47 protein-coding genes, 2 tRNA genes and 1 pseudogene (1 of these 50 cut by a window edge) are annotated in these 57199 nt (G+C 73.6%); 11 read left to right on the forward strand and 39 right to left on the reverse strand.

The window, feature by feature from the left end:
• From IF23_RS0114975 to IF23_RS0114990, 4 genes are all read right to left on the reverse strand, one after another.
• Nucleotides 1-1312, reverse strand: a 1312-nt coding sequence (locus tag IF23_RS0114975) for a hemolysin family protein (protein WP_030283776.1), incomplete at its 3' end; no start/stop codon positions are given.
• 13 nt (nucleotides 1313-1325) lie between these two features.
• On the reverse strand, nucleotides 1326-1823 hold the full coding sequence (gene ybeY, locus IF23_RS0114980; RefSeq protein ID WP_030283778.1) for an rRNA maturation RNase YbeY: 498 nt from the start codon (nucleotides 1821-1823) through the stop codon (nucleotides 1326-1328).
• A gap of 70 nt (nucleotides 1824-1893) precedes the next feature.
• Nucleotides 1894-2895 (reverse strand): PhoH family protein, encoded by a 1002-nt coding sequence (locus tag IF23_RS0114985; RefSeq protein WP_030283780.1) that lies wholly within the window; start codon nucleotides 2893-2895, stop codon nucleotides 1894-1896.
• Nucleotides 2896-3091: 196 nt separating this feature from the next.
• A complete protein-coding gene (locus IF23_RS0114990; protein WP_051739585.1) occupies nucleotides 3092-4240 on the reverse strand; it encodes a carbohydrate kinase family protein in 1149 nt (382 codons plus the stop codon).
• A 105-nt stretch (nucleotides 4241-4345) separates the two neighbouring features.
• Here IF23_RS0114990 and IF23_RS0114995 point away from each other — a divergent pair, with 105 nt between their 5' ends.
• Nucleotides 4346-5692, forward strand: a complete 1347-nt coding sequence (locus tag IF23_RS0114995; protein WP_030283784.1) for a 6-phospho-beta-glucosidase — start codon at nucleotides 4346-4348, stop codon at nucleotides 5690-5692.
• Between the two features lie 43 nt (nucleotides 5693-5735).
• Here the strand turns inward: IF23_RS0114995 and IF23_RS0115000 are convergent, their stop codons facing one another.
• The 3 genes from IF23_RS0115000 to IF23_RS0115010 form a co-directional block, all read right to left on the reverse strand.
• Nucleotides 5736-6365 carry an MBL fold metallo-hydrolase gene (locus tag IF23_RS0115000; RefSeq protein WP_030283786.1) on the reverse strand — a complete coding sequence of 210 codons (630 nt, stop codon included), beginning with the start codon at nucleotides 6363-6365 and terminating at the stop codon, nucleotides 5736-5738.
• Nucleotides 6365-7450, reverse strand: coding sequence for an S-(hydroxymethyl)mycothiol dehydrogenase (locus IF23_RS0115005; protein ID WP_030283788.1), 1086 nt, complete (start codon nucleotides 7448-7450; stop codon nucleotides 6365-6367). The genes IF23_RS0115000 and IF23_RS0115005 overlap by 1 nt, the downstream gene beginning before the upstream one ends.
• A gap of 159 nt (nucleotides 7451-7609) precedes the next feature.
• Nucleotides 7610-8938: an enolase C-terminal domain-like protein gene (locus IF23_RS0115010; protein ID WP_030283790.1), complete on the reverse strand. Its 1329-nt coding sequence runs from the start codon at nucleotides 8936-8938 to the stop codon at nucleotides 7610-7612.
• A 391-nt stretch (nucleotides 8939-9329) separates the two neighbouring features.
• Here IF23_RS0115010 and IF23_RS0115015 point away from each other — a divergent pair, with 391 nt between their 5' ends.
• Entirely contained in the window at nucleotides 9330-10163 is an 834-nt protein-coding gene (locus IF23_RS0115015) for an HAD family acid phosphatase (RefSeq protein ID WP_030283792.1), read from the forward strand.
• Nucleotides 10164-10211: 48 nt separating this feature from the next.
• Here IF23_RS0115015 and IF23_RS0115020 read toward each other — a convergent pair whose 3' ends face one another.
• Together IF23_RS0115020 and IF23_RS0115025 are read right to left on the reverse strand one after the other, a co-directional pair.
• Nucleotides 10212-11117 (reverse strand): ribonuclease Z, encoded by a 906-nt coding sequence (locus tag IF23_RS0115020; protein WP_030283794.1) that lies wholly within the window; start codon nucleotides 11115-11117, stop codon nucleotides 10212-10214.
• Nucleotides 11118-11128: 11 nt separating this feature from the next.
• Entirely contained in the window at nucleotides 11129-11485 is a 357-nt protein-coding gene (locus tag IF23_RS0115025) for a histidine triad nucleotide-binding protein (RefSeq protein ID WP_030283795.1), read from the reverse strand.
• A 268-nt stretch (nucleotides 11486-11753) separates the two neighbouring features.
• Here IF23_RS0115025 and IF23_RS0115030 point away from each other — a divergent pair, with 268 nt between their 5' ends.
• The gene (locus tag IF23_RS0115030; RefSeq protein WP_030283797.1) at nucleotides 11754-12182 is read left to right on the forward strand and encodes an OsmC family protein; all 429 of its coding nucleotides are present in this window, start codon (nucleotides 11754-11756) and stop codon (nucleotides 12180-12182) included.
• A 55-nt stretch (nucleotides 12183-12237) separates the two neighbouring features.
• On the opposite strand, the gene IF23_RS0115035 is transcribed toward IF23_RS0115030, so the two are convergent.
• The 4 genes from IF23_RS0115035 to hrcA form a co-directional block, all read right to left on the reverse strand.
• Nucleotides 12238-12981: a 16S rRNA (uracil(1498)-N(3))-methyltransferase gene (locus IF23_RS0115035; RefSeq protein WP_030283799.1), complete on the reverse strand. Its 744-nt coding sequence runs from the start codon at nucleotides 12979-12981 to the stop codon at nucleotides 12238-12240.
• Nucleotides 12978-14072 carry a nitronate monooxygenase gene (locus IF23_RS0115040; RefSeq protein WP_030283801.1) on the reverse strand — a complete coding sequence of 365 codons (1095 nt, stop codon included), beginning with the start codon at nucleotides 14070-14072 and terminating at the stop codon, nucleotides 12978-12980. The genes IF23_RS0115035 and IF23_RS0115040 overlap by 4 nt, the downstream gene beginning before the upstream one ends.
• Nucleotides 14073-14216: 144 nt before the next feature.
• A complete protein-coding gene (dnaJ, locus tag IF23_RS0115045) occupies nucleotides 14217-15356 on the reverse strand; it encodes a molecular chaperone DnaJ (protein ID WP_030283803.1) in 1140 nt (379 codons plus the stop codon).
• A complete protein-coding gene (gene hrcA / locus IF23_RS0115050) occupies nucleotides 15357-16373 on the reverse strand; it encodes a heat-inducible transcriptional repressor HrcA (RefSeq protein ID WP_030283805.1) in 1017 nt (338 codons plus the stop codon).
• A gap of 182 nt (nucleotides 16374-16555) precedes the next feature.
• Between hrcA and IF23_RS0115055 the strand changes: the two genes are divergently transcribed.
• Nucleotides 16556-17290: an MBL fold metallo-hydrolase gene (locus IF23_RS0115055; protein ID WP_030283808.1), complete on the forward strand. Its 735-nt coding sequence runs from the start codon at nucleotides 16556-16558 to the stop codon at nucleotides 17288-17290.
• Nucleotides 17291-17343: 53 nt separating this feature from the next.
• Nucleotides 17344-18174 (forward strand): DUF3097 domain-containing protein, encoded by an 831-nt coding sequence (locus IF23_RS0115060; protein ID WP_030283810.1) that lies wholly within the window; start codon nucleotides 17344-17346, stop codon nucleotides 18172-18174.
• Between the two features lie 117 nt (nucleotides 18175-18291).
• Here the strand turns inward: IF23_RS0115060 and hemW are convergent, their stop codons facing one another.
• The 4 genes from hemW to lepA all read right to left on the reverse strand — a co-directional run bounded on the left by hemW (nucleotide 18292) and on the right by lepA (nucleotide 26023).
• The gene (gene hemW / locus IF23_RS0115065) at nucleotides 18292-19524 is read right to left on the reverse strand and encodes a radical SAM family heme chaperone HemW (RefSeq protein ID WP_030283811.1); all 1233 of its coding nucleotides are present in this window, start codon (nucleotides 19522-19524) and stop codon (nucleotides 18292-18294) included.
• A gap of 118 nt (nucleotides 19525-19642) precedes the next feature.
• Nucleotides 19643-21742: an ATP-binding SpoIIE family protein phosphatase gene (locus tag IF23_RS31235; RefSeq protein WP_037678262.1), complete on the reverse strand. Its 2100-nt coding sequence runs from the start codon at nucleotides 21740-21742 to the stop codon at nucleotides 19643-19645.
• 212 nt (nucleotides 21743-21954) lie between these two features.
• Entirely contained in the window at nucleotides 21955-23844 is a 1890-nt protein-coding gene (locus IF23_RS0115075) for an AMP-dependent synthetase/ligase (RefSeq protein ID WP_030283816.1), read from the reverse strand.
• 310 nt (nucleotides 23845-24154) lie between these two features.
• The gene (gene lepA / locus IF23_RS0115080) at nucleotides 24155-26023 is read right to left on the reverse strand and encodes a translation elongation factor 4 (RefSeq protein ID WP_030283818.1); all 1869 of its coding nucleotides are present in this window, start codon (nucleotides 26021-26023) and stop codon (nucleotides 24155-24157) included.
• Between the two features lie 294 nt (nucleotides 26024-26317).
• Between lepA and rpsT the strand changes: the two genes are divergently transcribed.
• Both rpsT and IF23_RS0115090 read left to right on the forward strand, forming a co-directional pair.
• The gene (gene rpsT, locus IF23_RS0115085; protein WP_030283819.1) at nucleotides 26318-26584 is read left to right on the forward strand and encodes a 30S ribosomal protein S20; all 267 of its coding nucleotides are present in this window, start codon (nucleotides 26318-26320) and stop codon (nucleotides 26582-26584) included.
• Nucleotides 26585-26984: 400 nt separating this feature from the next.
• The gene (locus IF23_RS0115090) at nucleotides 26985-27803 is read left to right on the forward strand and encodes a hypothetical protein (protein WP_281179969.1); all 819 of its coding nucleotides are present in this window, start codon (nucleotides 26985-26987) and stop codon (nucleotides 27801-27803) included.
• Between the two features lie 254 nt (nucleotides 27804-28057).
• On the opposite strand, the gene holA is transcribed toward IF23_RS0115090, so the two are convergent.
• A complete protein-coding gene (holA, locus tag IF23_RS0115095; RefSeq protein WP_030283824.1) occupies nucleotides 28058-29041 on the reverse strand; it encodes a DNA polymerase III subunit delta in 984 nt (327 codons plus the stop codon).
• Between the two features lie 97 nt (nucleotides 29042-29138).
• Between holA and IF23_RS35395 the strand changes: the two genes are divergently transcribed.
• Nucleotides 29139-29384 (forward strand): hypothetical protein, encoded by a 246-nt coding sequence (locus IF23_RS35395; RefSeq protein ID WP_030283826.1) that lies wholly within the window; start codon nucleotides 29139-29141, stop codon nucleotides 29382-29384.
• Nucleotides 29385-29526: 142 nt separating this feature from the next.
• On the opposite strand, the pseudogene IF23_RS31240 reads toward IF23_RS35395, so the two are convergent.
• The 7 genes and pseudogenes from IF23_RS31240 to IF23_RS0115135 form a co-directional block, all read right to left on the reverse strand.
• A pseudogene (locus tag IF23_RS31240) lies at nucleotides 29527-32124 on the reverse strand (ComEC/Rec2 family competence protein); the annotation flags it as partial.
• Nucleotides 32121-32894 carry a ComEA family DNA-binding protein gene (locus tag IF23_RS0115110; RefSeq protein ID WP_078653993.1) on the reverse strand — a complete coding sequence of 258 codons (774 nt, stop codon included), beginning with the start codon at nucleotides 32892-32894 and terminating at the stop codon, nucleotides 32121-32123. The gene IF23_RS0115110 and the pseudogene IF23_RS31240, both read right to left, overlap by 4 nt.
• A 958-nt stretch (nucleotides 32895-33852) precedes the next feature.
• The gene (locus tag IF23_RS0115115; RefSeq protein ID WP_030283830.1) at nucleotides 33853-34698 is read right to left on the reverse strand and encodes a DegV family protein; all 846 of its coding nucleotides are present in this window, start codon (nucleotides 34696-34698) and stop codon (nucleotides 33853-33855) included.
• A 149-nt stretch (nucleotides 34699-34847) separates the two neighbouring features.
• Nucleotides 34848-35597: a hypothetical protein gene (locus tag IF23_RS0115120; RefSeq protein WP_030283832.1), complete on the reverse strand. Its 750-nt coding sequence runs from the start codon at nucleotides 35595-35597 to the stop codon at nucleotides 34848-34850.
• Between the two features lie 152 nt (nucleotides 35598-35749).
• A complete protein-coding gene (gene leuS / locus IF23_RS0115125) occupies nucleotides 35750-38641 on the reverse strand; it encodes a leucine--tRNA ligase (RefSeq protein ID WP_030283833.1) in 2892 nt (963 codons plus the stop codon).
• 287 nt (nucleotides 38642-38928) lie between these two features.
• Entirely contained in the window at nucleotides 38929-40887 is a 1959-nt protein-coding gene (locus IF23_RS0115130) for a S53 family peptidase (RefSeq protein ID WP_030283835.1), read from the reverse strand.
• Nucleotides 40888-41444: 557 nt separating this feature from the next.
• A tRNA-Ala gene (locus IF23_RS0115135) sits at nucleotides 41445-41517 on the reverse strand.
• Nucleotides 41518-41668: 151 nt separating this feature from the next.
• On the opposite strand from IF23_RS0115135, the gene IF23_RS0115140 reads away from it, so the two are divergent.
• Nucleotides 41669-43006: a glycosyltransferase 87 family protein gene (locus IF23_RS0115140; protein WP_051739586.1), complete on the forward strand. Its 1338-nt coding sequence runs from the start codon at nucleotides 41669-41671 to the stop codon at nucleotides 43004-43006.
• A gap of 91 nt (nucleotides 43007-43097) precedes the next feature.
• Here IF23_RS0115140 and IF23_RS0115145 read toward each other — a convergent pair whose 3' ends face one another.
• The 9 genes from IF23_RS0115145 to IF23_RS0115185 all read right to left on the reverse strand — a co-directional run bounded on the left by IF23_RS0115145 (nucleotide 43098) and on the right by IF23_RS0115185 (nucleotide 48376).
• Nucleotides 43098-43331: a hypothetical protein gene (locus IF23_RS0115145; protein WP_030283838.1), complete on the reverse strand. Its 234-nt coding sequence runs from the start codon at nucleotides 43329-43331 to the stop codon at nucleotides 43098-43100.
• 3 nt (nucleotides 43332-43334) lie between these two features.
• Nucleotides 43335-43541 carry a hypothetical protein gene (locus tag IF23_RS0115150; RefSeq protein ID WP_030283840.1) on the reverse strand — a complete coding sequence of 69 codons (207 nt, stop codon included), beginning with the start codon at nucleotides 43539-43541 and terminating at the stop codon, nucleotides 43335-43337.
• A 234-nt stretch (nucleotides 43542-43775) separates the two neighbouring features.
• A tRNA-Ala gene (locus IF23_RS0115155) sits at nucleotides 43776-43848 on the reverse strand.
• 114 nt (nucleotides 43849-43962) lie between these two features.
• On the reverse strand, nucleotides 43963-44616 hold the full coding sequence (locus IF23_RS0115160) for a histidine phosphatase family protein (protein WP_030283842.1): 654 nt from the start codon (nucleotides 44614-44616) through the stop codon (nucleotides 43963-43965).
• Entirely contained in the window at nucleotides 44613-45047 is a 435-nt protein-coding gene (rsfS, locus tag IF23_RS0115165) for a ribosome silencing factor (protein WP_030283844.1), read from the reverse strand. The genes IF23_RS0115160 and rsfS overlap by 4 nt, the downstream gene beginning before the upstream one ends.
• A gap of 230 nt (nucleotides 45048-45277) precedes the next feature.
• Nucleotides 45278-47200: a LytR C-terminal domain-containing protein gene (locus tag IF23_RS0115170; RefSeq protein ID WP_030283846.1), complete on the reverse strand. Its 1923-nt coding sequence runs from the start codon at nucleotides 47198-47200 to the stop codon at nucleotides 45278-45280.
• A gap of 24 nt (nucleotides 47201-47224) precedes the next feature.
• The gene (gene nadD / locus IF23_RS0115175) at nucleotides 47225-47836 is read right to left on the reverse strand and encodes a nicotinate-nucleotide adenylyltransferase (RefSeq protein ID WP_051739587.1); all 612 of its coding nucleotides are present in this window, start codon (nucleotides 47834-47836) and stop codon (nucleotides 47225-47227) included.
• A 51-nt stretch (nucleotides 47837-47887) separates the two neighbouring features.
• The gene (locus IF23_RS34440) at nucleotides 47888-48037 is read right to left on the reverse strand and encodes a hypothetical protein (protein WP_169750007.1); all 150 of its coding nucleotides are present in this window, start codon (nucleotides 48035-48037) and stop codon (nucleotides 47888-47890) included.
• A gap of 153 nt (nucleotides 48038-48190) precedes the next feature.
• Complete coding sequence (locus IF23_RS0115185) at nucleotides 48191-48376, reverse strand: hypothetical protein (protein WP_030283849.1); 186 nt, start codon at nucleotides 48374-48376, stop codon at nucleotides 48191-48193.
• Nucleotides 48377-48509: 133 nt separating this feature from the next.
• Here IF23_RS0115185 and IF23_RS0115190 point away from each other — a divergent pair, with 133 nt between their 5' ends.
• Nucleotides 48510-49604, forward strand: coding sequence for a M48 family metallopeptidase (locus IF23_RS0115190; RefSeq protein ID WP_030283852.1), 1095 nt, complete (start codon nucleotides 48510-48512; stop codon nucleotides 49602-49604).
• On the opposite strand, the gene IF23_RS0115195 is transcribed toward IF23_RS0115190, so the two are convergent.
• From IF23_RS0115195 to proB, 5 genes are all read right to left on the reverse strand, one after another.
• On the reverse strand, nucleotides 49567-50691 hold the full coding sequence (locus IF23_RS0115195) for an SCO2583 family membrane protein (RefSeq protein ID WP_030283854.1): 1125 nt from the start codon (nucleotides 50689-50691) through the stop codon (nucleotides 49567-49569). The two genes, IF23_RS0115190 and IF23_RS0115195, sit on opposite strands and share 38 nt — an antisense overlap.
• Nucleotides 50692-50775: 84 nt before the next feature.
• Nucleotides 50776-51369: an SCO2584 family spore wall biosynthesis protein gene (locus tag IF23_RS0115200; protein WP_030283856.1), complete on the reverse strand. Its 594-nt coding sequence runs from the start codon at nucleotides 51367-51369 to the stop codon at nucleotides 50776-50778.
• A 61-nt stretch (nucleotides 51370-51430) separates the two neighbouring features.
• Nucleotides 51431-52699, reverse strand: coding sequence for a glutamate-5-semialdehyde dehydrogenase (locus IF23_RS0115205; RefSeq protein ID WP_030283858.1), 1269 nt, complete (start codon nucleotides 52697-52699; stop codon nucleotides 51431-51433).
• Between the two features lie 125 nt (nucleotides 52700-52824).
• Complete coding sequence (locus IF23_RS0115210) at nucleotides 52825-53331, reverse strand: hypothetical protein (protein ID WP_030283860.1); 507 nt, start codon at nucleotides 53329-53331, stop codon at nucleotides 52825-52827.
• Nucleotides 53332-53607: 276 nt separating this feature from the next.
• Nucleotides 53608-54684, reverse strand: a complete 1077-nt coding sequence (gene proB, locus IF23_RS0115215) for a glutamate 5-kinase (RefSeq protein ID WP_030283861.1) — start codon at nucleotides 54682-54684, stop codon at nucleotides 53608-53610.
• A gap of 541 nt (nucleotides 54685-55225) precedes the next feature.
• Here proB and IF23_RS0115220 point away from each other — a divergent pair.
• Nucleotides 55226-57199 carry the 5' portion of a membrane protein gene (locus IF23_RS0115220; RefSeq protein WP_030283863.1) on the forward strand. Its footprint extends 114 nt past the window's final position, so the window shows 1974 of its 2088 coding nt (coding positions 1-1974); the start codon lies at nucleotides 55226-55228; the stop codon falls past the right edge of the window.

A 57199-nucleotide genomic window follows, 5' to 3' on the forward strand; every position in this document is an offset into this window, starting at 1 on the left:
CCTCCGAGCCACCCCCGCCCCCACCCCGCACCGGCTCACACAACACCGTGACGATCTTGTTCCGCCGCCCGGCCGGAGACTCCGCCGTGAGCCGCAACCCCGTGAACCCCGGATCCGCGGCCTCGGAGGAGAGATCGACCACGGCCGTCGCCCCCGCGATCGGCACCCGCCCCAGCAGCTTCGCCAGCAGCCCGCCCACCGTCTCGACATCCTCGTCGTCCAGCTCCGCGAGCCCGTACAGCTCCCCGAGGTCCCCGATGTCGAGACGCGCGGTGACCCGGTAACGGTCGTCGCCCAGCTCCTCGACCGGCGGCAGCTCCCGGTCGTACTCGTCGGTGATCTCGCCGACGATCTCCTCCAGGATGTCCTCGATGGTGACGATCCCGGCCGTACCGCCGTACTCGTCGATGACGACCGCGACATGGTTGCGGTCGCGCTGCATCTCCCGCAGCAGATCCCCGGCGTTCTTGGTGTCGGGCACGAAGACGGCGGGACGCATCGCGGAGGAGACCAGCTCGGTCTCGGCGTCACGGCTGACATGGACCTTGCGGGAGAGGTCCTTGAGGTAGACGACGCCGACGATGTCGTCCTCGTTCTCGCCGGTCACCGGGATACGGGAGAACCCGGACCGGAGCGCGAGCGTCAACGCCTGCCGGATGGTCTTGTACCGCTCCACGGAGACCAGGTCCGTACGCGGCACCATCACCTCCCGCACCAGCGTGTCGCCGAGCTGGAAGACGGAGTGCACCATGCGGCGCTCCTCGTCCTCGATCAGCGACTCCTTCTCCGCGAGGTCGACCATCGCCCGCAGCTCCGCCTCGGAGGCGAACGGTCCCTTGCGGAAGCCCTTGCCCGGCGTGAGCGCATTGCCCAGCCAGATCAGCAGCTGCGGGACCGGACCCATGATCCGGGCCAGCGGCAGCAGGACGTACGCGGCGGCGGTCGCGGTGTTCAGCGGGTGCTGGCGGCCGATGGTGCGCGGCGAGACCCCGACCGCGACGTACGAGACGAGGACCATCACGGCGATGGCGACGGTCAGCGCCTGCCAGGTCTGCTCGAAGGAGCGCAGGCAGGCGTAGGTGACGAGCACCCCGGCGGCCATCTCGCAGCCGACGCGGACCAGCAGCGCGACGTTGAGATAGCGGGTCGGGTCGGCGGCGACGGCGGCGAGCCGGTCGCTGCCGCGGCGGCCCGAGCGGACCGCCTCCTCGGCGCGGAAGCTGGTCGTCCGGGCGAGGCCCGCCTCGGCGCAGGCGGCGAGCCAGGCGATCACGACGAGCAGCACCGCGACCGCGATGAGTTGCGTGGTCATGTGCGGCGCCCGGTCAGGACACGGTGGGGGCCGGGGAGGGACCCGTCAGCCCCCGCTCGGCGCGCCAGCCGTCGATGATGGCCGCCTGGAGGCCGAACATCTCGGCCTTCTCGTCGGGCTCCTCGTGGTCGTAGCCGAGGAGGTGCAGCACGCCGTGGACGGTCAGGAGCTGCAGCTCCTCGTCCATGGAGTGGCCGGTCGGGGCGTCCTCGCCCTGCTTCTTGGCGACCTCGGGGCAGAGCACGATGTCGCCGAGGAGGCCCTGCGGGGGCTCGTCCTCGTCCTTGACCGGCGGGCGCAGCTCGTCCATCGGGAAGGACATCACGTCGGTCGGGCCGGGGAGGTCCATCCACTGGAGGTGGAGCTGTTCCATCGCCTCCGCGTCGACGACGATCACGGACAGCTCGGAGAGCGGGTGGATGCGCATCCGGGCGACGGCGTAGCGGGCGACGTCGAGGATCGCCTGCTCGTCGATGTCCGTGCCGGACTCGTTGTTGACGTCGATCGACATGGGGGGTGTGACTTCTCGCTTCTGGTGGGTGCCGACCGGCCGCGGGGTGCGGCCGGCCGACGGGACGGACCTAGCCGCCGTTGCGGCTGTCGTACTTCTCGTAGGCGTCGACGATACGGCCCACGAGCTTGTGGCGGACGACGTCCTGGCTGGTGAGGCGGGAGAAATGGACGTCGTCGACGCCCTCCAGGATCTCCTGGACCTGGCGCAGCCCGCTCTTGGTGCCGCCCGGCAGGTCGACCTGGGTGATGTCACCCGTGATGACGATCTTCGATTCGAAGCCGAGGCGGGTGAGGAACATCTTCATCTGCTCGGGGCTGGTGTTCTGCGCCTCGTCGAGAATGATGAACGCGTCGTTGAGCGTGCGCCCGCGCATGTACGCGAGCGGTGCGACCTCGATCGTCCCGGCGGCCATCAGGCGCGGGATGGAGTCGGGGTCGAGCATGTCGTGGAGCGCGTCGTAGAGCGGGCGCAGATACGGGTCGATCTTCTCGTAGAGGGTGCCCGGCAGGAAGCCGAGGCGTTCGCCCGCCTCGACGGCGGGGCGGGTCAGGATGATGCGGTTGACCTGCTTGGCCTGGAGCGCCTGGACCGCCTTCGCCATGGCGAGGTAGGTCTTGCCGGTGCCCGCGGGGCCGATGCCGAAGACGACGGTGTGCTTGTCGATGGCGTCGACGTAGCGCTTCTGGTTGAGCGTCTTGGGGCGGATGGTGCGGCCGCGGTTGGAGAGGATGTTCTGCGTCAGGACCTCGGCCGGGGTCTCGCTGCCGTCGCCGTCGGCGCCGTTCACACGGAGCATCGCGATGGAGCGTTCCACCGCGTCCTCGGTCATCGGCTGGCCGGTGCGGAGCACCAGCATCATCTCGTCGAAGAGGCGCTGGACGAGGGCGACTTCCTCGGCGTCGCCGACGGCGGTGACGTCGTTTCCGCGGACGTGGATGTCGGTCGCGGGAAAGGCCTTCTCGATCACGCGGAGGAGCGCGTCCCCGGAGCCCAGGACCGTCACCATGGGGTGCTTGGCCGGGACGGTGAACTGGGCGCTCGCCTGCTGGTGCCTGGGTGTCTGCGTCATGGGTCGGCGCTGTGGCCTGCTCAACCCCTGTCCTTTGCCGATGGCTGATGAGCGGTACGGCCGGATGGCTCAGCTCTACGGTCTCCAGAGTACGACGGGGCACCGACAACGCCGAAAGGCTTTACGAAGATCGAAGCGGCGGGCGGGGCCCGGCCCACCGCCGTCCGCCCCGCCCGCCGTCCGCCCGGACCGGCCGCTACGCCGGGCGCCGGAAGCCGATCGTGGGGACGGCGCGGGCGGGCGGGGTGCAGCGGCCCGGTGCGGGCAGCACCGCGTCGAGGAAGGCGTAGCGGTCGCGGAGCGTGCCGGTCGCCGGGGCGTCGTCGGTACGGAGCCGCTGCCACCAGGCGACGATCTCGGCCCAGCCGGGCGCCGCGAGGGAGCCGCCGAACTCCTGGACGGAGAGGGCGGCGGTCAGCCCGGCGAAGGCGAGCCGGTCGGCGAGCGGCCAGGCGGCGAGGGTGCCGGTGACGAAGCCCGCGACGAAGACGTCCCCGGCGCCGGTCGGGTCCAGCGCCTCCACCGCGATGGCGGGCACCTCGGCGCTCTCGCCGGTACGGCCGTCGACGGCGCAGGCGCCCTCGGAGCCCATGGTGACGACGGCGAGCGGCACCCGCTCGGCGAGCTTGCGGGCCGCGGCGCGCGGGTCGGAGGTGCGGGTGTAGCGCATCGCCTCCTCGGCGTTGGGGAGGAACGCCTCGCAGTGTTCGAGCCCGTCGAGGTCGGCCGGGTCCCAGCGGCCGGTGTCGTCCCAGCCGACGTCGGCGAAGATCCGGCTGCCGCGGGCGGCGGCGCAGCCCAGCCACTCCTCGGGGCGGCCCGGGACCAGCGAGGCGACGCAGGCGCGGGAGGGCGGCGGGCAGCCGGGGGCGTGGCCGCCGTCGAAGGCGGTCTCCGGGGGCGGCGCCTCGTGGCCGTGCGAGACCATCGTGCGCTCGCCTTCGTACGCCATGGAGACGGTGACGGGGGAGTGCCAGCCGGGGACGGTGCGGGAGTGGGTGAGGTCGATGCCCTCGCCGTGGCTGAGCGCGTCCCAGCAGTACTCGCCGTACATGTCGTCGCCGAACGCGGCGGCCAGGGAGGTGCGCAGGCCGAGGCGGGCGAGGGCGGTGGCCATGTTGGCGACGCCGCCGGGGCTGGAGCCCATGCCGCGGGCCCAGGACTCGGTGCCGCGGACCGGTGCGGAGTCGAGGCCGGTGAGGATGATGTCGAGGAAGACGGTGCCGGTCAGATAGACGTCGGTGGCCGGGTCGCCGTCGGCGCGGAGGGGGGCGAGCGGGTCGAGGACCGGCGTCGGGACGCCCTGCCGTACGGGCTGTTGCTGTGCTCGCGGCCGTGCGCTCACCGTGCTCGCCTCTCTCCCGCCGGTCCGGTCGCGGTGGTTCCCTCGCGTGCGTCCCCGTCCCGGTGGTGCCGACAGTGTGCCTGATGCCGGTGTACGTTCCGGCCCATGAGGCTCACGATTCTCGGTGGCGGCGGATTCCGGGTGCCACTGGTGTACCGCGCGCTCCTGGACGATCCCGCGCGCGCGGTCGACGAACTGACCCTGTACGACACCGATCCGCGGCGGCTGGCGGTGATCGGCGACGTCCTGGACCGGCAGGCGCAAGGGCATCCGGCGCCGGTCCGGGTGCGGCGGGCCGCGACCCTGGACGAGGCGCTGACCGGCGCGGACTTCGTGTTCTCCGCGATCCGGGTGGGCGGTACCGCGGGCCGGGTGCGCGATGAGCGGATCCCGCTGGCCGAGGGGGTGCTGGGCCAGGAGACGGTGGGCGCGGGCGGGGTGCTCTACGGGCTGCGGACGATCCCGGTGGCGCTGCGGATCGCGGAGCGGGTGGCGGAACTGGCGCCGCACGCCTGGGTCATCAACTTCACCAACCCGGCGGGGATGGTGACGGAGGCGATGGCGGAGGTGCTGGGCGAGCGGGTCATCGGGATCTGCGACTCGCCGGTGGGGCTGGTGCGGCGGGCCGCGCGGGCGGCGGGCGTGGACGGCGCGGCGTTCGCGGCGGGCCGGGTGGCGTACGACTACACCGGGCTCAACCACCTGGGCTGGCTGCGGTCGTTGACGCTGGACGGGCGGGAGCTGCTGCCGGGGCTGCTGGCGGATCCGGCGGCGCTGGGCTCGTTCGAGGAGGGGCGGCTGTTCGGCGCCGAGTGGCTGGCGGCGCTGGGCGCGCTGCCCAACGAGTATCTGCACTACTACTACTTCCGCCGGGAGACGCTGGCGTCGGTGCGGGACGCGTCTCGGACGCGCGGGGAGTTCCTCAACGGGCAGCAGGGCGGGTTCTTCGCGCGGGCGGCCGGTGCGGACGGTCCGGAGGCGGCGTACGCGCTGTGGGAGGCCACCCGGCGCGAGCGCGAGGAGACGTACATGGCGGAGAGCCGGGAGGCGAGCGGCGGTTGGCAGCGGGACGCCTGTGACCTGGAGGGCGGCGGGTACGACCGGGTGGCGCTGGCGCTGATGCGGGCGCTCTCCCCCGGTACGGACGGCGGGGGCGACCGGCTGATCCTCAATGTGCGCAACGGGACGACGGTGCCGGAGCTGGCGCCGGACGCGATCGTGGAGACGGTCTGCGAGGTGGGTCCGGACGGCCCGGTGCCGCTGCCGTGTGCGCCGCTGCGGGCCGATCAGTTGGGGCTGATGCTCCAGCTCAAGGCGGTGGAGCGGGCGACGGTCGAGGCGGCCGTCCGCAAGGACCGCGAGGCGGCGCTGCGGGCGATGGCGCTCCATCCGCTGGTGGACTCCCCGGCGGTGGCCGCCCGCATTCTGGAACGGGCGGCCACCGAGGGGTGAGAGGCGGGGCGGGCGCCGGGCCGCGGCGCCCGCCCCTTCGGGCTCAGTGCCCGCGCTTCACCCACTCCTCCAGGTGCGGCGCCTCCGCCCCGATGGTCGTGGAGGCGCCGTGGCCGGTGTGGACGGCGGTCTCCCCCGGCAGGGTCAGCAGCCGGTCGCGGATCGAGTCGATGATCGTCGGGAAGTCGGAGAACGACCGCCCGGTGGCGCCCGGACCGCCCTGGAAGAGGGTGTCGCCGGTGAAGACGGCGCCGAGCCCCGGGGCGTACAGGCTGACGGCGCCCGGTGCGTGGCCCGGCGTGTGCAGCACCGTCAGATCGGTCCCGGCGATGGTCAGCACCTGACCGTCCGCCAGCTCCCGGTCGGGCGGGGTGCCCGGGTGGGTCCGCTGCCAGAGCGGCAGGTCGTCGGGGTGGAGGTGGATCAGCGCACCGGTGCGGGCCGCGAGGGCGGGGGCCGCGTCGATGTGGTCGTCGTGCGCGTGGGTGCAGACGATGGCGCGCAGGGTACGGCCGCCGAGCGCGGCGAAGATCGCGTCGGCGTCGTGGGCGGCGTCGATGACGATCGCCTCGTCGTCGTCCCCGACGATCCAGACGTTGTTGTCGACGTCCCAGGTGCCACCGTCCAGGGAGAAGGTGCCGGAGGTGACCAGATGGTCGATGCGGGCGGCCATCAGAGGGTCACCACCGAACGCAGCACATCGCCCGCGTGCATCCGCTCGAAGGCCCCCTCGACACCGTCGATGCCGATGGTCTCGGTGACGAAGGCGCCCAGGTCGATCCGGCCCTGCTGGTGCAGGTCGACCAGCATCGGGAAGTCGCGGGAGGGCAGGCAGTCGCCGTACCAGGAGGACTTGAGGGAGCCGCCGCGCCCGAAGACGTCGAGGAGCGGCAGCTCCAGCTTCATCTCGGGGGTGGGGACGCCGACGAGGACGACCGTCCCGGCCAGGTCGCGGGCGTAGAACGCCTGCTGGTAGGTCTCCGGGCGGCCGACCGCCTCGATGACGACGTCCGCGCCGAAGCCGCCGGTCAGCTCGCGGATCGCCTCGACCGGGTCGGTGGTGCGGGAGTTGACGGCGTGGGTGGCGCCCATGGTGCGGGCGGTCTCCAGCTTCCGGTCGTCGACGTCCACCGCGATGATCTTCGCGGCACCGGCCAGCCGGGCGCCGACCACCGCCGCGTCGCCCACCCCGCCGCAGCCGATGACCGCGACGGTGTCGCCGCGGCCGACGTTGCCGGTGTTGATGGCCGCGCCGATACCGGCCATCACACCGCAGCCGAGCAGTCCGGCGACGGCGGGCGAGACGGCCGGGTCGACCTTGGTGCACTGGCCGGAGGCGACCAGCGTCTTGTCCGCGAAGGCGCCGATGCCCAGCGCGGGCGTCAGCTCCGTCCCGTCGGTCAGGGTCATCTTCTGCCTGGCGTTGTGGGTGTCGAAGCAGTACTGCGGGCGGCCCCGCAGACAGGCCCGGCACTGGCCGCACACCGCGCGCCAGTTGAGGATGACGAAGTCGCCGGGCGCGACATCGGTGACGCCCTCGCCGACGGACTCCACGACGCCCGCGGCCTCGTGGCCGAGCAGGAACGGGAAGTCGTCGTTGATGCCGCCCTGCTTGTAGTGCAGGTCGGTGTGGCACACCCCGCACGCCTGGATCTGCACCACGGCCTCGCCGGGTCCGGGATCCGGCACCACGATGGTCTCCAGCCGCACCGGTTCGTTCTTCCCCGGCGCGATGACGCCGCGCACTTCCTGTGCCATGGGACAGCCCCTCTCAAAGATCACGTACGGGACCACTGTGGCGTACCGCCACCGAGCCGTGCCACACCGTACGCGGGGCGGGCCGCCCTCCGCAGGACCTGGGGTGCCTTCCCCGATCCGGCGTACGCGAACGGGCGCGGGCCACCGCGCCCGCCCCCGTCACCAGCGGGGTACCGCCGGGACCCGCCAGTCGGGGTCGGCGCGGCGCATGGCGGCGGCGTCGTCGCGGGAGCGGAGGGCGCCGTCGTCGTCGAGCCAGCGGCGGTGCAGGGCGGCGAGCCGGTCGCGGTCGAGGGTGACGCCGAGGCCCGGTGCGTCGCCGACCGTCACCGCGCCGCCGTGGAAGGCGAGCCGTTCGGTGAGGACGTCCTCGGTCTGCCAGGGGTAGTGGGTGTCGCAGGCGTGGTCGAGGCGGGGGACGACGGCGGCGGCGTGGGTCATCGCGGCGAGGGAGATGCCCAGGTGGGTGTTGGAGTGCATGGACAGACCGACGCCGAAGGTGGCGCAGAGCGCGGCGAGTTCGCAGGTGGCGCGGAGTCCGCCCCAGTAGTGGTGGTCGGAGAGGACGACCTGGACGGCGCCGCGGGTGAACGCCTCGGGGATCTCCTCGAACGTCGTCACACACATGTTGGTGGCGAGCGGCAGCGGGGTGCCGCCCCGGGCGCGCAGCGCGGCGGCGACCTCGGCCATCGCGCCGGTGCCGGACGCGGGGTCCTCCAGGTACTCCAGGGTGTCGCCGAGCGCGGCGGCGACCCGCAGCGAGGTGGCGACGGACCAGGCGCCGTTGGGGTCGAGCCGCAGCGGTCTGCCGGGGAAGGCGGCGGCGAGGGCGCGGACGGCGGCGATCTCCTCGTCCGGCGGCAGGACACCGCCCTTGAGCTTGAAGGAGCCGAAGCCGTAGAGGTCCACCAGGCGGCGGGCCTGGGCGACGATGCCGTCCGGGTCGAGGGCCGCGCCCCAGTCGTCGCGCTCGCCGCGGCCCTGCGGGTGCGCGGCCCAGCGGTAGAAGAGGTAGGCGCTGTAGTCGACGCGGTCGCGGACCCTGCCGCCGAGCAGGGCGTGGACGGGCAGCCCCGCGGTCTTGCCCCACGCGTCCAGGCAGGCCACCTCGACGGCGGAGACCACGGAGCGGCGGAGCTTGTCGGCGGTGCGGACGCCCCGGAGCCCGGCGGCGTCGACGGCGGCGGGCCCGGTGGCGTCCGGGGAGTCGCCGCAGACGCGGGCGGCGAGCGCGGGCAGCGCGTTCAGATCGGTGACCCGGTGGCCGGGCAGGGCGTCGGCGAGCGGCCGGGCCAGATCGAGGTAGGCGGTGTCGCCGTAGGTCTCGCCGACGCCGGTGACGCCGCCGCCGGTGACCACCTCGACGATCAGACGCGGGGTGTACGGCTGGTGGACGCCCTGGGTGTTCAGCAGCGGCGGATCGGCGACCAGGACCGGGGTGAGCCGGACCTCGGTGACGGTGAGGTCGTGAGCACGGGTGGCGGCCAAGGGACGACTCCTGTCTCCGGAGGGACGCCGCCGGGCGACGGCACCCCGCATGTCCGCGTATGTGGACGACGTCCACGGACCGGAAGGGAGGCTAGGAGGGCGGCGCCGGAGCGTCAACGGGGCCTCGGCGGCGCGGCGTCGGGCGGCGCGGCGTCGGGGCGGCGCGGCCCCGGGGTGGCACGCACCCCGCCCCGGCACGGCGGCGCCCGGCCACCGCATCCCCCGCCGCTCGCCCCCGACCGATCCGCAACTCCCGCCTCTTTACCAATCGTTGAATCTTCGCGCGTAGATCCCACGCCGCGCCTCTGTTAGATCTACCTGGGCCGGGCGTGACCCGTCCGGCGCCGCGCGGCCCCGCGCGGACCCCCACCACTCCCCGAAGGAGCCGCGCATGCCCCGCTCTCCCCTGTCCCGCCGCGTTCCGGCCGCCCTCCGCTCCCGCCGGGCCAGGGCCGGCGCCGCGACGGTCGCCGCGCTCGTCGCCGGTACCGCGGTGTTCGGCGTCGGCCAGGCCACCGCGGAGCACTCGGTGCCGCGCAGCGACAAGGAGATCCCCAACCTCACCCTCGTCCAGGACCGGATCAAGGCGTACTACGGCGACACCGTCACCGCCGACGGCGAGCACTACGCCTCCCCGAAGAGCAACTACGCCCGCCAGGTCCACTCCGTCGAGGAGAAGGCGCGCGCCTACCTCACCCGCGCGCTCGCCCGCCACGGCGCCACCGCGGACAAGGGGCACGCCAAGCCCGCCATCGTCCTCGACATGGACGACACCACGCTGCTGACGTACAACTACGAGCTGCGCGAGGGCTTCCACTTCACCGAGAAGAGCCAGGACGAGTACCTCGCCTCGACCGACATGGACCCGGTCTTCGGCATGGACCGCCTGGTCACCTGGGCGCACTCCAAGGGCGCCGAGGTCTTCTTCCTCACCGGGCGCAAGGAGGCCCAGCGGAAGTGGAGCGTGCGCAACCTCAAGAACGTCGGCTACGACGTCCCGCTCGACCGCGGCCATGTCTACCTGAAGGACAAGGAGAACCCTCCGGCGTACCTGCCGTGCGGCGCCGACTGCACCACGATCGAGTACAAGTCGGGCACCCGCCAGCACATCGAGTCGCTGGGCTACCGCATCGTCGCCAACTTCGGCGACCAGTACAGCGATCTCCGCGGCGGCTTCGGTGAGCGGACGTTCAAGCTGCCGAACCCGATGTACTACCTGCCGTGAGCGGCGCGGGAGTGACCGGCGGCGGTCACTCCCGCACCCCCCGTGCGCTCAGCGGCGCTTCGGCACCGGCACCCGCATCAGATCGCGGGCGACGGTCAGCTCACCGGTGAACCCGGCGTCCCGCGCCTGCCGTTCGAAGACGGACGGGTCGGAGTAGCGCTGCGAGAAGTGCGTCAGCACGAGGTGGCGCACCCCGGCGGCGGTCGCCACCTCCGCCGCCTGCCCGGCCGTCAGATGGCCGTGCTCGGTGGCGAGCCGGACGTCCTCGTCGAGGAAGGTCGACTCGATGACCAGCAGGTCCGCCCCGTCGGCCAGGGCGTGGACCCCGTCGCACAGCCGGGTGTCCATGACGAACGCGAACCGCTGCCCGCGCCGCACCTCGCTCACCTCGTCCAACCGCACCCCGCCCAGCTCCCCGGCGCGCTGGAGACGGCCGACGTCCGGACCGGCGATGCCGTGGGCGGCGAGCCGGTCCGGCAGCATCCGCCGGGTGTCCGGCTCGACCAGCCGGTAGCCGAACGACTCGACCGGATGCGACAGCAGCCGCGCCTCCAGCGTGTACGCCGGGGTCGTCGCCAGCACCCCGTCCGCCGCCACCGGATGCTCCGTCAGCCGTACGGTCTCGCGGTACGCGGTGGAGTAGCGCAGCCGGTCGAAGAAGCGCTGACCGCTCGCCGGGTAGTGGGCGGTGATCGGGTGCGGCACCCGGTCGAGGTTGATCCGCTGGATCACCCCGGCGAGCCCCAGCGAGTGGTCGCCGTGGAAGTGGGTGACACAGAGCCGGTTGAGGTCGTGGGCGGCGACCCCGGCGCGCAGCATCTGCCGCTGGGTGCCCTCCCCGGGGTCGAACAGCAGGCCCTCGCCGTCCCAGCGCAGCAGATAGCCGTTGTGGTTACGGTGCCGGGTCGGCACCTGGCTGGCCGTGCCGAGGACGACCAGTTCGCGTACGGACACCTCGCGTCCCGTCAGACCAGACGCTGCAGGTCGCGGCCGCCGAGCACATGGGCATGGGCGTGGAAGACCGTCTGACCTGCGCCGGGACCGGTGTTGAAGACGATGCGGTAGCCGGTCGCGTCGACCTTCTCGTCCGCGGCCACCTCGCCCGCCTCGCGCAGTACGTCACCGGCGACGGCCGGCTCCGCGGCGGCCAGTTCCCGCGCGTTGGCGTAGTGGACCTTGGGGATCACCAGGACGTGGGTCGGCGCCTGGGGGTTGATGTCGCGGAAGGCGACGGTGGTCGGGGTCTCCCGGACGATGGTCGCCGGCACCTCCCCCGCCACGATCTTGCAGAACAGGCAGTCGGCCTGCGGTTCTCCCGCCACCGGTGGGCTCCTCCCGGGTCATCGGCCGCCCGGCCGCCGGAGAGTGCGGGAGCCGCCGCCGTGGCCGCCCCGTCCCGTCCCGGCGTACGCGGCGGACGCCGTACGCACCCTGCGTACGCCCTCGGATGCTACCGGCCCGGCGCCCCGTACGGCCGGGTGGGCCGACCACGCCGGGCCCGGGCCGCACGGACCGTCCACCCGGCGGCCCGGCCTCTAAGCTGACCCCGCACGGCCCCCTTTTCGCCCACGAACCGGGAGTTAACGCACCATGGCCACCACCCGCACCGCCACCACCCACTGGGAGGGCACCCTCCTCCAGGGCAAGGGCAAGGTCTCCCTGGACTCCTCCAAGGTCGGGACCTACGACATCAACTGGCCGGCCCGCGCCGAGCAGCCCAACGGCGTCACCAGCCCGGAGGAGCTGATCGCCGCCGCCCACTCCGCCTGCTACTCCATGGCCTTCTCGCACGGACTGGCCGGACAGGGCTACACCGTCGAGGACATCGACACCCAGGCGGAGGTGACCTTCCAGCCGGGTGAGGGCATCACCGCCATCGCGCTGACCGTCAAGGCGCGCGTCCCGGGGCTGTCGGAGGAGGACTTCCAGGCGGCGGCGCAGGACGCCAAGGCCAACTGCCCGGTCAGCCAGGCGCTGAAGGGCGTCCGCAACATCACCCTCACCGCCGAACTGGTCTGACCCACACCCGGACCGGCCGGGCGCCCGGCACCCGCCGCGCCGCCCGGCCCGCCCGTCAGCTCCAGCGGCCGGTACGCCCCAGCAGCAGCGCCGTCGCGGCGGTACCCGCCGTGGAGGTGCGCAGCACCGACGGGCCCAGCCGGTACGGTGCGGCGCCCGCCGCCGCGAACGCGGCCAACTCGTCCGGCGCGACCCCGCCCTCGGGACCGACGACCAGCACCACCGAACCGGCCGCGGGCAGCTCCGCGGTGGCCAGCGGGGTGGCGCCCTCCTCGTGCAGCACGGCCGCGAAATCGGCCGCCGCCAGCACCTCGGCCACCTGCTTGGTGGTGTGCGCCTCGCCCACCTCGGGGAAGGTCAGCCGCCGCGACTGCTTCCCCGCCTCCCGGGCCGTCGCCCGCCACTTCGCCAGCGACTTCGCGGCCCGCTCACCGCGCCACTGGGTCACACACCGCGACGCCGCCCAGGGGATCACGGCGTCGACGCCGGTCTCCGTCATCGTCTCCACGGCCAGTTCGCCGCGGTCGCCCTTGGGCAGCGCCTGGACGACGGTGATCCGCACCGGCGGCGCGGGCTCCGTGCGTACCTCGGCCACCGCGACGGTCAGCCGGTCCTTGCCCTCGACCGCCGTGACCGTGCCGTACGCACCGGTCCCGGCGCCGTCGGTCAGCACCACGTCCTCACCGACCCGCAGCCGCCGCACCGACACCGCGTGCCGCCCCTCGGGGCCGTCCAGCACCAGCGTGCCGCCGGGCCGTACGCCCGCCGCCGAATCCACCACGAAAACCGGCGCCGTCATGACTCGCCCCTCATCCTGCGACCGTTCACATCTCCCTGTGCCGCGTCCAGTTCGGACGCCAGCAGTGCCACCAGCTCACCGGCGGGCAGCTCCCGCGCCAACCGGTGCCCCTGCCCGGCCCACAGCGCCATGCCCTGCGCGTCCCCCGTCCGCGCCGCCGCCCTCCGCAGCCCGGCGGTCAGATGGTGCACCGCCGGATAGGCGGCCGGGGCGTACGGGCCGTGCTCCCGCAGGAAGCGGTTGACCAGGCCCCGGGCCGGGCGTCCGGTGAAGGCGCGGGTCAGCTCGGTGCGGGTGAAGAGCGGGTCGGTCAGCGCCCGCTTGTGCAGCGGGTGCGCGCCGGATTCGGGGGTGGCGAGGAAGGCGGTGCCCAGCTGCGCCGCCTCGGCACCGGCGGCGAGCACCGCGGCGATCTGCGCACCGCGCATCAGCCCTCCGGCGGCGATCACCGGCAGCCGCACCGCCTCGCGGACCTGGGTGAGCAGCGTCAGCAGCCCGAGCGGGGCGCCGGTGCCGTCGGCGTGCGGATCGTCCCGGTGGGTGCCCTGGTGGCCGCCCGCCTCGACGCCCTGCGCACAGACCGCGTCGGCGCCCGCCGCCTCCGCCGCCCGCGCCTCGTCCGGCGTGGTGACGGTGACGACGGTGTACGTGCCGACGGCGGCGAGCGAGGCGAGCACCGCGGGCGTGGGGCAGCCGAAGTGGAAGGAGACCACCGGCACCGGGTCCTCGCGCAGCACCGCCAGCTTCGCCTCGTAGCCGTCGTCCGAGCCGCCGTACGGATCGACCTCGCCGAGCCCGGTCTCGTACCAGGCGGCCTCACCGGCGAGCTGATCGCGGTAGACCTCGACGGCGGCGGTGTGGGTGAGTTCGGGGTGCGGGAGGAAGAGGTTGACGCCGAAGGGGCGGCCGGTCAGTCCGCGCAGCCGCTTGATCTCCTGGTACATGCCGTCGGGGGTCTTGAGCCCGGCGGCGAGGAAGCCGAGCCCGCCGGCCTCCCCGACGGCGGCGACCAGCTCCGGACCGGAACCGCCGCCGGCCATCGGCGCCTGCACGATCGGATGACGGCAAAGAGCGGTCAGCGCGGTGGACATGGCCACATCGTGTCATGCCCCGCGCACCGCACCGAAACGGGCAGACCCACCCGGCGCCCGGGCCGGGCGGGATCGGCCACCGCCCACCACACGCGGGTGGGCCCGGGGAAAATCCCCGGGCCCACCCGCGTGGATCGCGATCGGCTACCGCCCGTTGAACGCGTCCTTCAGCCGGGAGAACAGCCCCTGCTGCCCGGGCTGGAACTGGCCCGTCGGGCGCTCCTCGCCGCGGAGCTTGGCGAGACGGCGCAGCAGTTCCTCCTGCTCGGGGTCGAGCTTGGAGGGCGTCTGGACCTCGACGTGGACGATCAGGTCGCCACGGCCGTTGCCCCGCAGATGGGTCACGCCGCGCTGGTGCAGCGGGATCGACTGACCGGACTGGGTGCCGGGCCGGACGTCGATCTCCTCGACGCCGTCCAGCGTCTCCAGCGGACACTTCGTGCCCAGCGCCGCCGCCGTCATCGGGATGGTGACGGTGCAGTGCAGATCGTCGCCGCGCCGCTGGAAGACGGGGTGCGCCTGCTCGTGGATCTCGACGTAGAGGTCACCGGCGGGACCGCCGCCGGGGCCGACCTCGCCCTCGCCCGCGAGCTGGATGCGGGTGCCGTTGTCGACGCCCGCGGGGATCTTGACGGTCAGCGTGCGGCGCGACCGGATCCGGCCGTCACCGGCGCACTCCGGGCACGGCGTCGGCACGACCGTACCGAAGCCCTGACACTGCGGACACGGCCGCGAGGTCATGACCTGACCGAGGAAGGACCGCGTGACCTGCGAGACCTCACCGCGACCGCGGCACATGTCACAGGTCTGCGCGGAGGTGCCGGGGGCCGCGCCCTCACCGGTGCACGTGGTGCACACGATGGCGGTGTCGACCTGGATCTCCTTGGTCGTCCCGAACGCCGCCTCGTCCAGCTCGATGTCGAGGCGGATCATCGCGTCCTGACCGCGCCGGGTCCGCGAGCGCGGTCCGCGCTGCGCGGAGGCGCCGAAGAACGCGTCCATGATGTCGGAGAAGTTGCCGAATCCGGCGCCGAAGCCACCGGCTCCGCCACCGCCGCCGCCCGCCTGCGAGAGCGGGTCGCCACCGAGGTCGTAGACCTGCTTCTTCTGCGGGTCCGACAGCACCTCGTAAGCGGCGTTGATCTCCTTGAACCGCTCCTGGGTCTTCGGATCCGGGTTCACATCCGGGTGCAGCTCACGCGCCAGCCGCCGGAAAGCCTTCTTGATCTGGTCCTGCGAGGCGTCGCGGCCGACGCCGAGGACCGTGTAATAGTCCGTGGCCACTTACGACTCCGCCAGGATCTGTCCGACGTAACGTGCCACTGCGCGTACCGCTCCCATCGTTCCGGGGTAGTCCATGCGGGTCGGTCCGACCACGCCGAGTTTGGCGACTGCCTCGTCGCCCGAACCGTAGCCGACCGCAACCACCGACGTGGACGCAAGTCCTTCATGGGCATTCTCATGCCCGATACGTACGGTCATGCCCGAGTCCTTGGCCTCCCCGAGCAGTTTGAGCAGCACCACGTGCTCCTCAAGAGCCTCCAGCACCGGCCGGATCGTCAGCGGGAAGTCGTGCCCGAAGCGGGTGAGATTGGCGGTACCGCCGATCACCAACCGCTCCTCGGTCTCCTCCACCAACGTCTCCAGCAGCACCGACAGCACCGTCGAGACCGTGCCGCGGTCCTCCTGCTCGAAGGAGTCCGGAAGATCCTGCACCAATTGCGGCACATCCGCGAACCGGCGTCCCACGACCCGGCTGTTGAGCCGGGCCCGCAGATCCGCCAGCGACGCCTCGCCGAACGGCCCCTGACAGTCGATCAGGCGCTGTTCGACGCGTCCGGTGTCGGTGATCAGGACGAGCATCAGCCGCGCCGGGGCCAGCGCCAGCAGTTCGACATGGCGGACGGTGGACCGCGTCAGCGACGGGTACTGCACCACCGCGACCTGCCGGGTCAGCTGCGCCAGCAGCCGGACCGTACGGCCCACCACGTCGTCCAGATCGACCGCGCCGTCCAGGAAGTTCTGGATCGCGCGGCGCTCGGGGCTGGAAAGCGGCTTGACACCGGCGAGCTTGTCGACGAAGAGGCGGTAGCCCTTGTCGGTGGGGATCCGGCCCGCGCTGGTGTGCGGCTGGGCGATGAATCCCTCTTCCTCCAGGACCGCCATGTCGTTACGGACGGTGGCCGGGGAGACACCGAGCCGATGGCGCTCGGTCAGCGCCTTCGAACCGACCGGCTCCTCGGTGCCGACGTAGTCCTGGACGATGGCACGCAGCACCTCCAGCCTGCGTTCACTGAGCACCGCGCACACCTCCAGTCCCGCCGTCCCGCGGCTTCCTCGCCTGGCACTCCACCGGTCCGAGTGCCAGTACCGCTCCAGTGTACGGCCGGGTCGCACCGGCGGGGCAAGGGTCTCGCGTGCGACACCGGCCACGCCCCGTGATCCGCCGGGCGACGCCACCGCGCTACCGATAGCGTCTCGGCATGCGCACGACTTGGGAAGAGGCGGGATGGGAACGGCTCGGTGACGGCGTCGCCCGCCGCCGGATGCCGGGCTGGGACGAGACGGTGGGCGCCGTCGTGGGGTCGGACGGTGTGCTGCTCGTCGACACCGGCGCCACCCTGCGCGACGGCGCCGCGCTGCGGCTCACCGTCCGCCGGGTGGTGGGCCGCGACGTGACACACATCGCGCTGACCCATCCGCACTTCGACCACGTCCTGGGCACCGCCGCCTTCGCCGGGGTGCAGGTTTTCGCCGCCACCGGCGCCGCCGAACTGCTGGCCCGCGAGCGGGAGACGCTGCGCGAGGACGCGGTGCGCCACGGCGTCGACCCGGACTCCGCCACCGACGCCACCGACATCCTGGTGCTGCCGCACCACGGGGTGCACGGCGAGCTGGCCGTCGACCTCGGTGACCGGCAGGTGCTGCTCGCCAACGTCGGTCCCGGCCACACCGCGCACGACCTCGCGGTCCTCGTCCCGGGGCGGGGCGACGACCCCGAGGTGGTCTTCTGCGGCGACCTCGTCGAGGAGTCCGGTGAGCCGTCCGCCGGGCCCGACGCCCTCGGGCGGCAGTGGCCCGCCGCCCTGGACCGGCTGCTGGCGCTGGGCGGCGAGGAGGCGCGGTACGTCCCCGGGCACGGCGCCGTGGTGGACGCCGCCTTCGTCCGCGCCCAACGCGACGCGCTCGCCGCCCGCTTCGCCGCCCCGCCGGTCTGAGCCGCGCCCGCACCCGTCACCCCGACCCGTCACAGAACAGGCATCCGGACACCATGCAGAGCAAGCACTACGGTCCCGACCTCACCCCGCCGTGGAAGAAGCGGCGGCCCGCGCCGGAGGTGGCGGCGGAGCCGGATCTGGTGGTCGAGGAGGTGACCACGGGGTTCTGCGGGGCGGTGATCCGCTGCGAGAAGTCGGCGCAGGGGCCGACGGTCACCCTGGAGGACCGGTTCGGCAAGCACCGCGTCTTCCCGATGGAGCCGCGCGGCTTCCTGCTGGAGGGCGAGGTCGTCACGCTCGTACGGCCCCGGGAGCGGGCGGCGGGCGGTCCGGCGCGGACGGCGTCCGGTTCGCTGGCGGTGCCCGGCGCACGGGCCAGGGTCGCCCGGGCGGGCCGGATCTATGTGGAGGGGCGGCACGACGCGGAGCTGGTCGAGCGGGTGTGGGGCGACGATCTGCGCATCGAGGGCGTGGTCGTGGAGTACCTGGAGGGCATCGACGACCTGCCGGAGATCGTCCGCGCCTTCTCCCCCGGGCCCGACGCCCGCCTCGGCGTCCTCGTCGACCATCTGGTGCCCGGTTCGAAGGAGTCCCGGATCGCGGCGGGCGTGACCGACCCGCAGGTGTGCGTGGTGGGCCATCCGTACATCGACGTGTGGGAGGCGGTGAAGCCGTCGTCGGTGGGGATCGCGGCGTGGCCGGTCGTGCCGCGCGGCCAGGACTGGAAGACGGGGGTGTGCCGGGCGCTGGGCTGGCCGGAGAACACCGGCGCCGCCTGGCAGCGGATCCTGTCGGGCGTACGCAGCTACAAGGACATCGAGCCCGCGCTGCTGGGCCGGGTGGAGGAGCTGATCGACTTCGTCACGGTCGGCGGCGCCGCCTGAGGGGCGGAATGTTCTTGGTCTCCCGCTCGCCCTCCCCAGCACGCCGCGTCTCGGCCACCGACGGAGGGAGGGCGGGACGGGGCGCAGGGCGCCCGCGGGGGTTCACACTTGCGGCGGTCAGTCCACCAGATCCCGCACCACCGCGTCGGCCAGCAGGCGGCCACGGAGTGTCAGGACGGCGCGACCCGCCTCGTACGGGGCGGGCTCCAGGAGGCCGTCGGTGAGCGCGCGGGCGGCGGCGCGGGCTCCGGCGGGGGCCAGGAGGTCCAGGGGGCAGCCGTCGGCGAGGCGCAGTTCCAGGAGGATGCGTTCGACGCGGCGGTCCTCGTCGGCGAGGAGTTCGCGACCGGCGCCCGGGGAGCGGCCCTCGGTCAGCGCCTGGGCGTAGGCGCCGGGGTGCTTGACGTTCCACCAGCGGACGCCGCCGACGTGGCTGTGGGCGCCGGGGCCCGCGCCCCACCAGTCGGCGCCGGTCCAGTACAGCTCGTTGTGGCGGCAGCGGGCGGCGTCGGTGGTGGCCCAGTTGGAGACCTCGTACCAGCGGAAACCGGCGGCGGCGAGGCGTTCGTCGGCGATGAGGTAGCGGTCGGCGTGCACATCGTCGTCGGTCATCGGGACCTCGCCGCGGCGGATGCGCCGGGCCAGCTGGGTGCCCTCCTCGACGATCAGGGCGTACGCGGAGACGTGGTCCGGCCCGGCGGCGAGGGCGGCGTCCAGGCTGGCGCGCCAGTCGTCGTCGCTCTCGCCCGGGGTGCCGTAGATCAGATCGAGATTGACGTGCGCGAACCCGGCGGCGCGCGCCTCGGCGACGCAGGCTTCGGGGCGGCCGGGGGTGTGGGTGCGGTCGAGGATCTTCAGGACGTGCGGGCGGGCGCTCTGCATGCCGAAGGAGACGCGGTTGAAGCCGCCTGCCAGTAGCCCGTCGAGGTAGCGCGGGTCGACGGTCTCCGGGTTGGCCTCGGTGGTGATCTCGGCATCCGGGGCGAGCCCGAACTCGTCGCGGATCGCGGCCAGCATCCGGCCGAGGTCGGCGGCGGGCAGCAGGGTCGGGGTGCCGCCGCCGACGAAGACCGTCTCGACCTGCCGCGGGTCGTCGCCGAGCACCTTGCGGGCCAGCCGGATCTCCTCGACGAGGTGGTCGGCGTAGGTCTCCCGGGAGGCGAGGGCGCCACCGGGGCCGCGCAGCTCGCTCGCGGTGTAGGTGTTGAAGTCGCAGTAGCCGCAGCGGGTCGCGCAGTACGGGACGTGCAGGTAGAAACCGAGCGGGCGGTCGGCGGCGCCGGTCAGCGCGGCGGCGGGCAGCGCCCCGTCCCCGGGCATCGGCTCCCCATCGGGCAGTGCGGAAGGCATGGGGTCCATTGTCCGTCATCCGGCGGCGGCCCCGGGCCGCGGCGGGGACGGGGCCGCGCGGACCGCCCGCAGGCCCGTCTCCGCGCCTCTCCGGGCGGCGCCCCGGCCCGGGCCCGCCCTACCCCTCCGTCCGGCCCTCCGGGAGCGCCTGGAGGACGAGGAGGGCCAGGTCGTCGTCGGGCGGGGTCGGGGAGAAGCCGTGGACGGCGCGGCGGATGTGTTCGGCGATGTCGGTCGCGGGCCGTCCGGCGCAGGCGGCGAGGGTGCGGGCCAGCCCGTCGTCGTCATCGAACTGGTTACGGCCCGAGCGGCGTTCGGTGACGCCGTCGGTGACGCAGAGCAGCGTCTCGCCCGGGGCGAGGTCGAACGCCTCGCTCTCGTACGTGGCGTCGCCGACCACGCCCAGCAGCATCTGCGGGGCGGCGACCACCCGGACCGTGCCGTCGGCGGCGAGGACCAGCGGGAGCGGGTGTCCGGCGCTGGCCAGGGTGCAGCGGACGCCGCCGGAGCCGTCCGGGTGCGGGACGATCTCGCCGTAGAGCAGCGACAGGAAGCGGGCCTGTTCGCCCTCGTCGCGCAGGCCGACGGAGGACTGCACCCCGGCCTCGGCGGCGACGGCGGCGGCCACCGCGGCGACGGAGTCGGCCGCCTCGCGGGCCATGGTCTCGTTGAGCCGGTCCAGCACCGCGCCGACGCCGAAGCCGTCGCGGGCCAGCAGCCGCAGCACCGGCCGGGCGAGCCCGGTGACGGCCGCCGCCTCCGGGCCGCTGCCGCAGACGTCGCCGAGGGCGAAGCACCAGCGACCGTCGCCCGCGTCGAAGAGATCCCAGAAGTCGCCGCCCGCCCAGGCGCCCGCGCGCGGTTCGTAGACCACGGCGGAGGCGACGCCGGGGACCTGCGCGCGGCCGTGCGGCAGCAGCCGCCGCTGGAGGACCCGGCTGATCCGCTCCTGTCGGCTGTACGCCCGGGCGGTGGCAACGGCGCGGGCGACGCGGCGGCACAGGTCCTCGGAGAGGCCGACCGCCGCGTCGGGGAAGCGCGGCAGCCCGGACCGGCCGAGCAGCACCGTGCCCAGCCGCAGACCGCCGCTGATCAGCGGGCAGGCGAGGGCGGCGCCGGGGTCGGCCCCCGGGGTCTCGCCGCCCGTCGCGTCCGGGCCGTCCGCGCCCTCCGGCCACGCCCAGGGGACGGCCGAGCCGTCGGTGGCGCCGGACCGCGCGGGCGCCCCCGGGGGCGGGGCCTTCTCCAGGGCCAGCCGGAGCGGGTCGATGAGGCTCTCGCGGGAGTGCCAGACGTGGGCGAGGCGCGGCGGTTCGTCGCCACCGGCCGCGCCCGGCACCGGCCCGCCGGTCTCGCCGTCGTAGAGCCACACCGCGCACCAGTCGGCGAGCCGGGGCACCGCGAGCTGGGCGGCGAGGGAGGCGATGCGGTCGGCGTCGAGCGGGCCGGAGAGCAGGTCGGACGCCTCGGCGAGGAAGGTCGGGGCGCCGTGCGTGATCCACTCGGCGGCGGCGCCCGAGGGGCCGGGGTCGGGGGCGGCGTACCCGTAGGAGGTGTCGCTGTAGCTGCCCGCCCCGTAGGCGGCGTCGGCGTATCCGGCGGCGGGCCGGTCGGCCGCCGGGGCCTCGGGGTCGCGGCCGGACGCCGGGCGGTACGCGCCGTCCGGCCCTTCGGGGCGGTACGCGGGGGCGTCGTCCGGGGCGGTGCGGGCGGCCGGGACGTGGCCGGGCGCGCGGTCCGTGCCGGGCTCCGGGGTGGCGGTCGTGAGGCGGAACCAGACGGCCTTGGCGGCGCGGTCGTAGGTGATGCCCCAGGAGGCGGCGACCGCGCCGACCAGTTGGAGGCCGTGGCCCGCGCCGCCGGGCAGCTCGCCGTGGTGCGGGCCGCACACCGGGCGGGTGGGGTGGCGGTCGGCCACCTCGACGGTCAGGCCGTCCGTGTCGAGGCGGCAGCGGACGTCGACGTCGGTTCCGGCGTGCACCACGGCGTTGGTCACCAACTCGCTGACCAGCAGTACCGCTTCGTCGGTCAGCCGCCCGTCCAGCCGCTCCGCGCCCGGTGGCCGCCGGGCCGTCCAGTCGGCGAGCGTGGCGCGGACGAAGCGGCGGGCGTCGGCCGCCGCCCGGGCCGTGCCCGGCAGGGCGAGGGAGCGGGCCGCCCCTGCCGCGCCCGCCGGGTCCGCGGCTCCGGTCTCCGCCGCTAACGCAGTCGTCGTCATCCCCGCACCTCCCGCGCGGCACGGCCGTCCGCCGCGTGCCGCACGGACAGGGTGACAGACCGGGCGCGTGCCACGACACCGCGTCACCGCGGAACGGCGCGCGGACGGCGGGGAAGCGGCCGGGAAGCGCAGGCAGCGGGCCTGCGGGCGGATCCGTCACCGGACGGGCGAGGGGGCGCGCGGCGCCCCGGCGCCCGCCCGGGCGGGCGCCCTCACGCCTCCCGGGCGCCGGAGTACATCTCGTCGAGGAGGTCCTTGAAGGTCCGCTCGACGACCGGCCGCTTCACCTTGAGGCTGGGGGTGACCTCGCCGTGCTCGATGTCCAGGTCGCGCGGGAGCAGCCGGAACTTGCGGACCTGCTGCCAGCGCTGGAGGCCCTCGTTGACCCGCTCGACATAGCCGTCGATCAGATCGCGGGTCCGCCGGTCCGCGACGACCTCGGCGTACGGGCGGTCGGCCATGCCGTGCTCGGCGGCCCAGCTCAGCACCGTCGGCTCGTCGAGGGCGATGAGGGCGGTGCAGAAGTTCCGGTTGGCGCCGTGCACCAGGACGTTGGAGATGAACGGGCAGAGCGCCTTGAAGCGGCCCTCGACCTCCGCCGGGGCGATGTACTTGCCGCCCGACGTCTTGATCAGGTCCTTCTTGCGGTCGGTGAGCCGCAGATAGCCGTCGGCCGACAGCTCGCCGATGTCACCGGTGTGGAACCAGCCGTCGGACTCCAGGACCTCCGCGGTCTGCGCCTCCAGCCCGTGGTAGCCCTGCATGATGCCGGGGCCGCGCAGCAGGATCTCGCCGTCCTCGGCGATCCGTACCTCGGTGCCGGGCAGCGGCTTGCCGACCGTGCCGGTGCGGTACGCCTCGCCGGGGTTGACGAAGCTGGCGGCGCTGGACTCCGTCAGGCCGTAGCCCTCCAGGATGTGGATCCCGGCGCCCGCGAAGAAGTAGCCGATCTCCGGGGCGAGGGCGGCGGAGCCGGAGACGGCGGCGCGCAGCCGGCCGCCGAACGCCGCGCGCAGCTTGGCGTAGACGAGCGCGTCGGCGGCCTTGTGCTTGGCGGCGAGCGCGAAGGGGACGGAGGCGTTGCCGGTGCGGCGGAAGGTGTCCTGGGAGACCTTGGCGTACTCCCGGGCCACGCCCGCCGCCCACTGGAAGATCTTGTACTTGGCGGCGCCGCCCTCGCGCGCCTTGGCGGCGACGCCGTTGTAGACCTTCTCGAAGATGCGCGGGACGGCCGCCATGTAGGTCGGCCGGACCACCGGCAGATTCTCGATGATCTTGTCGACCCGGCCGTCGACCGCGATGACGTGGCCGACCGAGATCTGCCCGGCGGTCAGCACCTTGCCGAAGACATGGGCGAGCGGCAGCCAGAGGTACTGCACGTCCTCCGCGGTGACCATGCCGGTGGCCTGGATGGCACGCGCCATGTACGACCAGCAGTCGTGCGCCAGCCGTACGCCCTTGGGGCGGCCGGTGGTGCCGGAGGTGTAGATGAGCGTGGCGAGCTGGTCGGCGCGGAGGGCGGCGACGCGTTCGGTGACGCACTCCGGGTGCTGCTCCAGGTAGGCGGCGCCGCGCTTCTCCAGGTCGGCGAGGGAGAGCACCCAGCCCTCGGGGTCGTCCTCGGCGGGCCGGGCGTCGGCCTCCTCGATGACGACGACATGGGCGAGGTCGGGCAGGTCGGCGCGGCGCTCGCGGACCTTGTCGAGCTGGGCGGCGTCCTCCGCGATCAGCACCCGGCTGCCGGAGTCGGCCAGGATGTACGCGGTCTCCTCGGCGTTGGTGCTGGGGTAGACCGTGGTGGTGGCGGCGCCGGAACAGAGCACGCCGAGGTCGGCGAGGATCCATTCCACGCGGGTCGCGGCGGCCAGCGCCACCCGCTCCTCGGGGCGCACCCCGAGGGCCATCAGACCCGCGGCCGTGGCGTACACCCGCTGCGCGGCGTCGTTCCAGGTCAGCGACTTCCAGTCGTCGGGGCCCGTACCCGAGACGGGCGGCACGGGGTGACGGAACGCCTCCGCGTCGGGCGTCGCGGCGACCCGCTCCAGAAAGAGGCTCGCCACCGAAGGCGGGCGGTTGTCGATCAGCGTGTGGGTGTCCGTCACGGCATCCTCCGGGGCCCGCTACATTGCTGGTGACTCGCGAGTAACCTTTGAGCAGAGATCAGAGTAGGCCGCGTTCCGCCGCCATGTAAGGGTCTGCGGCCGACTGGTTCACGAAGTGATCCGTACGCTGTACGTCCAGCTGCCCCCTCGCCGCATCTCCGGCATATCCCCCGGAAGCCTGCCGTCCGGGACGTCTCCCCCCCTCGCGCGGCCCCGTGGACGACGCAGGGCGCCGACCCCTCGCGCGGGGTCGGCGCCCTGTCCGGAACGCGCCCGCTCCCCCCGTGCCGGGGAGGGCGGGACGCGGCCGCTACTTCTTCTTGTCGCCGTCGGAGTCCGAGGAGAGCACCGCGATGAACGCCTCCTGCGGCACCTCCACGCTGCCGACCATCTTCATCCGCTTCTTGCCCTCCTTCTGCTTCTCCAGCAGCTTCCGCTTACGGGAGATGTCACCGCCGTAGCACTTGGCGAGGACGTCCTTGCGGATGGCGCGGACCGTCTCACGGGCGATGACCCGGCTGCCGATCGCCGCCTGGATCGGCACCTCGAAGCCCTGCCGCGGAATCAGCTCCCGCAGCTTGCCGACGAGCCGGACGCCGTACGCGTACGCCTTGTCCTTGTGGCAGATCGCGGAGAACGCGTCGACCTTGTCGCCGTGGAGCAGGATGTCGACCTTGACGAGGTCGGCGACCTGCTCGCCGGTGGGCTCGTAGTCCAGCGAGGCGTAGCCGCGGGTCTTGGACTTGAGCTGGTCGAAGAAGTCAAAGACGACCTCGGCGAGCGGGAGGGTGTAGCGGATCTCGACGCGGTCCTCGGAGAGGTAGTCCATGCCGAGGAGGGTGCCGCGCCGGGTCTGGCACAGCTCCATGATCGCGCCGATGAACTCGCTGGGCGCCAGGATGGTGGCGCGCACGACCGGCTCATGGACCTTGTCGATCTTGCCGGTGGGGAACTCGCTCGGGTTGGTGACCTCGTGGTGCGCGCCGTCCTCCATGTCGACCTGGTAGACGACGTTGGGGGCGGTGGCGATCAGCGCGAGGTTGAACTCGCGCTCCAGCCGCTCGCGGATGACCTCCAGGTGCAGCAGGCCCAGGAAGCCGACGCGGAAACCGAAGCCGAGCGCCGCGGAGGTCTCGGGCTCGTAGACCAGCGCCGCGTCGTTGAGCTGGAGCTTGTCCAGCGCCTCGCGCAGCTCCGGGTAGTCCGAGCCGTCCAGCGGGTACAGGCCCGAGAACACCATCGGCTTGGGGTCCTTGTAGCCGCCCAGCGCCTCGGTCGCACCGTTGTTGAGCTGGGTGATCGTGTCACCGACCTTGGACTGCCGGACGTCCTTCACACCGGTGATCAGATAGCCCACCTCGCCCACGGAGAGGCCGTCGGCGGCCTTCATCTCGGGCGAGTTGGTGCCGATCTCCAGCAGCTCGTGGGCGGCGCCGGTGGACATCATCCGGATCCGCTCGCGCTTGTTGAGGGTGCCGTCGACGACCTTCACGTACGTCACGACGCCGCGGTAGGCGTCGTAGACCGAGTCGAAGATCATCGCGCGGGCGGGGGCGTCCTTGACGCCGACCGGCGCCGGGACGTCACGGACCACGCGGTCCAGCAGCTCGGGCACGCCGACGCCGGTCTTGGCGGAGACCCGCAGCACGTCCTCCGGCTCGCAGCCGACGAGGTTCGCCAGCTCCGCGGCGAACTTCTCGGGCTGCGCGGCGGGCAGGTCGATCTTGTTGAGGACGGGGATGATCGTGAGGTCGTTCTCCATCGCCAGGTAGAGGTTGGCGAGGGTCTGCGCCTCGATCCCCTGCGCGGCGTCGACGAGGAGGATGCAGCCCTCGCACGCGGCGAGGGAGCGGGAGACCTCGTAGGTGAAGTCGACGTGACCGGGGGTGTCGATCATGTTGAGGATGTGGTGCGTACCGCTCCGCTCCTCACCCTCGGACGGCGACCACGGGAGCCGCACCGCCTGGGACTTGATCGTGATGCCGCGCTCGCGCTCGATGTCCATGCGGTCGAGGTACTGCGCGCGCATCTGCCGCTGGTCGACGACACCGGTGATCTGGAGCATCCGGTCGGCGAGCGTCGACTTGCCGTGGTCGATGTGCGCGATGATGCAGAAGTTACGGAGGAGGTCCGGATCGGTACGGCTCGGCTCCGGCACGTTCGTAGAGGTCGCGGGCACGCAGGGTCCATTCAAGGCGGGTAGGCGGAACAGGGTGCGTCCGGCGGACCCGCCATGATCCGCAAGACCACCCTCGGGTGTGACGTCCTCCCCATGGTCCCATGAGCGGCACCCCCAACCCGTTCCGGGCGCTCCCCCGCAGCTCCGGATGGCTCCCGGCGGCGGGCACCCTCGGGCGGAAAGTGGCCGGATTGGGTGGCTGAGGGGGCGGCTGGTAACCTGGTCCACTGCGCTTCGTGCCCTCTCCGTACGTGGCGCAACTCGAAACTCCAACGAACCTGAAAAGGCTCTTTCGTGGCGAACATCAAGTCCCAGATGAAGCGGATCAAGACCAACGAGAAGGCTCGTCAGCGCAACAAGGCTGTCAAGTCCACTCTGAAGACCGCGATCCGTCGCACCCGCGAGGCCGTGGAGGCCGGTGACCTGCAGAAGGCCACCACCGCCCAGGCCGAGGCCGCCAAGAAGCTCGACAAGGCCGTCAGCAAGGGTGTCATCCACAAGAACGCCGCCGCCAACAAGAAGTCGGCGCTGGCGAAGAAGGTCGCCGGCCTCAAGGGCTGAACGACCTCCGTCGGACGGCCTGCCGTCTGACCTGCACCACCCCGCCGTCGGGGACCCAGCGGCCCCTCTCTCCGCTCCTCGCACGGTGCACCACCGCGCCGCACACGGCCTGCGTTCGCCACGCGGGTGCGGCGCACCCCGGCCCACCCGGCCTCTCGCCGGGCGCGCCGACACATGACACATACGGAAAGCCCCGCCGGTGCCCTTCCCCAGGGTCGGCGGGGCTTTCTGTCGCGCGTTTCCGGGCGGGGCGGTTCGGGCTCCGGGCGGGGCCTTCGGGGCTCCGGGCGGGGGCGGTGGGCCGGACATTGAGCGTCGGGCCCGGGACGGTGACCGTGGGGCCGTGCGGTGGGGTTCGCCGGGCCGGGGCGTTGTCGGTGGGGTCCGTTACTCTGCGGGCATGTCGATCTCGGGGGATTCCGGCCGTTCCTACGGCCCGCCGCAGCCGAACCCTTACGGCGGTCCGGTCCCGGCACCGTCCCATCCGTACGCCCCGCCGCCGCCCGGCGGCTTCGGGCCGCCCGTTCCGCCGCAGCCACCGGCTCCGGACACCGGCGGTAAGGGCGCGTCCGGCTGGATATGGGCGATCGGCGGCGCCGTCGCGACCAGTGCGCTCTGGGGCTCGCTGCTCTTCGCCACCGGCGGGTTCAGCGGTGAGCCCTCCCCGGACCTCGCCGGATACACGTACACCTCCGACCTGTGCGCGGACACCTCCCTCAAGCCCTTCGAGGACGGCCGGTACCGCCCGTCGCAGAACCCCTCCACCTCCGGCGCCAACCCGGAGCACAGCGGCTCCCAGCAGCCCTCCGTCGACTCCATGTGGTGCAACATCACGCTGCAACAGGACGGCGGAAGCAGCTCCGACTACTCCTCGGCGACCGTCTACACCACCGCGGTCCTGCACAAGAAGAGCGACCCCGCCCCGGAGTTCGCCGACACCTACCGCGCCTACGAGAAGCAGAGCTCGCCCTCGAACCACTACAAGGTCACACCGGTCGAGGACCTCGGCGACGAGGCGTATCTGGTGACCCGCGAGGGCCAGGACAGCAACACCGGGCGGTACGCGATCCTCGCCGTCCGCCACGGCTGGACCACCTACCAGACGACCTGGTCCAGCTACGCCTCCGGCCGGAGCACCAACAACCAGCCGACACCGGAGGACGTGGGCGACATGCTCAAGGCCAGCACCCGGGAGACGCTGGCGAAACTACGGGGGTGAGGGGGCTGGGGGCTGGGGCCGCCGGTCGGCGGGGGCCGGGGCCGGGTAGGGCCTTCGCCCGGGGCGGAGGCCGGTGCTTGCCGGGTGCCGGGAGGCTCGCCGGTCGGCCGGGCCCCGGGCCTGGCGGGGCCTTCGCCCGGGGCGGACGGGGCGGTTGCCGGGTGCCCGGGTATCGGGGTGCCGGGCCGTCCCCGGTCAGGGGCTGAAGGCGGGCGTGGCCTTCCGCGGGTCCGGCGCCGACCGTTCCGTGTGGGTCAGCGGGAGCGGGCCGCGCGGGCGACCGCCACCACGGCCTTCTCCAGGGCGTATTCGGGGTCGTCCCCGCCGCCCTTGACGCCTGCGTCGGCGGCGGCCACCGCGCGTAGCGCCGTCGCCACGCCATCCGCCGACCAGCCACGCATCTGCTGCCGTACGCGGTCGATCTTCCACGGCGGCATCCCCAGCTCACGGGCGAGATCGCCGGGGCGGGCGCCGCGCGGGGCGGAGGCCAGCTTGCCGATGGCGCGGACGCCCTGGGCGAGCGCGCTGGTGATCATGACGGGGGCGACGCCGGTCGCGATCGACCAGCGCAGCGCCTCCAGCGCCTCGGCCGCCCGGCCCTCCACCGCACGGTCGGCGACGGTGAAGCTCGACGCCTCGGCCCGACCGGTGTAGTAGCGCGCGACGACCGCCTCGTCGATCGTGCCCTCGATGTCGGCGGCCAGCTGCGCACAGGCCGACGCCAGCTCCCGCAGATCGCTGCCGATCGCATCGACCAGCGACTGGCACGCCTCGGAGGTCGCGGAGCGCCCCGCCGCCCGGAACTCGCCCCGCACGAACGACAGCCGATCGGCGGGCTTCGTCATCTTCGCGCACGCCACCTCGCGGGCGCCCGCCTTCCTGGCGGCGTCCAGCAGCCCCTTGCCCTTGGCGCCGCCCGCGTGCAGCAGCACGAGCGTGATCTCCTCGGCGGGCGAGGTGAGATACGTCTTCACGTCCTTGACGGAATCCGCTGACAGATCCTGGGAGTTGCGCACCACCACGACCTTGCGCTCCGCGAAGAGCGACGGGCTGGTCAGCTCGGCGAGGGTGCCGGGCTGGAGCTGGTCGGAGGTGAGGTCCCGCACATCGGTGTCCGCGTCGGCGGCGCGGGCAGCCGCCACCACCTGCTGGACCGCGCGGTCCAGCAGCAGGTCCTCCTGGCCCACCGCGAGCGTCACGGGGGCGAGCGGATCGTCGTTTGCACTCTTCCTGGCCATCGCGTTCCAGCATCCCACGCCCCACCGACAGTCCCGCCCCGCGCACCCGCCGGACCGGCCCGTCCGGCACGCCGGTCCGCTGACCGACAATGGCCGGGTGAGCGATGCACGACACGTACTGGTACTGCCCGACCGCGACGCCGCCGAGGAGGTGGCCGAGGCCCTGACCGAACGCTTCGGCGTCCCCGAGGAGCCCCAGCTCGTACGGGACGCCCTGGCCGGGGAGGACGACGCCGAGGACGCCCAGTGGCTGGTGGTCGTCGAGGACCCGGACGGCCGCTACGACGCCCACCGGCTGGACGCCCTCGCCGCCGAGCACGAGGGGTGGCGCGAGAGGGAGTAACGGCCGGCGGGGCCGGGCCCGTGCGGCGGCGGATCCGGTGGCGGGAGGCCCAGCCGAAGCGGCACGGGCGGCTGCGGTGTGCCGGAGGGGTGTGGCCGGGAGGGCGGCGGAGGCCGCTGGTCCTGTCGTCGGGGCGGCGGTCCTCGGTGGTCACCGCCAGGTGCCGGTGGGTGCCGAGCACCGCCGACGCGCCCCCGGTGTCGGTGCGCAGGACCATGGCGCCCCCGCGCCGTAACGCGTCGACCGTGCGGGGCGCCGGATGGCCGTACGGGTTGTCCGCGCCCACCGAGATGAGCGCGAGCCGCGGTGCCAGGCGTTGGAGCAGCGCCGGGTCCTGATGGGCGGAGCCGTGGTGGGCGACCTTGAGGACGTCCACGGCGGTCAGCTCCGGGTGCGCGGCCAACAGGGCCTGCTGGGCGGGTGGTTCGAGGTCTCCCAGGAGCATCAGGGTCAGATCGCCGCTGTGGACGAGCAGCGTCACGCTGGCGTTGTTGGGCCCCGACGCGCCGCCCGTGCCGTCCGCCGGGGGCCACAGGACCTCCCAGCTCAGCTGCCCCAGACGGCGCCGCTCCCCGGGCACCGCCGGGACCACCGGGACGCCCGCCTCCGCCGCCGTACGCCGGACGGACTCCGCCTGTCCGGGCGGCTCCCGCAGCGTGGTCGTCTCGATCAGGCCGACCGACCGGCCACGCAGCACCCCCGGCAGCCCGTCGACATGGTCGGCGTGGAAGTGGCTCAGCACCACCACGGGCACCCGCCGCACCCCCAGGGCCGTCAGACAGCGGTCCATCGCACGGGGCTCCGGCCCCGCGTCCACCACCAGGGCCGTACCGTCACCCGCCGCCAGGACCAGGCCGTCGCCCTGCCCCACATCGCAGGCCACCGCCCGCCACCCCGGCGGGGGCCAGCCCGTCACCACCCGGGTCAGCGGTACCGGCCGCCACACCACCAGGACCAGCGCCAGCGCACACACCGCGCACAGCCACCGGCGGCGCAGCACCCGCCGCCCGAGCGGCACCAGCACGACCGTGACGGCGGCGAGCGCGAGCCCGCCCGTCCAGCCACCCGGCCAGCCGAACTCCGCCCCGGGCAGCGCCGCCCCCGTACGCGCCACCCCGGCGATCCAACCGACAGGCCAGCCCGCGCACCACGCCAACGCCCGGGCGAGGAAGGGGAGTACGGGCGCCACGGCGAGCGCCGCGTACCCGAGGACCGTGGCCGGGGCGACGGCCAGCTCCGCCAGGAGGTTGCAGGGCACCGCCAGCAGGCCGACCCGGGCCGCGAGGACCGCGACGACCGGGGCACAGACCGCCTGGGCGGCGGCAGCGGCGGCGATCACCTCGGCGAGACGCGGCGGCACCCGGCGCCTGCGCAGGGCCGCGCTCCAACGGGGCGCGAGCACCAGGAGCGCCCCCGTGGCCAGGACCGACAGCAGGAACCCGTAACTGCGGGCCAGCCACGGGTCGTAGAGCACCAGCAGCAGCACCGCCGCGCCCAGGGCGGGCAGCAGGGAGCGGCGGCGTCCGGTGCCGATCGCCACCAGGGTGATCAGGCCGCACGCGGCGGCCCGCAGCACGCTGGGGTCCGGTCGGCACACGACGACGAAGGCGAGCGCGAGACCGCCCCCGGCGAAGGCGGTGGCCCGCAGTGAGAGGCCCAGGCGCGGGGCCAGACCGCGGCGTTCGGCGCGGGAGGCGAGGTGCGGCGGGCCGATCAGCAGCGCCAACACGATGGTGAGGTTGCTGCCGGACACGGCGAGCAGGTGGGTGAGGTCGGTGGCCCGGAACGCGTCGTCGAGGTCGGGCGGCACCCGTGAGGTGTCCCCCACCACCAGGCCGGGCAGCAGCCCGCGGGCGTCGGGCGAGAGTCCGTCGGAGGCGTCGCGGAGCCCGGCGCGCAGACCGCCGGCCAGCCGCTGGAGCCCGGACGGTGCGCCGGTGACCTGCGGCGGGCCGTCGGCGGTGATCCGGAGGACGGCGGCGATCCGGTCGTCGGGCGGCATCGGCGGGGCGGCGCGCACCGGCATCCGGACGCGGGTGGTCGGCAGCAGCGTCCGCCACCGCTCCAGGACCTCGCCGTCGGCCTTCCCGGCCCGGTCCGGGGCCTGATCCGCGCCCGTGACCTGGGGTTTCGCTGCGTTCTTCGGGTGTTCCTGGTCGCCGTCCCGGCTCGCCACGACGACGAGGGCGGGCGTACGGAGCGCGGTCACCGAGCCGTCCGGGGCGGTGAGGCGCACCACGTCGGCGGTGAACACCAGGGACGGCGGCAGCCGGTGCGATCCGCGGACCTTCGGGCGGACCGTCCGGGGGTCGCCGGTGACCTCCATCTCGGCGGTGAGGTGGGCATGGCGCGCGGCCCAGGCGGGCAGCGGGCCGCGCCGGACGTCCGCCGCGTGCAGCGCCGCGTCGGCCGCGCCCGCCGCCCCGCAGAGCAGCACCGACGCCAGGGCCACCAGCGCCCCGGCGGACCACAGGGGCGGCGCGCCGGTGCGCGGACCGCCCGCCGTCTCCGTCCGGCGGCGCCGCATCGCCGCCCGGAGCACCGGTACGGCGAGGGCGACCGCGAGGGCACAGACCGTCGCCACCACACCCACCGGGGCCCCCAGGGCGAGCGCGGCGGCGCCCCATGCCGCCGTCGCCGGTGCCACCAGGCGCAGGTCGGTCGGGGCCTCCGGGCGCGGTTCCGTGGCTCCGGGCGCGGGGTCCGCCGCCGCGCGGGCGGTCCGGTTTCCGGTGTTCACGGCTGCACCAGGGGTTGCAGGTCGGCGAACTTGCGGTCGCCGATCCCGGTCACCTCGCGCAACTGGTTCACCGAGGTGAACCCGCCGTGCCGGGTACGGAATTCGACGATGTGCCGGGCCAGTACCGGGCCGACGCCCGGCAGGGTGTCGAGCTGTTCCACGGTCGCGGAGTTCAGGCTGACCGGCTGCCCGGGCCCGGCGGCGCCCGGCGCGCCTCCCGCACCGCCGGACGAGGCCGCGCCGGGCGGCCCGTTGGCGCCCTCGCCGGGGCCCGCCGCGCTTCCCGCCTTGCCGACGACGATCTGTTCGCCGTCGACCAGCAGCCGGGCGCGGTTCAACCCCTGGGTGTCCGCCCCGCGCAGCACCCCACCGGCCGCGGCCAGCGCGTCCATCACCCGCGTCCCGGCCGGTAACCGGCGCACCCCGGGGTGCTCGACCTTGCCCACCACATCGACCATCAGCTGTCGGCCCGCGCCACCCGCGCTCGCCGCGGGCGCGGGAGCGGCACCTGACGGGCCGTGCCCCGGCGATCCCTCGGGTACCGGTACCGCCCGTTCCGCCGCCGGGGCCCGCACCGGCTCCGGCCCACCGGACCGGAAGTGCTGCACCGCCAGGACGAGCGCCACCACCAGCACCACCCCGAGCGCCGCCAGCGCCTTCGTCTCCGTCCCGAACCGCGCCTGCATCCACAGGGGCAGCCGCTCCCCCACAGCCAGCCGCACCCGCGCCCGACGGGTGAGAACGGGCTGACCTGCGGTGCCGTACGGCATGGAGGCGTGGCGGAGTCCGGAGGCCCTGGGGTGAGGGCTCGGGGTCCGCTCCGGGGCCGGGTCAGGGGCGGGCTCCGGGGATGCCTTACGGGGCGGGGCCGCCTCCTGCGCCGGGGCAGGCCCGGGGCTCTCCGTGTGACGCAGCCCCTCGGCCTCGGCGGGTCCGGGCTCCGGAGGCGCCTCGCGCGACAAGGCTGTCCCATCGCCCCCGCCATCCTCATCGCGCCCGTCGCTCCCGCCGCCGAGGGCAGCGGGCCCAGGGCTCCACCTGCGGCGCGCCCCGAGGCCAGGGCCGCCCTGCTCCCCGGAAGCCCCGCGCGAGGGATCCACCTCACCCCCGAGGGCAGGCCCCGGGCCCTCCCCGCCGCCGGAGTCGCCGGAGTCAGCGCCCGCCCGGTGCCCCGGCCCGGCGGCCCCGCCGCCGACCGCCGTCACCTCGGCCGCAAGCTGCCCGGACCGCCCCAGGTCAGGCCCGGTTGCCCCCGCCCGCCCCAGGCCGGAGGCAGCCACCGGGACCGGGACCGGCCCCGCATCCCGCCCGTCGCCTTCACCCCCGTGCTCCCGCTCAGGCTCCGGCTCCGTCCCCGTACCGAAGAGGGCAGCCGCTCGCGCCCGTACCGCCGTCGAGGCCGTCGTACGGCGCTCGTCCCGCCGCCTCGTGCGGCCGTCGCTCCGCGCCGGGGACGGATCGCGCCCCGCACCCGAGGTCTCCGGGGCACCGGCCCCGGCGCCACCGCCCGTCTCACCACGGCGTGACGCCCCACCCACCGAACGTGACTCTCTGCTCATGCCGACCGACGGTAGGCGGCCCGCGCCGACCGCGCCGAGCGGCGTCAAATCCGGTGGATAACCGGTGAGTTGTGGATAACCACATCACCCGGAGGGGTGGTGCCCCGCCGCCGAGTCCGACTACCCGGCGTATCCCTGGCCCACCTCCCCGGCGGTGTCGGGGACGGCCCTACCGCGGCGCGACCACAACCCCCAGCAGCCCGGGTCCGGTGTGGGCGCCGATCACCGCGCCGACCTCGCTGACATGGAGTTCGTGCAGGCCCGGTACGCGGTCGCGCAGGCGGGCGGCGAGGGCGTCCGCGCGCTCCGCGGCGGCGAGGTGGTGCACGGCGATGTCGGCCTCGCCCTCGCCCGCCCGCTCCGCGGCGATCTCCTCCAACCGGGCGATGGCCTTGGAAGCCGTACGGACCTTTTCGAGGAGTTCGATGCGGCCGTCGGCCAGTTGCAACAGAGGCTTGACGGCGAGTGCGGAGCCGAGGAGGGCCTGGGCGGCGCCGATGCGGCCGCCGCGGCGCAGATAGTCGAGGGTGTCGACGTAGAAGTAGGCGGAGGTCGCGGCGGCACGGCGCTCGGCCGCGGCGACCGCGGCGTCGGCGTCGCCACCGGCCTCGGCGGTCTCGGCCGCGGCCAGGGCGCAGAAGCCGAGGGCCATCGCGACCATGCCGGTGTCCACGACCCTTACGGGTACCGGCGAGTGCCGGGCGGCCAGTACCGCGGCGTCGTAGGTGCCGGAGAACTCGGAGGAGAGGTGCAGCGAGACGATCTCGGTGGCACCGGAGGCGGCGACCTTGCGGTAGGTGTCCGCGAAGGTCGTCGGGGCGGGGCGCGAGGTGGTCACCGGCCGCCGCTTCTGCAGTGCCTGGGCGACGGATCTCGCAGAGATCTCGGTGCCCTCCTCCAGGGCCCGGTCCCCCAGGACGACGGTCAGCGGGACGGCCGTGATGCGGTGGCGCTGCAGTGCCACCGGCGGCAGGTAGGCCGTGGAATCGGTGACGATGGCGACATGGCGGGACATGAAGGGGAGGTTATCGGGGGAGGACCGGCAGCCGACAGTGCGGGGCCGTTCCGCCCTTGGTCAGGGGCTCTCCTGCTCCGGCCGCCCGGCCCTGAACAGGGCGGACGCCCCCGTGCGGCGCCGTGCCCCGGCCCGTCCGCGCCCCGTCCTCAGTTGGCCCGCTCCGGCCCCGGCGACTTCTGCCAGGAGGGCGTCTTCTGCCAGGAGTACGCGGAGCGGCGGCGCGGATCCGCCGCCGGTATCGCCTGCGGCTGCTCCGCCTCCGGTTCCGGGGCGGCCGACGACCGGGCGGCGCCCGACCGGCCCGGGGCCTCGGTGGAACCGCTGTCGGCGGCGCCGTCCGCGGCGTCCGAGGCGCGGGTCCAGTGGCGCAGCGCGCCCGATTCGACGTCGATCTGATCGCTCAGCGACGACAGATCGTCCTCGGCGAACTTCCGCTGCCGGTCACGCGCCGCCCAGCGCAGCGACTCCGCGGAGTGGGTGATGCGCTCCAGGCGTTCGCGCAGCTCGGGCAGGCGGGCGGCCGTGGTGGCGCGGTCGGGCTCGCGCTCCAGACGCCTGAGCTCGTCGTCCAGCGCACGGCCGTGGGTGCTGAGGCGGTCGAAGAGGCCGAGCGCCTCGCTCAGCGACCCGTCCTCGGCCGCGCCTTCGCGCAGCGCCTCCTGGGTCGCCCGCATGGACGTACGCAGGGACAGCCGCAGCTGCGCCAGCTCGCCCGGGACACCGGGCTTGGCCAGCTGCCGCGCCCGCAGGCCGGTGTCCTCGACCGTCCGGCGGGCCTGGGCGACGGTGCGGTCCACCCCGCGCTTGGTCACCTGCACCGCCTTGACGGTCACGAAGACCCCCGCGACGACGAACAGCAGGAAGAGCAGCCCCACGATGGCGATGGCGGCTTCCATGGGCTCTCCCGGAACAGTTTCGGCGCCGGTCGGTCACCCGCGCCCGTCCCTCCACCGTAAACGGATCGGGCAGGTTGCGGGCCCTGACGGAACCCCCAACCTGCCCGTAGGGGAAACCCCCTAGAACCACGGCCGAAGCCGCCCACGTCGCATCATGCGGGCACGATGTTGACCAGCTTCGGCGCGCGGACGATCACCTTGCGGATCCCCGCGCCGCCCAGCGCCGCGACCACCGCGGGCTCGGCCAGCGCCGCCGCCTCCAGGTCCGCGTCGGAGATCGTCGGGGCGACCTCCAGACGGGCCTTGACCTTGCCCTTCAGCTGAACGACGCAGGTCACCGTCTCGTCGACGACATACGCCGGGTCGGCCACCGGGAAGTCGGCGTGCACCACCGAGTCGGTGTGGCCCAGCTTGCGCCACAGCTCCTCGGCGATGTGCGGCGCCAGCGGCGCGATCAGCAGCACCAGGCGCTCCGCGACGCCGCGCGACACCGGGCCCGCCGCCTTCGTCAGGTGGTTGTTCAGCTCCGTGACCTTGGCGATGGCGGTGTTGAACCGCAGGTTCGCCATGTCCTGGGTGACCCCGTCGATCGCCTTGTGCAGCGCCCGCAGCGTCGCCTCGTCCGGCTCCGCGTCGACGACGGTGACCTCACCGGTCGACTCGTCGACGACATTGCGCCACAGCCGCTGCAGCAGGCGGTACTGGCCGACGACGGCGCGGGTGTCCCAGGGGCGGGACACGTCCAGCGGGCCCATCGCCATCTCGTACAGGCGCAGCGTGTCCGCGCCGTACTCGGCGCAGATCTCGTCCGGCGTGACGGCGTTCTTCAGGGACTTGCCCATCTTGCCCAGGACGCGGCTGACCTTCTCGCCCTGGTGGAAGTAGCCGCCGTCGCGCTCCTCGACCTCGGCCGCCGGGACGGCGATGCCGCGCTTGTCGCGGTAGACGAACGCCTGGATCATGCCCTGGTTGTACAGCTTGTGGAACGGCTCGGAGGACGAGACGTGCCCCAGGTCGAACAGGATCTTCGACCAGAAACGGGCGTACAGCAGGTGCAGCACCGCGTGCTCGGCACCGCCCACGTACAGGTCGACGCCCCCGTGGGGCTGCCCCTCGCGCGGGCCCATCCAGTACTGCTCGATGCCCGGGTCGACCAGCGCGCTGTCGTTGTGCGGGTCCAGGTAGCGCATCTCGTACCAGCACGAACCGGCCCAGTTGGGCATGGTGTTGGTCTCGCGGCGGTAGCGCTGCACACCGCGGCCGTCGCCCAGGTCCAGCTCGACGTGGACCCAGTCGCCGTTACGGGAGAGCGGGGTCTCCGGGGAGGTGTCGGCGTCGTCCGGGTCGAAGGTGCGCGGGGAGTAGTCCTCGACCTCCGGCAGCTCCAGCGGCAGCATCGACTCGGGCAGCGCGTGCGCCACGCCGTCCTCGTCGTAGACGATCGGGAACGGCTCGCCCCAGTAGCGCTGGCGGCTGAACAGCCAGTCGCGCAGCCGGAAGTTGACGGTGCCCTCGCCGATGCCCTCGGCGGCCAGCCAGTCGGTGATCTTCGCCTTGGCCTCGGTGACGCCCAGCCCGTCCAGGCTGATCGTGTCGTCCGAGGAGTTGACCAGCTTCGCCTCGTACGAGGAGAACGCGTCGTCCCAGGTGGTGGTGTCGGTGCCGCGGTCGTCGGAGGGCTGGACGACGCAGCGCATCGGCAGCTCGAAGGCGCGCGCGAAGGCGAAGTCGCGGCTGTCGTGCGCCGGGACCGCCATGATCGCGCCGGTGCCGTAGCCCATCAGCACGTAGTCGGCGATGAAGACCGGGATCCGCTCGCCGCTGACCGGGTTGGTGGCGTAGATGCCGGTGAAGACGCCGGTCTTGTCCTTGGCCTCGGCCTGCCGCTCGACGTCCGACTTGCTCGCGGCCTGCTTGCGGTAGGCCGCGACGGCCTCGGCCGGGGTGGCGTGGCCGCCGGTCCAGACGTCGTGAGTGCCCTCGGGCCAGGCGTCCGGCACCAGGGAGCCGTCGGCGATCAGCTCATGCTCGGGGGCCAGCACCATGTACGTCGCGCCGAACAGGGTGTCCTGGCGGGTGGTGAAGACGGTGATCGTGCGCCCCGCGGCGGGGAAGTCGACCCGGGCGCCCTCGGAGCGGCCGATCCAGTTGCGCTGCTGCAGCTTGATCGCCTCGGGCCAGTCCAGGCCGTCCAGGTCGTTCAGCAGGCGGTCCGCGTAGGCGGTGATGCGCATGTTCCACTGGCGCAGCTTGGACTTGAAGACCGGGAAGTTGCCGCGCTCGGAGCGGCCCTCGGCGGTGACCTCCTCGTTGGCCAGCACGGTGCCCAGGCCGGGGCACCAGTTGACCGGCGCGTCCGAGGCGTACGCCAGGCGGTACTCACCCAGGACGGTCGCGCGCTCGGCGGCGGACAGCTCGCCCCAGGGGCGGCCGTCGGGGGTGGGCCGGGTGCCGGCCTCGAACTGCGCGACCAGGGTGTCGATGGGGCGCGCCCGGTCGGCCTCCGGGTCGTACCAGGAGTTGAAGATCTGCAGGAAGATCCACTGGGTCCACCTGTAGTACGTCGGGTCGATCGTCTCGACCGAGCGGCGCTGGTCGTGGCCCAGGCCCAGGCGGCGCAGCTGGCGCCGCATGTTGACGATGTTGGCCTCGGTGGAGACCCGCGGGTGGGTGCCGGTCTGCACGGCGTACTGCTCGGCGGGCAGGCCGAAGGCGTCGAAGCCCAGGGTGTGCAGGACGTTGTGGCCCGTCATGCGCTGGTGGCGGGCGTAGACGTCGGTGGCGATGAAGCCCAGCGGGTGGCCGACGTGCAGGCCCGCACCCGAGGGGTACGGGAACATGTCCATGATGAACTTCTTGGGGCGGGCGACGACGGCGGCGTCACCGGCCAGGTCACCGCTCGGGTTGGGCGCCTCGTAGGTGCCCTCGGCCTCCCAGAAGTCCTGCCAGTGTGCCTCGATGTCCGCGGCCAGGGCGGCGGTGTAGCGGTGCGGGGCCGCCTCGGGTGCGCCCTCACCGGCGGGGGAGGTGGTCGTCTCGCTCATCTCTTCAAGCTCCATCGATCGTCTCTGCCTGCGGCTGCCGCGGACACGGTTGCTGCGGAAACAAAAAGACCCCTCGCACAGGAGGGGACGCCGCGCCGATGCCGACCCGGACGGCCACCGTGGGTGGCCCGGTCGGTACTGATCAGCGCGGCCCGCTAAGCAGAAGGCGTACGGCACGCATGGCGCCAGGGTACCGCAGGGGGCTCGGGGCCCGCGTCGAGGATTACCCACCGGCGCGGGCCCCGGCCCGCGCGCCCCCCGAATTCAGGGGCGCGCCGACCTCGGGATCAGTGGCGGTACGACTCGATGTAGCCGTTCGCCGGGGAACCGACACCGGTGACGTCGTCGTAGCCGGGGCGGGCGCTCAGGGAGCTGTCCTGGCCCAGGCTGCGCAGCGAGGTCGTGGTGCCCTTGGCGGCGTCGACACCGTTGACGTAGTCGGTCCGGACGACCGCCAGACCGCGGCCCGCGCCCAGCGGGTGGTCGGTGACGTCGTGGTAGACCGGGGTGCCGTACCGCTGGTAGATCGCGGGGTTGGCGAAGCCGATCGGGATGCCGTGCCGGGCCTGCTGGGCGAGCGCCTGGATACCGGCGATCACGGGTGCGGCGAGCGAGGTACCTCCTATGCGGTACTCGTCGTAGCCCTGCTTGCCACCGGGCAGGGTCTGGGTCTGCCCGACCAGGAAGCCGGTGTTGGGGTCGGCGACCGCGGCGATGTCCGGGACGGTGCGCATGGCCTTGCCGCCGCCCGCCTCCGCCAGCCCGGACGGGACGACTCCGCGCTGGTAGAAGGGCTGCGCGACGGTCTTGCTGGTGCCGCCGCCCGCGCCGCCGCTGAACGCGCCGGGGAAGCCGTCCCAGCTCGCGCCGTCCTTGGAGAGCACCGCCTTACGGGTGCCCCAGCCGGTCTCCCACTGGTACGTGTCGTGCTTGCCGACGGCGAGCGCGGTGCCGCCGACGGCGGTGACCCAGGCGGAGTTCGCCGGGGTGTCGACCTGCTTGGTGCCGGTGTTGTCGACCTCGTCGCCGTTGTCACCGGAGGAGAAGTAGAAGCCGATGCCCTCGACCGCGCCCTGCTGGAAGACCTGGTCGTAGGCGGCGGCCACGTCCGGCGTCTCGTTGGCCTCCAGGTCGCCCCAGGAGTTGGAGACGATGTCGGCGAGACGGCCGTCGACGACCCGGCCGAGGGTGTCGAGCAGGTCGTCGTCCATGCAGGAGGCGGCCCCGGCGTAGACGATGTCGGCGGCGGGCGCGACGGCGTGGACGGCCTCGACGTCGAGGGTCTCCTCGCCGTACCAACCGGCGGCGCCGCACTCCTCGATGTGGTTGTAGTCGCCGGGCAGCACCTGGGTGAGCTGGCCCGGGCGGTACCCGGCGTCGCCGTTGCGGGCCGCGTAGTGGGCGGCGTCGGCGGCGATGGTCGGCGAGGCGAAGGCGTCGGTGATCGCGACGGTGACGCCCTTGCCGGTCCACCTCCCCGCCCCGTAGGCGGCGCGCAGCTGCTTGCCGGTGTAGCCCTTGACCGCGTACGGCGCCTTGGTCCCGTAGGCACCCGGCAGCCCCTTGGCGGTCCGGGAGCCGTGGTACGTGGAGAACGGACCGGCGTTACGGAAGACGGCGGGCGGCGGGGGCAGCTCGGTGGAGTGGTGCCGGGCCATCTTGGGCGCGTTGTCCAGGCCGGTCACGGTCAGCACGGCGCCGCCCAGCGCGGCGGGGGCGGAGGCGGTGGCCGAGGGGGCGTGGTAAGTGTGGCCGTCCTTGCGGTAGTTGTGCAGGTCGGTGGCGAAGGCGCGCTCCGCGGCCGAGGCCGGACCGTGGACGGTGAGGTAGCGGCTGCCCGCCTCGGTGACCTTGAGCCCGGCGCCGCGCAGCCAGTCGCTCACGGCGTCGATCTGCTGCCGGGTGGCGCCGTAGCGCGCCTTGACCTGGGCGGCGCTCAGGTATTTCCCGTAGTGGGCGGAGTGCGGGTCGGAGACCGCCTCGGCGTACGAGGCGAGCCCGTCGGCGTCCCGGCCCGCGAGGTAGACCCGGGCGGTGATGCCGGTGTCCGCGGCGGTGTCACCGCGGTCGGACTGCTGGGTCGCCCACACCGGTTTGGTGCCGCGGAGCTCATGCCGTCCACCGTCGTGGCCTGCGGCGTCGGCGGCGGGCGCGCCGAGCGCGAGCGCCCCGGCGATCAGCGGCAGGGCGGCCGCCCACGCCGTTGCGGTGCGCGCCCGCCCGGCTCTGCTGCGGCTCGATCTCATGGAACCCCCTGTGGTGACGATGCGGTAGGTGCTGACGGTGGCACCGCGACCGGTTCCGCGACGGCGGCTCGCCGTGCGCGCCGCCGTACACCGGCGCGGTCCGGTGCCTCGCGTGCGGCGTGGGACGAGGGAGGTGACATGCACGCGATGCGTCACTCTTTCGGTGAAATGTTCACGTCAGGGGCATGAGCACGCCAAGAAGACCCCAAGGAACGGCAAGGAGAGGCAAGGAATGGGCGAGATACGGAAGGGAGCGAAAGCGGGCGCGGACGGCGGCAAGGGGCGGAAAGCGGGCGGAAGGTGAGCAGACGTCAGAGTACGGCGGGGTCAACCGGTCGCCCGGGAGGTCACCACGCGCGGCGCGGAACACCGCCCCACCGGCGCCCACTCCCCCACCCCGCACGGCTCGCCCCCGGGACCGCCGCCGTCATGCCCTACGTCACACCCGCCCCGTACCGCCCGCCCTATGGCGCACACCACACACAGCGGCCGTACGGAGAAACGGAGGTACAACGAAGAGCGGGCCGCCCTTTTCGGACGGCCCGCTCTGATTCCTGTGGAGCTAAGGAGAATTGAACTCCTGACCTCCTGCATGCCATGCAGGCGCTCTACCAACTGAGCTATAGCCCCAGGTCTTCTCCGCTGCGGTCTCCCGCGGCGACATCGACTACATTACACGGCCCTCCCGGGCTTCTGCCAAATCGCTCCTGCTCCGGCGCCCGGAAGCGCCCGGGGTACTGTCGGCGGACCGTGCCCGATTCGTCCTGGGGAGCCGTACGCCGTGACCGCGCCGGAGCTGGAACAGTCCACCGATTCCGGCGGCCGCGCCCCCCTGACGGGGGCGCCGGGACGCCGGGCGGTCCGGTGGGCCGCGGTCGGCTGCCTCGTCTCGTTCGCGGCGTTCTGGACCGCCCAGCGGCTGGCGCGGGTGACCATGATCGACCTCATGGTCTACCGCGCGGAGGGCTGGACCGCGCGCACCGGCGCGGACCTCTACGACATGGTCGCCACCTCCGCGCACCTGCCCAACACCTATCCGCCCTTCGCCGCGCTGCTGTTCACCCCGCTGACCCTGGTCGACGTGGGCACCATGCGCACCCTGGCCACGGTCGGCAACCTCCTGCTGCTGATCGCCGTCGTCCACCTCTCGCTACGGCTCGTCGACCGCCCGCACCGGCTGCCCCGCCCGGCCGCGACGCTCGCGCTCTCGGCGCTGCTGGTGTGGTGCGAGCCGGTGTGGACGACCCTGCGCTACGGGCAGATCAATCTGCTGCTCGCGGTGCTCGTGCTGTGGGACCTGACCCGCCGGGACGGCAACCGCTGGGCCGGGATCGGGATCGGCGTCGCGGCGGGGATCAAGCTCACGCCCGCGCTGTTCGCCGTCTTCCTCGCGCTCGCCGGGACGGTCCGCGCCGTCCGGCTGCTGCGCGACGGCGCCCCGCTGCGGACCGCGCTGCGGGTGCCCTGGCTGCGGCAGGCGGCGGTGGCCACCGTGACGTTCCTCGCCACCGCCGGACTGTCCGCGCTCGCGCTGCCGCGCGACGCGCACCGCTTCTGGACCGAGATCGTCTTCGCCGCGGACCGCGTCGGCGACGTCGAGATCACCGCGAACCAGTCGCTGCGCGGCGCCCTCGCCCGGCTGCTGCACACCCAGGACCCGGGCGGCGTCTGGCCGGTGGCCGCCGCCCTGACGGTCGCCGCGGGGCTGGCCCTCGCGGTCGGTGCGCTGCTGCGCGGGGACCGCGCCTGGGCCGCCGTCAGCTGCGCGGTGACGGCCCTGCTGATCAGCCCGGTCTCCTGGTCGCACCACTGGGTGTGGTGCGTACCGGCGCTGATCCTGCTCGGCTCCGAGGCACTGGCCCGCACCGGCGGCGCGGCCCGGCGGTGGTGGACGGCGACCGGCGCGCTGGCGCTCCTGTTCGTCAGCTTCGCGCTGTGGTGGGTGCCGCACGCCTGGCACCGCCACGAGGAGCTGCACCAGAACCCGCTCCAACTGCTGCTCTCCGACGTCTATCCGCTCGCCGGAATCGGCCTGCTGGCGCTGTGCGCGCTGCGGCTGCGCCGGACGGCACGCGGCGCCCGGGACCGGCCCGGAACCGTGGGCGCCCCCCCTCGGTGACATGACGTGGGTGCGGGCCCGGGCCGTGGCTCACACGGCGTCAGGCGGGGCCGTGCGTACGGCGGTCGGGGAGCCGAGGCCGGAGCCGCGCTCAGGCGGTGGCGAAGGAGTAGAAACGCTTCAGCGTGCAGTGTTCGTCGAGGAGGCGGCCGTAGATCGGCTCGCCGTCCAACTCGCGGTAGGTCTCGATCGGGTCGCCCTTGATGACGAGTGCGCGGGCGCACTCCTCGCACCAGTACTGGAACGCGGAGTTGAGCGGTTCCATGTCACGGACGATCGGCGTACCGCTGCCGCACCAGTCGCATTTCCTGCTGTGGGCTCCCATCGGTCAGCTCCAACTGTGGCCGCAGGACGTACAGACGAAAGAGACGCCGCCGTTGTCACCGAGCATCTGCGCCACCCGGCCGGAGCCACAGGTGGGGCACTGCAACGACGGGGTCGCACCGCGCGGGAAGGCGGTGTCCGGCAGCCGGTGCGGGCACGACGGCCCGGCGGCGGGCAGGTCGGCGACCTTCCCGAGGATGCTCCTGGGCATCGCGTCCTCTCCTCCCCTGCCGGCCGTCCGATTCTGCCACGGACCACCCGGCGGGACGGCCTGGTCACGGCGCGGGCCCGGACGCGACGGCCCGCGCACCGAATCTGCCCGCGCCACCGGCCCCGAACCGTCCGGCCCCGGGCCCGTCCCGACGGCGTCGCAGATACAGCAATGATCCCGCCTCGCGCGATCCAGTGCGGGACTGGAATCCGTGAGACGGGATCATCCGGGTTGTGGAGCTAAGGAGAATTGAACTCCTGACCTCCTGCATGCCATGCAGGCGCTCTACCAACTGAGCTATAGCCCCGGGTCTTGTTCCGCCCCTCCGGGTTTCCCCCGGCGGCGCCGCGAACAAGAAGAACTTTAGCCTGCGACCTGCCCAGATGTGAAATCCGGGTCCGCGGGACGCTCCGCGGGCGGCTCAGGTGTCGTCGCCGAGCACCGGCTCCGGAAGGGTCCCGGCGTTGTGCTCCAGCAGCCGCCAGCCGCGCGCGCCCTCGCCCAGCACCGACCAGCAGCAGTTCGACAGTCCGCCGAGCCCCTCCCAGTGGTGCGCCTCCAGGCCCAGCAACCGGCCGATGGTGGTGCGGATGGTGCCGCCGTGGCTGACGACGACGAGGGTGCCGTCGTCGGGCAGCTTCCCGGCGTGCTCCAGGACCACCGGGGCGGCCCGGTCGGCGACCTCGGTCTCCAGCTCGCCGCCGCCGCGCCGCACCGGCTCACCGCGCTTCCAGGCGGCGTACTGCTCGCCGTAGCGCGCGATGATCTCCTCGTGCGTCAGGCCCTGCCAGGCTCCGGCGTACGTCTCCCGCAGCCCGGCGTCGTGCGTCACCGCGAGCCCGGTCAGGGCCGCCAGCTCACCGGCGGTCGCCGCGGCGCGGCGCAGGTCGGAGGCGACGACGGCGTCCGGGCCCAGGGCCGCGAGCAGCCGCGCGGCGCGCCGGGCCTGCTCCCGGCCCGCCGCCGTCAGCTCGATGTCCGTGGAGCCCTGGAAGCGGCGCTCCAGATTCCAGGCGGTCTGGCCGTGGCGCCACAGGACGATGCGGCGACCGCGGCCCGCGGAGGTGCCGTTCAGTTGCTCGCTCCCTCTGCCTCGCCCACCGTGGCCTCGGCGTGCTCGGCGGCCTTGCCGCGGGTCGCCTTGGCGTCCTCGGGAAGCTCGATCTCGGGGCAGTCCTTCCACAGGCGCTCCAGCGCGTAGAAGACGCGCTCCTCGCTGTGCTGGACGTGGACGACGATGTCGACGTAGTCCAGGAGGACCCAGCGGGCCTCGCGGTCGCCCTCGCGGCGGACCGGCTTGGCGCCCAGCTCCTTGTTGAGGCGCTCCTCGATCTCGTCGACGATCGACTTGACCTGGCGGTCGTTGGGCGCCGAGGCGAGCAGGAAGGCGTCGGTGATCGAGAGGACGTCGCTGACGTCGTACGCGATGATGTCGTGCGCGAGCTTGTCGGCGGCCGCCTGGGCGGCGGCGTTGATGAGCTCGAGGGAACGGTCCGTGGCGGTCACAAGCGGCTTTCGGGTCGGGGCGGGCCGTCCTCCGGCCCCGGGCACACGGCCCACGGCGGCACCGCCCGGACGGGCGGTTCGAACGGCTTCGGATTCTTCTCAAGGGTCTCACGGACCACCGACACACCTGCCGGGGATTTTCCGGCGGCCCGACGCCGCAGGTCAGGCGGGTACGGGAAAGGGGCGGCCAGCTACTCGAGTGGTAGGTGGCCGCCCCTTTCCCGCGGCGCTCAGCCCCGGTAGTCCTGTCCCAGGACGACCGTGATGTCCGCGTTGGCGGCGCCGTGCGCCTTGCGGACCGCGCCGTCCGGCAGCCCCAGCGTCTTGGCGACCTCCGCCGCCCTGCCGTGGTCCGCGGCGTCCTCGTACGTGACCTGCGAGGCGGCCTGGTCGGCGTCCGCGGTGCCGCCGCTGACGTAGGTGTAACCGCCGTTGACCAGCGCCGCCTGTGCCTTGGGGGCGGCCTTGGCGGCACCGGTGGCGTTCCGTACCGAGACCCGCGGGGTGCTGTTCGGATCGGTCTTCTTGACCGTGCCGCCGAGGACGTTCTTGACGACGGAACCGGCCGCGTCCGGGCCCAGGGTGCCGTTGGCCTGCACCGGCAGCAGCAGCGTGCCGTAGGCGCCGGTCTTCGCCAGCTCCGCGCGGACCGCCAGCGAGCTGCCCAGCTGTGCCTCGGTGAGCGGCGGGTCGAGCACCTGGAGCAGCGACTTCACGGTGGCGGTGGCGCCGTCGGCGTCGCTGGAGACCTTCTTCAGCGTGGCCTGCATGACCTGCCCGAACCGCTTGAGCTGCTTGTCCTGCGTCTCGCCGGGGCCGCGGTAGGTGGCGTAGGCGACCGCGGACTGGCCGTTGAGGAGTCGCTCATGGCCCGGCTTGACCAGGGGTGAGTCGCCGTGCTTCGCGCCGGGGACGGTGGTGTCGGTGTCGACGGAGATACCGCCGACGGTCTCGACGAGGTTCTCCAGATACGGGGTGTCCAGCCGCCAGGACGCCTTGAGGTCGGCGCCGAGCAGGGTGCCGAGGGAGTCCCGGGTGGGCTCGGTGCCGTCGTCCTTGACGGACTTGCCGAGCGTGGTGGCGGTGCCGTCGTCCTTGGTGAGGATGAGGTTGTTCGGCAGCAGCACGGTGGTGCCCTTGCCGGTGGTCTCGTTGTCGACCAGCAGCGCGGTGGAGCTGTCGCCGGTGCGGGTGTCGCGGAGGTGGACGACGAGGACGTCGCGCTTCTGCCCGGCGCCCGCCTCGGCGGCGGCGCCGCCCGGACCGCTGAGCCCCGGCAGCTTCCCGGCCCACCAGAGATAGCCGGTACCGCCCGCCACCAGCAGTACGAGCAGCACCACGAGCAGCACCCGGCGGCTGCGACCGCGGCGTTTGGCCTCCTCGCGGCGCTCGGTGCGGCTCTCGGTGAACTTCAGCCAGTCGATGACGTCCTCGGAGTCCTCGTCGGGCTCCTCGATGAACGCGAACTGCTCGGTGCGGTAGTCCGGACCCCGGTCGGCGCCGGGTGCGGATGCCTCGGGGCCGTCCGCCGGGTCCGCGTCCTCGGTCGGGCGGCGCTGCTCCGGCGGTCGCGGCGGCTGTTCGCGGTGGTGCTGCGGCTCCTCGGGGTAGCCGCGCGGTGCCTCCTGCTCGACGGGGCGGTGCCCGGACGGGGCGGGGTCGGCGTAGCCGGGCCGGGCGTAGCCCTGCGCGCCGTACTGCGGCTGCCCGGCGTAGCTCTGCTCCCCGTAGGGGGCGCCGCCGTACGTCTCCTGGCCGTAGCCGGGCTGCCCGTACGGCTGCTCGTAGCCGGACGGCGCGTAGGACGGCTGCTCGTAGCCGGGGCGGGGGGCCTGCTGCGGGACCCAGTTCTGCTGCGGGGCGCCGCCGCCGGGGACCGGGTTCCCGTAGGGGTCGTAGTTCTGGGTGTGGCCGTCGTAGCCGTGGCCCTGGCCCCCGTAGGGGTCGTGGCCGTAGGACGACGGGTCGCCGTACGGGGCGGCGGGCCGCCCGTACGGGTCGTGGTGCGGTTCCTGGCCGGGTGCGGTGTCCTGGTGCACCGGCTGGCCGTACGCGTCGTAGGTGTACTCCTGCCGACCCTGCCGCCGCTCCTGGGCGTACGGGTCGGGGGTGTACGGGTCCTGCGGCCCGTACGGGTCCTGTCGGTCGGTCACCGGTGCCCCTTTCGATCCGCCCCGTCAGCCGTTCTCGCGGTAGAGCTGCTTCTTGTCGATGTAGCGCACCACACCGTCGGGCACGAGGTACCAGACCGGGTCGCCCTGGGCGACGCGCGCCCGGCAGTCGGTGGAGGATATGGCGAGCGCGGGCACCTCGACGAGGGAGACCGCGCCGTCCGGCAGCCCGGGGTCGGCGAGCACATGGCCCGGCCGGGTGACGCCGATGAAGTGCGCGAGGGAGACCAACTCCTCGGCGTCGTGCCAGGTGAGGATCTGTCCCAGCGCGTCGGCGCCGGTGATGAAGAACAGATCGGCGTCGCCGTGCAGCGCCCGTAGGTCACGCAGCGTGTCGATGGTGTACGTCTTGCCGCCGCGGTCGATGTCGATGCGGCTGACGGAGAACTGCGGGTTCGACGCGGTCGCGATGACCGTCATCAGATACCGGTCCTCGGCCGGGGACACCGTTTTGTGGCTCTTCTGCCACGGCTGCCCGGTCGGGACGAAGATGACCTCGTCGAGGTGGAACTGGCTGGCCACCTCGCTGGCGGCGACAAGGTGTCCGTGATGGATCGGGTCGAACGTCCCGCCCATCACTCCGAGTCGCCGCTTCACGGGCTCTGTGTGCTCTCCCATGCGTGCAGACCCTACTGGGCGCCGCGGGGTGCCGGAGGCCGGGTACCGGGCTCAGCGGTCCCGGTTGAAGCGCGTGGTGATCACCAGCAGGAGGAGCAGGACGACGAAGGCGCCGCCGCCGGTGACGAGCGGGTTGAGGCTGTTGTGCTGGCCTCCCTCGGCAAGGGCGACCAGGGACTGTGCGGAGGTGTGCAGGCTCATCGGCGGGGGACCAATCCGGGCTGGGGGCGGGCAGAGACTTCCGCCACATCGTAAGCGGCGGGCCCGCGCGGGCTCACGGCGACTCCGCCGGGGAGCGGTGCGGACGGCCGCCCGGTACGGTGCCCGGCGGCCCCACCTCCCGCGCCGCGTCGGTCAGTTGTTGTCCGAGTCGCCGTAACCGCGCAGCAGGAACCAGGCGAGCAGGATGGCGCCGAGGACACCGACGATGATCGTGCCGCGCAGCAGCCACCCGGGGCCGTCGTTGGCGTGGGAGACGCCGGAGGCACCGGCCGTCGCGGCGGCGTCGGAAGCGGCGAGCAGCACGCTCGGAATCGTCATGGCGGGGCGCTCCGTTTTGTACGGGACTGTGCGGTCAAGTGGTGCGACTGTCAGCGTACGCCCGAGCATCCAATCGGGTGTCGGTGGCGTCCTCTAGTCTGAATCACACGCAGTCGAACAGGGGGAGGCCCCAATGACGGAGAGCCCAGGCGGCGAGCGCGTACCGAGCCGGGAGCGCAGGCGGTTCCCCGGTATCTCGTCCCGTTCGTACGAACACCCCGCGGACCGGTCGGCGCTGGTGGCGCTGCGGAAGCTCAGCGGGTTCGACACCGTTTTCAAGACGCTCAGCGGCCTGCTGCCGGAGCGCAGCCTGCGGCTGCTCTTCCTGTCGGACTCGGTCCGCGTCAGCGACCGGCAGTTCGCCCATCTCCACGACATGCTGCGCGACGCCTGCTACATCCTGGACCTGGAGAAGGTCCCGCCGATGTACGTCAACCAGGACCCGCAGCCCAACGCCATGTGCATCGGTCTGGACGAGCCGATCATCGTGGTCTCCACCGGTCTGGTGGAGCTGCTGGACGAGGAGGAGATGCGGGCGGTCATCGGCCACGAGGTCGGTCACGCCCTGTCCGGGCACGCGGTCTACCGCACCCTGCTGCTCTTCCTGACGAAGATGGCGCTGCGGGTGGCGTGGATCCCGCTCGGCAATGTCGCGGTGATGGCGATCGTGACGGCGCTGCGCGAGTGGTTCCGCAAGTCGGAGCTGTCGGCGGACCGTGCCGGACTGCTGGTCGGGCAGGATGTCCAGGCGTCGATGCGCGGCCTGATGAAGCTGGCGGGCGGCAACCATCTGCACGAGATGAACGTCGACGCGTTCCTGGAGCAGGCGGAGGAGTACGAGTCCGGCGGCGATCTGCGCGACTCCGTGCTGAAGATCCTCAACGTCCTGCCGCGCAGCCACCCCTTCACCACGGTGCGCGCCGCCGAGCTGAAGAAGTGGGCGGCCAGCCGGGACTACCAGCGGATCATGGACGGCCACTACCTGCGGCGCGAGGAGGACAAGGACACCTCGGTCTCCGACTCCTTCCGCGACTCCGCGTCCCACTACGCCGACTCGGTGCGCCAGAGCAAGGACCCGCTGATGGGCCTGGTGCGGGACATCGCGGGCGGTGCGGGCGACCTCGGCGGCAAGCTGCGGGACACCGTCTTCCGCGGCACCCAGCGTCCCGGCTCCTCCGGTGACGACGGCGCTAGCGGATCGGGTGGCTCGGAGTCGGCTGGGAAGTAGCGGCGAGCCGGCCGCAGAGCGAGGGGTTCGCCCACTGGCGGGAGTAGGGATCGGTGCCCGCCGGTCGGGCGTCCCCCGCATGCTGACCGGCCAGCAGCGGGCGCAGTACGTCCGCCTGCGGGGCGCACGCCATCGGTCCGGCCTGGAGGCTGCTCTGGGTGACCTCCAGGCGGTGGTCGGCGAGGTCCGCGCGGTCCAGCCGGAAGTGGATCTCGCGGCGGACGGTGAAGAGCGAGGAGGCGCCGGGCACCGGCTTCCCGGTGCCGTGGGCGGCGTGCTGGTCGGCGCCGCCGGTGGCCCGTACCGCGTAGACGAAGGTGTAGTCGGCGGTGACGTCCAGGGAGTCGGGGCCGCTCTCGGAGGCGCCGAGGGTGCCGTCGACGCGGACGTTCCGGTCCGCCAGCGCCGTGGTGCCGTGGTCGAAGCGGATCAGCCAGCCGGTCGCCGCGTGCCGCCCGTCGTCCACGGGGCGCGCCATGCTCCGGTCGAACTGATCGAGCTGCCCGGTGTCCAGCAGCAGCCGCACGGAGCGGACGTTGCCGCCGGTCAGGGTGGCCGGGTCGATCGAGGAGCGGATGAGGTACTCCTTCGCCAGCCGCAGCGCCTCGACGACCTGACCGCCGGAGAAGTGCGGGGTGCGCGCGGTGTTCGCCGGGAGGGTGACCCCGGCGGCGCCGACCCGGAAGTGGGCGGCCGGGCTGTGGGCGTAGAGATCGCCGGGGGCGCCGCCGGGCACCGCGCCGGGCGGGGTGAGCGGCACCACCGACGAGCGCAGCGGCTGCGCGCCGAGGCCCGGTTCGGCGGCCTTGTACGGGTGGCGGACGCCCATGTAGATCGCGGTGCCGAAGGCGATGACGATCAGCAGGACCAGCAGCAGCGCCTGGCGTGAGCCGGGGAGCCGCACCCAGGGGCGGCGGGGGCGGACGGCGGGGGCGTGGTGTTCGCCGAGGCGTTCGTCGGCGGAGTTCTCCTGGAGCCGGGCAGCGCGGATGAACGACTCGTCGAAGACCATCGACCGGTATTCGTCCTCGCCGCCTCCCGGAGCGCCGTCCGGCGTCCCCTCGGGAGGGTCACCTCGTCCGCTCATATCACCAGGGTAGGTCGGCGGGGCGGTGCGTAAACGTCGAGGAGCCGACCGCGTGCGCGCGGCGCCGGGGACGCTCCGGCGCCATCAGTGCGGCCGGGACCCGGACGGGACGGGCGACGCGGTCGGCGGGACGGCTCCGGCGGACGCGGGCGGCGGCAGCCCGGGGCGGGCCGGTGCGGGGCGGGGGCCGCCGGAGGGGGTGTCCGGTCCGCTGGAGGCCGGGGGCCGCCCCGGGGCCCCGGCTCCGGCGGTGCGGTGGACGGCCGTGAAGGCGAGGGCGACGAGGCCGACGCCCATGACGACGGCGAGCACCCAGGCCACCGGGCGGTGCCAGTGGGCGGTACCGCGGTAGGGGCGGAGCGCGCCGCCGTAGGGGCCGTACGGTCCGTAGGGCGCGAAGGTGTCGTCGTCGTGGGCGCCGTACCGGTCCCGGCCGTAGGGGTCGTCGAAGGGGTCGCCGCTCTCGTGCTCGGGGCCGACGGCGAGACCGGCGCGGGCCTCGGCGGCGGCGACGAGGCGCTCGACGGCGGAGGGTTCGTGGATCTGCGCGGCGCGGACGAACGCCTCGTCGAAGACCACGGAGGCGAAGTCCTCGTCCGCCGCTCCGTGGCTCCCGTGGTCGTGCTCGTCGGGCTGTTCGCCGTCCGGGAACGGCGTGCCCCCCGCGTCGTCCGGCACGCGTCCAGATTAGCCCCGCCCGGGCGGCTTGGGCAGGGAGCGGGACGAAACCGGCCGGGGGTCAGCGGATGTGCCCGTCGCCGGTGACGACGTACTTCGTGGAGGTCAGCTCGGGCAGTCCCATGGGGCCCCGGGCGTGCAGTTTCTGGGTGGAGATACCGATCTCGGCACCGAAGCCGAACTGGCCGCCGTCGGTGAAGCGGGTGGAGGCGTTCACGGCGACCGTGGTCGAGTCGACCAACTGGGTGAAGCGGCGGGCCGCGGCGGTGGAGGTGGTGACGATCGCCTCGGTGTGGCCGGAGGTCCAGCGGCGGATGTGGGCGACGGCCGCGTCGAGGTCGGGGACGACGGCGGCGGCGATGTCGTACGAGAGGTACTCGGTGGCCCAGTCCTCGTCGGTGGCGGGGGCGACCAGGCCCGGTCCGGCCTGCTGCCAGGCGGCGTCACCGTGGACGATCACACCTGCCTGGGTGAGGGCTTCGAGGGCGCGGGGCAGGAAGGCGTCGGCGATCCCGGCGTGCACCAGGACGGTCTCGGCGGCGTTGCAGACACCGGTGCGCTGGGCCTTGGAGTTGACGAGGATCGAGAGGGCCATGTCGATGTCGGCGGCCTCGTCGACGTAGACGTGGCAGTTGCCGGTGCCGGTCTCGATGACCGGGACGGTGGACTCCTCGACGACGGTGCGGATGAGCGAGGCACCGCCGCGCGGGATCAGCACATCGACCAGACCGCGGGCGCGCATCAGCTCGCGGACCGAGTCGCGGCTCTCGCCGGGCACCAGCTGGACCGCGTCGGCGGGCAGTCCGGCGGCCGCCACGGCGTCGCGCAGGACGGCGACCAGGGCGGTGTTGGAGGCGTACGCGGAGGAGGAGCCGCGGAGCAGGACGGCGTTGCCGGACTTCAGGCAGAGGGCGGCGGCGTCGACGGTGACGTTGGGCCGGGCCTCGTAGATGATGCCGACGACGCCGAGGGGGACGCGGATCTGCCGCAGGTCGAGGCCGTTGGGGAGGGTCGAGCCGCGGACGACCTCGCCGACCGGGTCGGGCAGGGTGACGACGTGCCGGACGTCGTCGGCGATGGCGGCGACCCGCTCCGGGGTGAGGGTCAGCCGGTCGACCAGCGATTCGGGGGTTCCGGCGGCCCGGGCCCCGGCGGTGTCCTCGGCGTTGGCCGCGACGATCTCGTCGGTGCGGGCGACGAGGGCGTCGGCGATGGCGAGCAGGGCGCCGTCGCGGTCGGTGCGCGGCAGCGGCGCGAGGAGGGCGGCGGCCTCCCGGGCGCGGGCCGCGGTCGCGAGGACGGGTGAGGAGTGCGAGGCGCTGCTGGTCATGGGCGGAAGACTAGACGAGCGGCGGCGCGGGGCCACGGGGTGGTTCACGGAGCGGGACGGGCCGGGCCGCCGGGTGACCGGGTGCGGCGGCCGCCGGACCGGCCCCGCTCCCCCGTCCGCCGCACTCAGTACGGATGGACCCCGACCGGTGCCGCCGGGGGTGGGCCGTAGCCCTCGGCGATGCGCTGGTGGTAGGTGTCGCGGTCGATGACCTCCAGGCCGACGATCTCCCAGGGCGGCAGGCCCGCCGTGGAGCGGTGCTCGCCCCAGAGGCGGAGCGCGACGGCGGCGGCGTCGTGCAGGTCGCGGGCCTCCTCCCAGTACCGGATCTCGGCGTGGTCGTTGGCGTAGCGGCTGGTCAGCAGGAACGGGTGGTCGTGGGCGAGCTGTTCGAGGGCCCGCCGGACGTCGGCCAGCGGGGCGTCGGCCCCGGAGACGCTGAGCGTGACGTGCCACAGCCGGGAGACCTCGCGGTCCCCGGCGTGCGGCGCCGGTTGCGGTGCGGCGTGCGGACGGGTGCGGTCGGCGGCGTCCGACCGGGCCGGGGCGCCCGGCGGGGTGCCGGTCCCGACGCTGGTCAGTGTGGGCCTCGCCGTCCCTCGGAGCGGTGCCCCTGGGCGCCCTCGTACCACGGCGGCCTCCTGTGCTGCGGCTGATGCGAATCGCCCCGCGCGGGCGCGGAGCCGATCGGTGGGTTCTTTCCCGGCGTGCTGCGGGCACCGCTCACCTGCGGTGCCCCCGCAACAAAGTGGACCAGCCCACGGACCGTCGCGGGGGCGTTTTGCCGAAGGTCCCCGCGGAAAGGGGGCACGCCGCTCCGCTACGGGCGCCGCCGCGCCGGGTGCCCGCGGGCCCCGCGCGGCGGTGTCACCGGTGGGGCGGACGGGGCCGTCGGCGCAGCTGAGGCGTCAGGGACCGAGGAGGACGAGGTCGTCGCGGTGCACGACCTCCCGCTCGTAGGCGGGGCCCAACTCGCGTGCGAGGTCCCGGGTGGAGCGGCCGATCAGACGGGGGATCTCCCGGGCGTCGAAATTGACCAGCCCGCGGGCGACGGCGGCGCCGGAGGGGTCCCGCAGCTCGACCGGGTCGCCCGCGGTGAACTCGCCCTCCACCGCCGCGATCCCGGCGGGCAGCAGCGAGGAGTTCCGCTCGACGACCGCGCGCACCGCGCCGTCGTCGAGCACGAGCGCGCCGCGCGGGGTGGAGGCGTGCGCCAGCCACAGCAGGCGGTCGGCGGAGCGGCGGCCGGTGCGCAGGAAGTGGGTGCCGGTGGGGCCGCCGGCCAGCGCCTCGGCAGCGTGCACCGCGGAGGTCAGCACGACCGGGACACCGGCCGCCGCGGCGATCCGGGCGGCCTCGACCTTGGTGACCATGCCGCCAGTGCCGACCCCGGCCCGCCCGGCGCTGCCGATCTCGATGCCCTCCAGATCCTTGGGCCCGCTGACCTGCGCTATCCGCGTGGTGCCGGGGGTGGAGGGGTCACCGTCGTAGAGACCGTCGACGTCGGAGAGGAGGACGAGGAGGTCGGCGCGGACGAGGTGGGCGACGAGGGCGGCGAGGCGGTCGTTGTCGCCGAAGCGGATCTCGTCGGTGGCGACCGTGTCGTTCTCGTTGACGATCGGCACCGCGCCCATGGCCAGGAGCTGGTCCAGGGTGCGGCAGGCGTTGCGGTAGTGGGCGCGGCGGCTGGTGTCGTCGCTGGTCAGCAGGACCTGGCCGACACGGCGGCCGTAGCGCGCGAAGGAGGCGGTGTAGCGGGCGACCAGGAGGCCCTGGCCGACGCTGGCGGCGGCCTGCTGGCGGGCGAGGTCGCGGGGGCGCCGGTCGAGCCCGAGCGGGGAGAGACCCGCGGCGATGGCGCCGGAGGAGACCAGCACGATCTCCTTGTCGCGGTACTTCGCCAACGTGTCCACCAGCGCGTCGACGCGGTCGGCGTCCAGCCCTCCGGCGGCGGTGGTCAGCGAGGACGAGCCGACCTTCACCACGACCCGGCGGGCCTCGGCGACACCCTCGCGCGGCCCCGCGCCCCCGGAGGTCCCGTCGGTCGCCGCCCCCTGATTCGCCCCTGCCACTGCTACCCCCTGTGCTCGCGTCCGCTACCGCCGTACGGGGCGGCCCGCGGGCCGCCCGGTGCAGGCAATCTACGGCAGCGGGCGGGCCCGGTGCGTGGCGATTTCGCCTGGTGGACGACGCGGTGGACGGCGTGCGCGGGGCGCGGGCGCGGTGTGCTTCCGCTCACGCCGGGCGGCGCCGGGCGCGACGGCCGGGCGTGGCAAGGGCGTTGACGGTTCCGGCGGGCGAGGACAAGACGGATAAGACGGCAACGGGGCCTTCGAGGTTGCGCGCGTTTGGTCCGTATTCGCGGTGATGAGAACCACAGCAGATTGTCACCGGAGCCGACAAGGTCATACGGTCGGGTGTCCACCGGTCCCGTTTCCCCCGCCTCCACGGCGTCGCAGCGCGGGGCCCGGCCGCCCCCTCGGCCGTCACCTGACCTTTCTTTTTGCTTGCCAGGAGCCCTTCCCCGTGCCTTCCGCCGGAATCGCCCCCCGCCGAGCCGTACAGCTCGCGGCGCTGCTCGCGATGATGGTCGCCTTCATCGCCCAGCTTCTCGGTGCGCTGTTGCCCGTCATACCGCTGTTCATCGTCGCATCCGTGGTCAACCTCGGGCTCGACCTGATCCTCCAGCACAAGCAGCCCGCGCTGCTGGCGGTGCTGGGACGGGTCCGCTTCGACGTCACGGTCCGCCAGCTGCTGCGCGACATGCTGATCTTGGTCGGCCTGCTGCACATCGACGGCATCAACCCGCTCGTCGAACAGGCGCCGCTCACCATCGCGCTGCTCGTCTTCTACGGCACCCACTTCGTCTGCCAGGCCCTCGCGGTGCTGGTGCGGCGCAGCCGCGCGCTGCCGTTCGTGACGCGGAACGTCGACGCGAGCGCGCTGGGTCTGTCCGACGCGCCGCCACGCCTGCTGTCCCGGCAGACCGGCCGCCGACTGCTGCGCTTCTCGGTGCCGACCACGGTCGGCATGATGGTCACCGCGATCACCACCGACGCGTTCTGGGGCGGCGTCGGACTGGCCGTCTCGCTGCTCCTCTCGATCGGCGGCTCGGTCTACCTGGGCACCTGGCTGATGCCGAAGAAGCGGGTCCTCGGCGAGGCGCGCGCGCTGGAGTGGCTGGACCGGTGGCTGGCCGCGTACGAGCCGACGGTCGGGATGTACTTCTCCGGCGGCGCGACCTCCGCGTACCAGGCCAACATGTGGCTCTCCACCCTGGACGACCTCGACGGCAAGCCGATCATCGTGCTCCGTGAGCGGTTCATGGTGCAGAAGATCGAGGCGACGGACATCCCGATCGTCTGCATCCCGAAGGTCGCCAACCTGATGCGGCTGGAGCACTCCGCGCTCAAGCTGCTGCTGCACCCGGCGAACTCCGGCAAGACCTCGCAGATCCTGCGCATCCCCTCCATCAAGCACGCCTTCATCAACCACGGTGAGAGCGACAAGCTGTCGTCCTGCAACCCGTACGCGAAGGCGTACGACGAGGTGTGGGTCGCGGGTCCGGCGGCCCGGGAGCGCTATCAGCTCGCCGACATCGGTGTGGAGGACAAGGACGTCGTCGAGGTCGGCCGCCCGCAGCTGGCGCCGATCCTGCCGTACACGGGCGCGCCCGCCGCGGACCGGATGACGACGGTGCTGTACGCCCCGACCTGGGAGGGCTGGGACGGCAACCCGGGCAACACCTCGGTGATCCTGGCCGGTGAGAACATCGTCCGGGAGCTGCTGGCCGACCCCAAGGTCCGGCTGATCTACAAGCCGCACCCGATGACCGGCTCGGTGGAGCCGAAGGCGGGCGCCGCCAACGTCCGTATCCAGGCGATGATCGCGGAGGCCAACACCCGGCGCGGCGGCGAGCGGCCGGGCGACGGCGCTTCCGCCGAGCTGGACCGCCGGGAGGCGGAGCTGGCCGCGCTGACCACCTCGTCGTTCCGCAAGAGCGCGGACGAGCTGGAGCGGATGCGGCTGCAGGGCACGCCGCCGGAGGGCCGCGCCGCCGCCGTCGCGGCCGCCGCCGACGCCTGGGAGCGCGCCTACTTCGCGTCCTTCCCGGAGTGGGAGCACCTCGTCATCACCACCGCCCGCCCGGGCATCTTCGGCTGCTTCAACGAGGCGGACGTGCTGATCAGCGACGTCTCCAGCGTGGTGTCGGACTACCTGACCAGCGAGAAGCCGTACGCGGTCGCCAACACCTCCGGGATGGGCGAGGAGGAGTTCCGTACGAACTTCCCGACGGTGCGTGCCGCGGCGATCCTCACGCCCGCCGCGGACGGCGTCGCCGACCTGCTGGCGAGCGTCCGCAACCCCGGGCTGGACACCCTCGCGGCCGAGCGCGCCGCCCTCAAGGAGCATCTGCTCGGCCCGTCGGACCCGCCCTCGTCGGTCCGCTTCAACCAGGCGGCGCTGGACCTGGCCGCCGAGGCCGACGCCCGCCGCGCG

This window comes from Streptomyces catenulae (assembly GCF_000718015.1).
Lineage (GTDB): Bacteria > Actinomycetota > Actinomycetes > Streptomycetales > Streptomycetaceae > Streptomyces > Streptomyces catenulae.

What these genes read in the sequence shown, in the direction of transcription:
- IF23_RS0115185 (WP_030283849.1), bottom strand. Translation starts at nt 48,376, where the DNA reads ATGACGATTCCGAGCGTGCTGCTCGCCGCTTCCGACGCCGCCGCGACG.
- IF23_RS0115055 (WP_030283808.1), top strand. Translation starts at nt 16,556, where the DNA reads ATGCGCACGACTTGGGAAGAGGCGGGATGGGAACGGCTCGGTGACGGC.
- IF23_RS31235 (WP_037678262.1), bottom strand. Translation starts at nt 21,742, where the DNA reads ATGACGACGACTGCGTTAGCGGCGGAGACCGGAGCCGCGGACCCGGCG.
- IF23_RS0115150 (WP_030283840.1), bottom strand. Translation starts at nt 43,541, where the DNA reads ATGCCCAGGAGCATCCTCGGGAAGGTCGCCGACCTGCCCGCCGCCGGG.
- IF23_RS0115205 (WP_030283858.1), bottom strand. Translation starts at nt 52,699, where the DNA reads ATGACCAGCAGCGCCTCGCACTCCTCACCCGTCCTCGCGACCGCGGCC.
- IF23_RS0115145 (WP_030283838.1), bottom strand. Translation starts at nt 43,331, where the DNA reads ATGGGAGCCCACAGCAGGAAATGCGACTGGTGCGGCAGCGGTACGCCG.
- IF23_RS0115000 (WP_030283786.1), bottom strand. Translation starts at nt 6,365, where the DNA reads ATGGCCGCCCGCATCGACCATCTGGTCACCTCCGGCACCTTCTCCCTG.
- IF23_RS0115115 (WP_030283830.1), bottom strand. Translation starts at nt 34,698, where the DNA reads ATGTCCCGCCATGTCGCCATCGTCACCGATTCCACGGCCTACCTGCCG.
- ybeY (WP_030283778.1), bottom strand. Translation starts at nt 1,823, where the DNA reads ATGTCGATCGACGTCAACAACGAGTCCGGCACGGACATCGACGAGCAG.
- holA (WP_030283824.1), bottom strand. Translation starts at nt 29,041, where the DNA reads ATGGCCAGGAAGAGTGCAAACGACGATCCGCTCGCCCCCGTGACGCTC.
- IF23_RS0115190 (WP_030283852.1), top strand. Translation starts at nt 48,510, where the DNA reads ATGACGGAGAGCCCAGGCGGCGAGCGCGTACCGAGCCGGGAGCGCAGG.
- IF23_RS0114995 (WP_030283784.1), top strand. Translation starts at nt 4,346, where the DNA reads ATGAGGCTCACGATTCTCGGTGGCGGCGGATTCCGGGTGCCACTGGTG.
- IF23_RS0115130 (WP_030283835.1), bottom strand. Translation starts at nt 40,887, where the DNA reads ATGAGATCGAGCCGCAGCAGAGCCGGGCGGGCGCGCACCGCAACGGCG.
- leuS (WP_030283833.1), bottom strand. Translation starts at nt 38,641, where the DNA reads ATGAGCGAGACGACCACCTCCCCCGCCGGTGAGGGCGCACCCGAGGCG.
- IF23_RS0115040 (WP_030283801.1), bottom strand. Translation starts at nt 14,072, where the DNA reads ATGTCCACCGCGCTGACCGCTCTTTGCCGTCATCCGATCGTGCAGGCG.
- IF23_RS0115015 (WP_030283792.1), top strand. Translation starts at nt 9,330, where the DNA reads ATGCCCCGCTCTCCCCTGTCCCGCCGCGTTCCGGCCGCCCTCCGCTCC.
- IF23_RS0115030 (WP_030283797.1), top strand. Translation starts at nt 11,754, where the DNA reads ATGGCCACCACCCGCACCGCCACCACCCACTGGGAGGGCACCCTCCTC.
- IF23_RS0115110 (WP_078653993.1), bottom strand. Translation starts at nt 32,894, where the DNA reads ATGCCGTACGGCACCGCAGGTCAGCCCGTTCTCACCCGTCGGGCGCGG.
- IF23_RS0115060 (WP_030283810.1), top strand. Translation starts at nt 17,344, where the DNA reads ATGCAGAGCAAGCACTACGGTCCCGACCTCACCCCGCCGTGGAAGAAG.
- IF23_RS0115005 (WP_030283788.1), bottom strand. Translation starts at nt 7,450, where the DNA reads ATGGCACAGGAAGTGCGCGGCGTCATCGCGCCGGGGAAGAACGAACCG.
- IF23_RS0115120 (WP_030283832.1), bottom strand. Translation starts at nt 35,597, where the DNA reads ATGGAAGCCGCCATCGCCATCGTGGGGCTGCTCTTCCTGCTGTTCGTC.
- IF23_RS0115035 (WP_030283799.1), bottom strand. Translation starts at nt 12,981, where the DNA reads ATGACGGCGCCGGTTTTCGTGGTGGATTCGGCGGCGGGCGTACGGCCC.
- IF23_RS34440 (WP_169750007.1), bottom strand. Translation starts at nt 48,037, where the DNA reads ATGAGCCTGCACACCTCCGCACAGTCCCTGGTCGCCCTTGCCGAGGGA.
- nadD (WP_051739587.1), bottom strand. Translation starts at nt 47,836, where the DNA reads ATGGGAGAGCACACAGAGCCCGTGAAGCGGCGACTCGGAGTGATGGGC.
- IF23_RS0115090 (WP_281179969.1), top strand. Translation starts at nt 26,985, where the DNA reads ATGTCGATCTCGGGGGATTCCGGCCGTTCCTACGGCCCGCCGCAGCCG.
- IF23_RS0115195 (WP_030283854.1), bottom strand. Translation starts at nt 50,691, where the DNA reads ATGAGCGGACGAGGTGACCCTCCCGAGGGGACGCCGGACGGCGCTCCG.
- hemW (WP_030283811.1), bottom strand. Translation starts at nt 19,524, where the DNA reads ATGCCTTCCGCACTGCCCGATGGGGAGCCGATGCCCGGGGACGGGGCG.
- IF23_RS0114985 (WP_030283780.1), bottom strand. Translation starts at nt 2,895, where the DNA reads ATGACGCAGACACCCAGGCACCAGCAGGCGAGCGCCCAGTTCACCGTC.